Origin of the sequence: Bradyrhizobium sp. USDA 223, from assembly GCF_044909005.1 — a bacterium.
Lineage (GTDB): Bacteria > Pseudomonadota > Alphaproteobacteria > Rhizobiales > Xanthobacteraceae > Bradyrhizobium > Bradyrhizobium yuanmingense.
Genome location: NZ_JBIYDR010000001.1, coordinates 3914227 through 3970230 on the forward strand (window position 1 = coordinate 3914227; position 56004 = coordinate 3970230).

Consider the following 56004-nt stretch of genomic DNA (forward strand, 5'->3'; position numbering starts at 1 on the left):
GGCGTGCCAGCCATGTCGGGCACGAGGCCCCATTTGATCTCCATGATCGACATGCGCGCATCCGAGCTGAGAAAGCGCATGTCGGCACCGAGCGAGAGCTGGAAGCCGCCACCGAAGGCGACGCCGTGCACGGCCGCGATCACAGGCATCGGTAGCTGGCGCCAGCCCCACACCGCCTGTTGCGCGAAGTTGGCCTTGCCATAGGTGCGCACCGTGAGATCGCGATTTTCGCCACCCGGAATTCCGTTGCCGCCCTTCTCCTTCATAGCGGCAAAACCGCCCCATGTCCAGCCCGGCGCAGAAGGCGCGGCCTTCGCCCGAGAGCACGACGGCGCGCACGCTCTTCTCCTTCGACAGCCGGTCGGTTGCGGCGACGAGGGCCTCGAACATGGGCTGATCCAGCGCGTTCATCTTGTCGGCGCGCACCAGGCGCACATCGGCGACGCCTTCCGAGATCGAGATCGAGACGCGGTCGTCCATGGACGAATTCTCCCCTAGTTCTTGCCTGTTCTTGTTCAGTGCCGCTTTACAGGACGCCGGCGGCCGGATTTAGTCAATCGACCAATTAACTGACAATCGCGACAGAGGAAACAGCCATGTTCAAGGAAAATCTTCTGGCCAGCCGGCGCATCCTCGTGACCGGCGGCGGCACCGGTCTCGGCAAGTCGATGGCGGCGCGGTTTCTCCAGCTCGGCGCCGAGGTGCACATTTGCGGTCGGCGCAAGATCGTGTGCGACGAGACCGCAACCGAGCTGATGGATCTCTACGGCGGCCGCGTCACCAGCCACGGCGTCGACATCCGCAACGCGCTCGCGGTCGAGGAGATGATCGAGACCATCTTCCGCGATGGCCCCCTCACCGATCTCATCAACAATGCGGCCGGCAATTTCATCTCGCGAACCGAGGAGCTCTCGCCGCGCGGCTTCGATGCGGTCGCCAACATCGTCATGCACGGCACGTTCTACGTGACCCATGCGGTCGGCAAGCGCTGGATCGCGTTGAAGCAGCCCGGCAACGTCGTCTCGATCACCACGACCTGGGTGCGCAACGGCTCGCCTTACGTGGTGCCCTCGGCGATGAGCAAGTCGGCGATCCACGCCATGACGATGTCGCTTGCCACCGAATGGGGACGACACGGCATCCGCCTCAACACCATCGCCCCGGGCGAGATCCCGACCGAGGGCATGAGCAAGCGCATCAAGCCCGGTGACGAAGCCGGCGCGCGCACCAAGGCGATGAACCCGATGGGCCGGGTCGGCACCATGGAGGAACTGCAGAACGTGGCCGTGTTCCTGATCTCCGGCGGCTGCGACTGGATCAACGGCGAGACCATCGCCATGGACGGCGCCCAGGCGCTCGCCATGGGCGGCAACTTCTACCAGCTCCGCGACTGGAGCGACGACGACTGGAAGACCGCGCGCGAGAGCATCATGGCGCAGAACGAGAAGGACCGCGCGAAGCGGGGGTGACGCTTTTCCGTGCCCCGGACGAAGCGCAGCGCGTCCCCGGCGATGCGAAGCATCGTCCGGTGCGACGTGGTGCGCTGCTGAGCCGGGGCCCAACTCTCTCAACGCACATTGCAGCATGCTGGGTCCCGGCTCTGCAGCGCATCACTTCGTGCTGCGCAGCGTCCGGGACATGAAACCGCAGCCGATCTTGTCCCATCTTGTCTTCACCCGCGGATGACGCCACACTCCCCGGCATAAAAACAAACGCCTGCGGGAGAAACATGTCCACACAGCCATTGGCGAACCTCGCCGACATGGTGCGCGAGCGTGCGAAGAGCCGCGGCAGCGCTATTGCCTATGAATTCGAGGGCCGCACCACCAGCTTCGCCGAGTTCGACGCCAAGACCAACAAGGTCGCGAACGCGCTCCTCGCAATGGGCGTGAAGAAGGGCGACCGCATCGCCTATCTCGGCAAGAACAGCGACATCTATTTCGAGCTCCTGATGGGCGCGATGAAGGGTGGCGTCGTGATGGCGCCGGTGAACTGGCGGCTAGCAGGGCCCGAGGTCGCCTTCATCGTTTCAGATTGCAACGCGCCGGTGCTTTTCGTGGGACCGGAGTTCATCACGCTCGTCCGCCAGATCAGGGATCAGATACCAAGCGTCCGCACCATCATCACCACCGAGGGCGGCGCGCCGGAATGGCCGGATTTTACGGCATGGCGCGATGCGCAGAGCGGCGATGATCCGAAGGTGCCGATCGACACCCGCGACATCGCGATCCAGCTCTACACGTCGGGCACGACGGGCAAGCCGAAGGGCGCGATGTTGTCGCATGCCAACTTCCTCAACCTGGTGCAATCAGGCAACGCCGAGGACAAGCCGGAGTGGAACCGGTGGTCGACCGACGACGTGTCGTTGGTGGCCATGCCGGTGTTCCATATCGGTGGCTCCGGCTGGGGTGTGATGGGACTCTATCACGGCGCCCGCGGGGTGATCGCACGCGAGTTCGACCCGACCAAGGTTTTGGACTTCTTCGAGCAGTCGGGCATCACAAAACTGTTCATGGTGCCGGCGGCGATGCAATTCGTGGTGCGGCAGCCGCGCGCCAGGACGGTCGACTTCTCGCGGCTAAAATACATGCTGTACGGCGCCTCGCCGATCCCCGCAGCGCTGCTGAAGGAATGCATCGACGTCTTCAAATGCGGCTTCGTGCAATTGTACGGCATGACCGAGACCACCGGCACCATCGTCGCGCTGCCGCCGGAGGATCACGTCGAGGGGCTGGAGCGGATGCGCTCGGCCGGCAAGGCGCTGCCGGGCGTGGAGATCGCGATTCTGGACGTGGACGGCAAGCCGCTGCCGCCGCGGCAGGTCGGCGAAATCGCAACGCGCTCGGGCTCCAACATGGCGGGCTACTGGAACCTGCCGGAGGCGACCGCATCCACGCTGCGCAGCGACGGCTGGCTGCGCACCGGCGATGCCGGCTACATGGACGAGGACGGCTATCTCTACATCCACGACCGCATCAAGGACATGATCATCTCCGGCGGCGAGAACATCTACCCCGCCGAGGTCGAGAGCGCGCTGTGCGATCATCCTGACGTCGCCGAAGCCGCCGTGATCGGCGTGCCCGACGAGAAATGGGGCGAAGCAGTGAAGGCGATGGTGGTGATGAAGCCGGGCAAGCAGGCGACCGCGACCGACATCATCAACTTCACCCGGACCCGCATCGCCGGCTACAAGACGCCGAAGAGCGTGGAGTTTTTGCCGGCGCTGCCGCGGAATCCGAGCGGCAAGATTTTGCGCAGGCAATTGCGCGAGCCGTATTGGGCGGGGAAGGATCGGCGGGTGAATTGATCCGCGGTGCCGTAGGGTGGGCAAAGGCGCAAAGCGCCGTGCCCACCATCTCTCTACGCTTGATGCTTGCGGATAGAGGTGGTGGGCACGCTTCGCTTTGCCCACCCTACCAGAGCATTGCGAGCCTCTAATGCTTCCCCGGCCCCATATAGCCGAATAAGAACCCCGCCACCTTCCGCATCTGGATCTCCTCGCTGCCTTCGGTGATGCGGTAGCGCCGGTGGTGGCGATAGATGTGCTCGAACGGCTTGTGGCGTGAATAGCCCATGCCGCCATGGACCTGCATGGCGCGGTCGGCGGCCTCGCAGCAGAGGCGGTTTGCCCAGTAGTTGCACATCGAGACCCGGTCGGAGAGCGTGCGCTCGATTTGCTCCTCGTTGAGCTGGTCCATTTCCCAGGCGGTCTTGCGGATCAAGAGGCGCAGCATCTCGGCTTGCGTCGCAAGCTCGACCAGCGGGAACTGGATCGCCTGGTTTTCGGCCAGCGCCTTGCCGAACGGCTTGCGCTCACGCGCGTATTTCACACTCTCGTTGATGCAGTAGACCGCGGCGCCGAGCGAGCTTGCCGCCTGGCGAATGCGGTTCTGGTGCACGAAGCATTGAGCGAGCGACAGGCCGCGGCCGACCTCGCCGAACAGCGCATCCTCCGGCACGAAGACGTCGGTGAAGCTGACGCGCGGATGGTCGGTCGGCATGTTGAAGGTCCACATGTACTCCTCGACCTTGACGCCGGGACTCTTGGACGGCACCAGGAAGCAGGTGATGCCGCGGGCATCGCCATCGTTGCCGCTGGTGCGCGCGAACAGCGCGCAGTGCGTGGCGACGTGCATGCCTGTCGTCCACATCTTCTCGCCGTTGATGATCCAGCCCTTGACGTTGTCGCGGGTCGCGGGCACCGCGCGCGTCTCCATGTGGGTGGCGTCCGAACCGTGATGCGGCTCGGTCAGGCCAAAGGTGATGCGGTACTTGCCCTTAATGGAGCCGTCGATCATCGCCTTCTGGTCGTCGCGGCCGTAGCGGTCGAGCATGGTGACGACGGGGAAGTTGCCGACGATGGAGTGCTCGTTCTGGAGGTCGTTATGCAGACCGAGGCCTTTGGCGGCAAAATGCTCGCGGATCACGGCCATCCAGAGATTGGAGCCGTCCTTGCCGCCATATTGCTTCGGCACCGGAAAGCGCAGATGCCCGGCGGCGTCCGCGAGATCCTTGGCGTTGCGCAGCAAGGCCTCCCATTCATGGCGCGGCAGGCCGCCATTCTCGAAATCGGTGCGCGCCCATTCGCGGCGATGGTCGAAGAAGCGGATGTTGTCGTCGGCCTGTTCCAGCGGCTTGATCTCGCGTTCGATGAAGCGGTCGAGCTCTCCGAGATAGGCAACGAGATCGGCAGGCAATGAGAAATCCACAGGTTCTCTCCCGGATTGATTTTATCGTTTTGCGTTAAGGCGCTGGGCGCATTCTTGCTTGGTGCGATTAAGGTGAGAAGAGCGCGTGCAAGTCAAGCAAGCCGAGATGTGAGGAGCGCAAGGCGCGCCCGCGCAATTCGATGGTGCTCTGGCGCACCCGCACGGTAGTATGGCGCCAATATTCCTTCGAAAGAAATCCGGGAGCGCGCGATGGAGCTGAAATTCTCAAAGGTGGAACGCAAGGGGCCGATTACGATCGTGACGCTGTCGCGGCCCGAGGTCTACAACGCGCTGCACACCGATGCGCATTTCGAGCTTCAGAAGGTGTTTGACGATTTCTCGGGAGATCCCGAGCAGTGGATCGCGATCGTCACGGGCAGCGGCGATAAGGCGTTCTGCGCCGGCAACGATCTGAAGTGGCAGGCAGCGGGGGGAAAACGCGGCTGGGACAAGGGCGGCTTCGCCGGCCTCACCTCACGCTTCGACTGCGACAAGCCGATCATCGCCGCCGTGAACGGCGTCGCCATGGGCGGCGGCTTCGAGATCGCGCTCGCCTGCGACCTCATCATCGCCGCGGAGAACGCGACCTTCGCCCTGCCCGAGCCGCGCGTCGGCCTTGCCGCGCTCGCCGGCGGCCTGCATCGGCTGCCGCGGCAGATCGGGCTGAAGCGCGCCATGGGCATGATCCTCACCGCGCGCCATGTCAGCGCCAAGGAGGGGCTCGAGCTCGGCTTCGTCAACGAGGTGGTGCCGCAGGGCGAGGCGCTCGCGGCCGCGCTGCGCTGGGCAGAGATGATCGCCAAGAATTCGCCGATGTCGATCCGGGCCTCGAAGCAGGCGATCCAGAAGGGGCTTGGCGCGTCGCTGGAGCAGGCGATCGCGGAGCAGCGGGATTATCCGGCCGTGCAGGCGATGGTCGCCTCGCAGGATTACATCGAGGGCCCGAAGGCGTTTTCCGAGAAGCGCCCGCCGAAATGGGTGGGGAAGTAGGAAACGAGTCTCCCCAACTCGTCATTCCGGGGCGCGCCGACAGGCGCGAGCCCGGAATCCATCGAGCGACAGAACGTGCGGATGAACGGATTCCGGGTTCGTCGCTTCGCGACGCCCCGGAATGACGGAGGAGAGAGGAGCGCTCCCTCTCTCAACACTGTCGTTGCGAGCGTAGCGAAGCAATCCAGGCTGCCCAGCAGAGACAGTCTGGATTGCTTCGTCGCAAGGGCTCCTCGCGATGACGGGGAAAGAGCTATCCGCCCCGCCCCAGCTCGCGCTTGTACGATGCGTAGTTCGGCTGATCGACCGCAAGCTTGTCCATCGTGGTCGCCCAGAGATGCTCGGCGAGACCGGGAGTCGCGAGATCGACTTCTCCCCTGGCGATCCGCTCGGCGAGCGCGCGGTTGAGCTCCGTCACCGAACCGTCGACGCCGAGCAGCGTGCGCAGGCGCTCGATCTCTCTCGCATCACTCCCCTCCTCCTGCGTCAGCTGGCGCGTGACGAGGTCGAGGATGTTGATGGCAACGCGCAGCTTGAAGGCTTGGTGGCCGGAGATCAGCGGCGTGATGTCGCTGCGGAGGAAATCGGCGACTGCCTTGGTCAGCTCGATCGGGGTCGGCTCGTCCTGCATGTGTCAGCTCCCGCGCGGCGCCAAAAGCCGCAACAGATCGATCTCGGTCTCGCTGGCGCGGCGGCCGATCATGGCGCGCTCCATGGAATGGTCGGGTCCCTCGCGAAAGCGCTGCATCATGCCGCCGCACATGATGCCCCAGCGCAGCGTGCCCATCACCTCCCAGAACTTGACGCGGTCCGGATCGACCTTGCGGCCTGCCGCCTCATAGCCGGCGAACAGCTCCTCGCGCGTGCCAAAACCGCCGACGGGCTTGTCGATCTCGCCGAAACGCCAGGAATTGACGCAGACCCAGCCAAGGTCCTCCATGGGATCGCCGAGATGGGCGAGCTCCCAGTCCAGTACCGCGCGAACGCCGTCGGCGCCGATGATGAGATTGCCGTTGCGGAAATCGCCGTGCACCAGCGTGGTCTCGGCCGCCGGGCCGGGATCGTGATCGCGCAGCCAGCGCAGCGCCAGCTCGAACACGGGCTTGGGCCAGTTCAGGCTGCGATAGTCGCGCTCGAACTCGGCGATCTCCTGGCTCGCGCCCCTGCTGCGCAACGCAGGCAATTTGTCCTGCGGCAGCCGATGCAGACCTGCGAGAATGCCGCCGATCTGCCGCGCCAGAATGGGTCGCGCCGCAGCAAACTCCTCATCACGAAGAATCTTGCGCGCGATGGTCTCGCCCTCGACCCGCTGCATGATGAAGCCGGTGCCGAGATCGTCCTCCGGCACTAGCACATGCAGGACGCGCGGCGACGGCACGCCGGCCTCATAGGCGAGTTGCATCAGCTGCGCTTCCGCGCCAAGACCGGCCGCACGGGTCGGCGCGGCGCCATAGCCCTTTGGCGAGCGGCGCAAGATCGCGCCGATCGGCCCGTCGGGATGGGTGATGTCGAAGCGCCAGGTTTCCTGGCTGGCGCCGCCGGAGAGCTTTGCCGCAGAGGTCGCGCCGGTCGCCCCTTCGCACCAGCGCCGGACGCTGCGTGAAAGCGCCGCCTCGATCATTTGCCCTTGAACTGCGCGGGCCGCTTCTCGAGGAACGCTCCGACGCCCTCGCGGAAATCCGCGGTGTCGCCGGCGCGGAGCTGGCACTGGAATTCGAGATTGAGCTGATCCTCGAAGGAATTTTCCGGGCTGTCCCAATAGAGCTTGCGGATCAGCGACAGCGCCACCGTCGGCCCACTGGCGAGATCGCGCGCCAGCTTCATCGCTTCCTCCATCAAGACGCCGTCATCATAGACGCGGTTGACAAGGCCCCATTCCAGCGCCTTCTCGGCCGGCAGCCGCTCGCCCATCAGCGACAATTCGATCGAGCGCGCGCGTCCGACAAGGCGCGGCAACAGCCAGGTCGAGCCGCAATCCGGCACGAGGCCGATGCGGCGGAAGGCCTGCAGGAAATAGGACGAGCGCGCGCATAGGATCATGTCGCCGAGCAGCGCGAAGCTCATGCCGGCGCCGGCGGCCGGGCCATTGACCGCGGTGACGATGGGGCAATGCAGGTTGCGGATGCGGCGCAGGAAGGGATGAAAGCCGGTCTCCAGCGTCAGGCCGGCCTTGGTCTTCTTCGCCTGGTTGTTGCGGCCTTGCAGATTGGCGCCCGTGCAGAACGCCCGCCCCGCACCGGTCAGCACCACGCAGCGCACCGCGTCCTTCTTCTCCTCGATCGCATCGAGCGCCTCGGAAAGACCGCCCAGCATGTCGACGGAGACCGCGTTCATCACCTCCTGATGGTCGAGCTTGAGGATCGCGACCGAGCCATCGAAATCGAGCGTGACGTGTTTGAACTGCATGGTTTCCTCATCGGTTGCGGCCCGCGTCAGTTTCGCAGGCCGGAATTCGTTTTGCCGGGGCGCATATTTGATTTTTGGCGCGGTCTTGTCCATGGTGATCGGAGCATAGCAAGCAATCTTGTGCGCAGCGGCTGATGCGCCGCAGTCTAAAAACAGGAAACGCGCCATGAACCTCTTCGACCTTTCCGGCCGCGTCGCCGTGATCACCGGTGGCAATGGCGGCATCGGGCTCGGCATCGCGCAGGCGCTCGCGGGCCAGGGCTGCAACGTCTCGATCTGGGGCCGCAATGCTGACAAGAACAAGGCCGCCGCCGCGAGCATGGCGGGCCTGTCCGGCAAGGTCGACAGCCGCGTCTGCGACGTCACCGATCCGGCCTCGGTCGATTCAGCGATGAAGGCGACGCTCGACACCTTCGGCCGGGTCGATGGCTGCTTCGCCAATGCGGGCATCGGCGGCGGTGGCCGGCGCGCCTTCATCGAGCGCACCGAGGAGGAATGGCGCACGATGTTCGCGACCAATCTCGACGGCGTGTTCCACGCGTTCCAGGCCGCCGCCAAGCACATGACGGATCGCGCCAATGCCGGCGATCCCTTTGGCCGGCTGGTCGCGACCTCGAGCCTCGCCTCGATCTTCGGCACGGCGCGCAACGAGCATTATGCCGCGACCAAGGCCGCCATCAACGCGCTGGTGCGCGCCCTCGGCGTCGAGCTGGCGCGTCACGGCGTCACCGCGAATGCGATCTTGCCGGGCTGGATCAAGAGCGACATGACCGCAGGGCTCATGGCGAACGACAAGTTCGTAGCCAACGTGATGCCGCGGATTCCGATGCGGCGCTTCGGCGAAGCCTCCGATTTCGGCGGCATCGCGGTGTATCTGATGAGCAAGGCGTCGTCGTATCACACCGCGGATACGTTCGTGATCGACGGCGGCTATACCGCGTTTTGATTCTCGTAGCCCGGATGGAGCGCAGCGAGTCCGGGACGGCCAAAAGCAAGCAAGACCCGGATTTCGCTCTGCTCCATCCGGGCTACAACACTGAGGGAACGGGCAAATGTTTTCACACGTCATGATCGGTACCAACGACCTGGACAAGGCCAAGGCGTTCTACGACCAACTGCTCGGCACGCTCGAGGTGCGGCCGGCCAGGGTCGACGGCCACCGCATCTTCTACATCACCAAGACCGGCGTGTTTTCGGTATCGAAGCCTATCAACGGCGAACCGGCGACTTGCGCCAACGGCGGCACGATCGGCTTTGCCGCCAATTCGCCGGAACAGGTCGATGCGTGGCACGCAGCGGGCGTTGCAGCCGGCGCAAAATCGATCGAGGATCCGCCCGGGGTGCGTCAGGGCCCAGGCGGCAAGCTGTATCTGGCTTACCTGCGCGATCTCGACGGCAACAAGATCTGCGCGATGCACCGGATGCCTGCCTGAGGTCGACCGGTCTCTCCCGTCATTGCGAGGAGCTCTTGCGACGAAGCAATCCAGGCTGCCGCGGCGGTTAAGATTCTGGATTGCTTCGCTGCGCTCGCAATGACGGACTCCTGGGGATCGGACGGCGCTTAGAGCCCACTTGCGCGTCGCCCCATTCAAACAACATTTCAAACGCCCTCGCGATATTCCATCAGGTGGCATGGCTCCGCGCGGTAAATGCGCGCTCGCGCTTTGGCGTCGCTGCGACTATTCTCGCCCCCAATGCGATCTCAGTGACCCCCGGGAGGACCAATGACAAAACACACCTACATTCCCCGCACCACCAACTACACGCTCAATCCCGGCGACGAGCTCAACGACTTGCGAATGTCGGACCAAGTCCGGCCGCTTTACGATCACGTCAAGAAGTTCATCCGCGATACCGTCGAGCCGATGTCGGTCGAGTTCGCCAAGGCCGGCGAAGGCAAAGAAGATCGCTGGAGTTTTACGCCGAAGCAGCTCGAGGTGCTGGAGAAGGCCAAGAACAAGGCTAAGCAGGAAGGCCTCTGGAACTTCTTCCTGCCCGATGACGAGACCGGCCAGGGCCTGAAGAATCTCGACTACGCCTATATCGCCGCCGAGCTCGGCAAGAGCCCGCTGGCCTCGGAGACCATGAACTGCTCGGCGCCCGACACCGGCAACATGGAAGTGCTGGAACGGGTCGGCACCAAGGAGCAGAAGGAGAAATGGCTGAAGCCGCTGCTCAACGGCGAGATACGTTCGGCCTATGTCATGACCGAGCCGAACGTCGCCTCCTCCGACGCCAAGAACATCTCGACCACCGCAAAGCTGGTCGGCGACGAATGGGTGATCAATGGCGAGAAGTACTACATCTCGGGTCTCGGCGATCCCCGCTGCAAGATCCTCATCGTGATGGTGAAGACCAACCCGGACGCGCCGCCGAGCAAGCAGCAGTCGCAGATCCTGGTGCCGCGCGACACGCCCGGCGTCGAGGTGCTCGGTCCCATGTACGTGTTCGGCCAGGACCACGCCCCGCGCGGCCACATGCACATGCGCTTCAACAATGTGCGCGTGCCGAAGGAGAACATCCTGCTCGGCGAAGGCCGTGGCTTCGAGATCTCGCAGCTCCGCCTCGGCCCGGGCCGCATCCATCATTGCATGCGCACCATCGGCAAGGCCGAGAAGGCACTCGACCTGATGGTGCAGCGTGGCCTCACCCGCGAAGCCTTCGGCAAGAAGATCGCCCATCTCGGCGGCAACATGCAGATCATCGCCCAGGCCCGCTGCGAGATCGAGGCGATGCGGCTGATGGTATTAAAGGCCGCCAAGGCAATGGACGTGCTCGGCAACAAGGAGGCCCGCGTCTGGGTCTCCATGGTCAAGGCCATGGTGCCCGAGCGCGCCTGCAAGATCATCGACCAGGCCATCCAGATGCACGGCGCCACCGGCATCTCGCATTGGACCCCGCTCGCCGAGATGTATCAGGACGTGCGGCACCTGCGCTTCGCCGACGGTCCGGACGAGGTGCACTGGATGGTGGTGGGCCGCCACGAGCTGAGCATGGCGTAAGGCGCCTTATCTCTTTTCCCTCTCCCCGCTTGCGGGGAGAGGGTGAGGGGGATTCTCCGCGAGGACGGTGACAGTCGGACTCGCGGAGAGCCCCCTCACCCGCCGCGCATTCCGCGCATCGGCCTCTTCCCGCAGGCGGGGAGAGGCGAAGAAAGCCGAGGAGCCCCAATGGACTACGCCGCCAGTGAGCTGACGCCACGCGAGCGCTACAAGGTGCTGACGTCCTTCATTCTGCCGCGGCCGATCGCGTGGGTGACCACGCTCGGGCCGACCGGCGTGGTCAACGCCGCCCCGTTCAGCTTCTTCAACGCCTTCTGCGAGGATCCGCCGCTCTGCATGTTCGCGGCCAACCGCAAGCCGAACGGCGAGGACAAGGACACGTTTCTCAACATCCAGCGCACCGGTGAATTCGTGGTCAACCTCACGGACGAGCCGCTGGCGCGGGCGATGCACGAGAGCAGCGGCGATTTTCCGCCTGAGATCAGCGAGCCCGATTATCTCGGGCTGAAGCTTGCGCCCTCGACGAAGATCGCGGTGCCACGGCTAGCTGACACGCCCTGGGCGATGGAGTGCAAGCTCTGGAAGCTGATCGACGTCAACGACGATCGCCGGCTGATCATGGGCGAAGGCCTCCACTTCCACATCCGCGACGAGCTCTGGGACGACAAGGCGATGCGGGTGCACATGGACCGCTATCACCCGATCGGCCGCATGTTCGCCGACCGTTACTGCCGCACCGATGACCGCGTGGTGTTTCCGGCGGCGGAGGGCATGAAGAAATAGGCCGCAGCAACGGTGCGCTCCTTCGCCCCATTCTTACGGGGCCGCGACGAGCTTGGCTCGCGCTGAGAGGGTTGGGGTGAAATGCCTTTCTCCACGCGCGAGACTGCGAGGGACCTGAGGTGATGAACCCGTCAGCTACGTCGCGGGCACGAGCTTGTCCTGGGTCTTGGTCTCGAAGTCGCTCGCGTCGTGGCGCTCGTGGAGCTGGCTGGCGGGATCGCCGGAGACGCGGTTGACCATGCGGCCGCGCTTCACGGCGGGGCGCTGCGCGATCTGGTCGGTCCAGCGCTGCACGTTCTTGTAGTCCTGCACCGACAGAAATTCGCCGGCGCCATAGACCAGCCCCTTGGCGAGTGCGCCATACCAGGGCCACACCGCCATGTCAGCGATGGTGTAGTCCTTGCCCGCCAGATACTCGTTGTCGGCGAGACGCCGGTCGAGCACGTCGAGCTGGCGCTTGGTCTCCATCGCGAACCGGTCGATGGCATATTCGATCTTGGTCGGCGCATAGGCGTAGAAATGGCCGAAGCCGCCGCCGAGATAGGGCGCGCTGCCCATTTGCCAGAATAGCCAGGACATCGCCTCGGTGCGGGCCTTGACGTCCTTCGGCAGGAAGGCACCGAACTTCTCGGCGAGGTAGAACAGGATCGAGCCGGACTCGAACACCCGGATCGGCTCTGGGCCGGAGCGGTCCATCAGCGCCGGGATCTTGGAATTCGGATTGATCTCGACGAAGCCGCTGCCGAACTGGTCGCCATTGCCGATCCTGATCAGCCAGGCGTCGTATTCGGCGCCCTTGTGGCCGAGCGCCAGGAGCTCCTCCAGCATCACGGTGACCTTGACCCCGTTCGGCGTCGCCAGCGAGTAGAGCTGAAGCGGATGCTTGCCGACCGGCAGCTCCTTGTCGTGGGTGGGGCCGGCAATGGGTCGGTTGATGTTGGCGAATTGCCCGCCGTTCTCCTTGTTCCAGGTCCAGACTTTGGGCGGCACGTAGGCGGGGGCGTCGGTCATGCGGGCTCCGGGAAAAAGGATGCGTCTGCATTAATTAGCCCGCAAACGGCCGATGACAAGGGCGCCGCAATGCATTGCCGGATGGGACAACTCTGCGTTTTGTCATAGCAGCCCCTCCCCTCCGTCATTCCGGGGCGCCCGCAGGGCTGCGGCCCCCGGATAGAGCGCAACGTCTATACACAAGATGCACCGCCGGATCCGGCATGTCATCGATCCGCTCGCGTCACTTTGCTTTGCCAGCGAAAGCAACGAGAATGCGAAGCCTGCCTCCAGGAGAGAGCCATGAAATCGCCGATCTGCGACATGCTGGGGATCGAATTCCCGCTGCTCGCCTTCAGCCATTGCCGTGACGTCGTCGCCGCCGTCAGCCGCGCCGGCGGCTTCGGCGTGCTGGGCGCGACGGTGCATACGCCGGATACGCTCGAGCGTGAGCTGAAGTGGATCGACGATCATGTCGACGGCAAGCCCTATGGCATCGACGTGCTGATTCCGGAAAACATCTCGACCGCGGGCGAGAAGGACGTCACCTGGAAGAGCCTGGAGGCGCGCGTGCCGCAGGAGCACCGCAACTACACGCGCGATCTCCTGAAGAAGTACGACATCGAGCTGACCACCACCGAGGTCGCGGACAACCAGCCGCAGCCATTCGACGGCAAGACCGCGCTTCAACTGCTCGAGGTCTCCTTCAATCATCCGATCCGCCTGATCGCCAATGCGCTGGGCGTGCCGCCGAAGGCGATGATCGAGATGGGCAAGAAGCATGGCGTGCCGGTCGCAGCGCTGGTCGGCGCCAAGGAGCACGCGCTGCGCCAGGTCGCGGCCGGCGTCGACATCCTCGTGGTGCAGGGCACCGAGGCCGGCGGCCATTGCGGCGAGGTCTCGACCATGGTGCTGGTGCCGGAGGTGATCAAGGCGATCAAGCCGATCCGCGACGTGCCGGTGCTAGCGGCCGGCGGCATCATGACGGGACGGCAGATGGCGGCCTGCATGGCGATGGGCGCGGCGGGCGCCTGGACCGGCTCGGTGTGGCTTGCGACCGTCGAGTCCGAGACGAGCGAGATCTTTCGCGAGAAGATGATCGCGGCGTCCTCGCGTGATGCCGTCCGCTCCAAGGGCCGCACCGGCAAGCCGGCGCGGCAGCTGCGCTCGGTCTGGACCGATGCCTGGGACCGTGCGCCTGATAGCCCGGGCGCGCTGCCAATGCCGCTGCAAAGCATCATCAGCCGCGACGCGTTCCATTCGATCGATCGAGCCGCCGCAAGCGGCAACGCGAGGGCGCGCGATCTCGTCAGCTATTTCGTCGGCCAGGGCGTCGGCCTGATCGACAGCGTGAAATCAGCGGGCGCCGTGGTACAGGAGTTCAAGCAGGATTTTGCCGAAGCCGTCGAGCACATGAATGCGCTGGTGGCAGAGTAGTCCATTCGTCATTGCGAGCGCAGCGAAGCAATCCAGACTGCCGCCGCGGAAAGATTCTGGATTGCTTCGCTGCGCTCGCAATGACGAACAACTGACATCGTGAATTGAAGCAAGAAGAAATGACCAATATCCCCGAAGACCGCATCCCCGTCATCGTCGGCATCGGCGAGATCATCGATCGCCCGAAGGAGATCGCGGCGGGTCTCGAACCGCTCGACCTGCTCGAACAGGCGCTGCGGCGCGCCGAACAAGACGCCGGTGCAAAACTGCTCGGCGAGGTGCAATCGCTCGACGTCGTCAATTTCCTGAGCTGGCGCTATCGCGATCCGGAGCAGCTCCTGGCGCAACGCCTCGGCATCTCGCCCGCGCATTGCTATTACGGCCCAGTCGGCGGCGAGAGCCCGATCCGCTACATCCACGAGGCGGCCAAGCGCATCGCGCGCGGCGAGTGCAGCGTGGCGGCGATCTGCGGCGCCGAGGCGCAATCGACCGCGACCAAGGCGGAGCGCACCGGCGTCAAGCTCCCGTGGACGCCGTTCGCCCATGACGTCGAGGAACCGAAGCGCGGCGCGGCGTTCCAGAAGCCCTTAGCGGTGAAGCTCGGCGTGTTTCGGCCCGTGACCGTCTATCCGTTCTATGAGGCGGCCTCCTCGGCGCATTGGGGGCAGACGCCGCGCGAGGCCATGGTGGAATCAGGCACGCTGTGGTCGCGCTACTCGGACGCCGCCGCGCAGAATCCAAATGCCTGGCTGAAGCGGCGTTATGCGCCGGAGGAGATCACGACGCCGACCGCGGACAACCGCCTGATCGCCTGGCCCTACAACAAGCTGATGGTGGCCAATCCCAGCGTCAACATGGGCGGCGCGCTGCTGCTCACCAGTCTCGCCAAGGCACGCGCGGCCGGGATCGCCGAAGACAAACTGGTCTACCCGCTCGGCGGCGCCTCCGCGGAAGAGCCGCGCGACTATCTGCTGCGCGACCAGTTTTACGAGAGCCACCCGCAGAACGCCGTGCTGAAAGCGGCGATGGACCTCGCCGGCGGCGACGGCAACAAGTTCGACGCGATCGAGCTCTACAGTTGCTTCCCCTGCGTGCCCAAAATGGCGCGGCGGACGCTGGGCTTAGGTGCCGACGTGCAGCCGACCGTGACCGGCGGCCTCACCTTTTTCGGCGCGCCGCTCAACACCTACATGACGCACGCGGCCTGCGCGATGGTGCGCCGTTTGCGCGACGGCGCCAGGCGCGGCCTGCTCTACGGCCAGGGCGGCTTCGTCACCAAGCACCACGCGCTGGTAGTGTCGAAGACGGCGCCGCGCGAGGCGCTGGTGCAGGAAACGAGCGTGCAGGCCGATGCGGACCGCAACAAGCGCGCGGTGCCGGAGTTCGTCGCGGAGGCCACTGGCAAGGGCAAGGTCGAGAGCTTCACCGTGCTTTACGGTCGCGGCGGCAATATCGAGCATGGCGTCGTGATGCTGCGGACAGAGGACGATCGCCGCACGCTGGCGCGGATCCCGGCCAGCGATGGCGCGACGCTGGCGCATCTGCTCGCCATGGATCGCACCCCGGTCGGCTCGCTCGGCGAAATCGCCATGGCAGAAGATGGCGTGCCGGAGTGGCGGGTGGCGTGATCTCGTAGGGTGGGCAGAGCGAAGCGTGCCCACGACCTTCGTGTGATCCGGAAAGAATGGTGGGCACGGCGCAAGAGCGCCTTTGCCCACCCTACGAGATCTCAGCCCTTCGGCGCCTATTTTTCCGACGCGATAGAGAGTCAGGCGGCGCGCACGTTGGTCAGGAACTTGCTGACCTCACTCTTCAGCCGGCCGGAATCGTTCGACAGCATCTGCGCCGCCGACAGCACCTGCGAGGAGGCCGTGCCAGTCTCGGTCGCGCCGCGCTGCACGTCGGTGATGTTGGACGACACCTGCTGGGTGCCATGCGCCGCCTGCTGAACGTTGCGGGCGATCTCCTGCGTCGCCGCGCCCTGCTCTTCCACCGCAGCCGCGATGGCCGACGAGATCTCCGACAGGCGCTCGATGGTCGAGGAGATCTCCTTGATCGCGCCGACCGAATCATTGGTCGCGGCCTGGATGCCGGAGATCTGCTGGCCGATCTCACCGGTCGCCTTCGCAGTCTGCTCCGCGAGCGCCTTCACCTCGGAAGCGACGACGGCGAAGCCGCGGCCGGCTTCGCCCGCGCGCGCCGCCTCGATGGTGGCATTCAGCGCCAGCAGGTTGGTCTGGCCGGCAATGGTGTTGATCAGCTCGACGACATCGCCGATGCGCGCGGCGGCCTTGGATAGTTCGCTGACGCGCTCGGTGGTGGCGCGCGCCTGGCCTACGGCATCGCCCGCCATCCGCGCCGATTCCTGCACCTGGCGGCTGATCTCGCCGACCGACGAGGCCATCTCTTCGGTCGCCGAGGCCACCGATTGCACGTTGGTGGAGGCTTCCTCCGAGGCGCCGGCCACCGTGGTCGCGAGCTTCTGGGACCGCTCGGCGGTCGCCGTCAGGGTCGATGCGGAGGCCTCTAACTGGGTCGAAGCCGATGACACGGTCTGGACGATCTCGCCGATCATCGTTTCGAATTCGCGGGTGATGTTATCGACGCGGCGGCCGCGCTCGATCTTGGCTTCGGCGTCGGCCGCGGCGGCTTCGTCGGCGGCCTTCTTGGCGATCAACGCCTCCTTGAAGATCTGGAGCACGTCGGCCATGGCGCCGATCTCGGTTTTCTCGCCGCGATGCGGGACCTCGGCGGAAAGGTCGCCGTTGCCCAGCGCCTGCATCGGCTGGGTGATGGAATTAATGCCGTTCGAGACGTCGCGGACGAGATAGAAGCTGAGAGCAATGCCGATCAGGACGGCGGCGCCGAGAATGACCGAAACCAGCATGAAGGCATAGGCGTAGCTGTCGGCGGCATCATGAGCCGCCTGTTCGCCGCCCTTGGTGTTGAGCTCGATGTCCTTGTTGAGGACTTCGTCTGCCTGAAGGCCGATCTTGTTGACCGTCTTGGAGTTGAGCTCCTGCGCCTCGCGCGGGAACTTGCCGGCCTCCTTGCGTGACAAGGCCATCACCTCCTCGGTGCCCTTCTTGTACTCATCCCAGAGCTTGGACCACTGGCCGTAGAGCGCCCGCTCTTCCGGGGAGCTGATCATGGGCTCGTACCTGCTGCGCGTCTTGGCGAGCGCCTCGGTCACCGTAGCAGCGGTCTTCTCCACCGCGAGCTTGTCGTCCAGAGCTTCGGCCAGCATGTGCTGGCGCACCACGTTCCGATAGGTGATGACTGCGGCGCGCAGGTCGCCGATCACCCTGACGCTCGGCATCCAGTTGGTGGTGATGTCGACGGTGTTGGCATTCATCGTCCGCATCTTCATGACGGCGAGCAGGCCCATGCCGGTCATCGCGACCAGCAGGAACGCCACGACACTGATGATCTTGGCGCGGATGGAAAGCTTGGCAAACATAATCGGGTCTCGTTGTGCTGGCGCGAGCGCGCGTCAAAGCTCTAAAAATCAACCAAAGGGGAGCAGCGCCGGCATCCAACGCCAGAGCATCTGCGCGGATGGCAACTGCGACTCCGTGCGAGTACGGAGCCTGAAAGAAATGAACAGGCAGCTAAAAACGTCCTGCGCTCAGCGCATGAGCCTAAGCGCATCGGAGAAGAACTCTCCGCCGCCGAAATTTCCCGACTTCAGAGCGAGCAGCATGTCGCTTTCGGCGCCGACCGCGCGCAGCACCGGAACGCCAGCCGCGATCTCTACTCCTACGAGAAATCCGGGAATCTTCAACCGATCGACAACGGCGCCGGATGTCTCGCCACCGGCAACGATCAGTCGCCGCACGCCTGATTTTACAAGGTTTTCTGCAATATCGGCCATGGCCTGCTCGATCGCATGACCGGCGGCGTCGCGACCGTGGCGCGCCTGCAGCGCGGCGACCTGATCGGGCGTCGAGCTCGATGCGATCAGCACCGGACCTTCGGCCAGTCGCGGCCTTGCCCAGTCCAGCGCACGCTCGGCTTCGCCCGCCCCCGTAATGATACGCTCCGGATCGAGATGTAACACCGGCATGACACCCGCGGCATACGCGATCTGCTGAAGCGTCGCCTGCGAGCAGCTGCCGGCAAGGCATGCCGCCAGGCCGCCGACGGCCGCGCCGGTTTCGCTGCTCAGTGCCGGCTTCACCTTGCCCGTCGACACCAGCGCGCGCGCAAGTCCCAGGCCCATGCCGGACGCGCCGACCGACAGAAGATGTTCGGCGGCCACGAGCCCGATGGTCTCGAGGTCGCGGTCGAACACGGCGTCGATGATCGCAGCACCGATGCCCCTGGCGGCGAGCTCGGCCAGCCGTGCCCGCACGGCCTCCGCGCCGCGCGCGACGGTGGCGAGATCGACGAGGCCGATCTGCGTGCTGCTCTGGCGCGCCAGCACGCGCACCAAGTTGGAATCATGCATCGGGTTGAGTGGATGGTCCTTCAGCGGGCTCTCGCTGAGCGGCACGGCGCCGACGAACAGATTGCCCTGAAAGACGGTGCGCCCGGTCTCCGGAAAGGCTGGCGTCACCAGCACGGCTCCCTCGCCGCAATCGGCGCGCAGCGCATCCATGACCGGGCCGATATTGCCGGCGTCGGTGGAATCGAAGGTCGAGCAGATCTTGAACAGCACGTGGCCCGCGCCGCGGCCGCGCAGCCATTTGTCCGCCGCGCGCGAGCGCGACACGGCAAGGCCGGCCTCGATCGAGCGGCTCTTCAACGACACCACGACGGCATCGACCTCGGGCAGCGCCAGATCGTCGGCAGGGATGCCGATGGTCTGGACGGTGCGCAGGCCGGCGCGCGTCAGCGTGTTGGCGAGATCGGAGGCTCCGGTGTAGTCGTCGGCGATGCAGCCTAACGCTGGGGTCACGGCTTCACTCCCGCATAGGGCTTGAACCAGGCAAGCCCATCGGTGGTCTTGCCGCGGGGATTGTATTCGCAGCCGACGAAGCCGGCATAGCCGAGCCGATCGAGCTCTTCGAACAGGAACGGATAGTTCAGCTCCTCGCCATCGGGCTCGTTGCGCGAGGGAATGCTGGCGATCTGGATGTGGCCGATGATCGGCATCATCTCGCGCAGCCGCATGGTGACGTCGCCATGGATGATCTGGCAGTGATAGATGTCGAACTGGAGCTTCAGGTTCGCAAGCCTCAGCTCCTGGATCAGATCCCGCGCGAAGCCGAAATCATTGAGGAAGTAGCCGGGCACGTTGCGCGCGTTGATCGGTTCGATCACGATATCGATGCCGTGCGGCGCAAAGAACTCGGCAGCCCAGGCCACAGATTTGTAGAAGGCCTCGATCGCGGCGCGCTCGCCGCGGTTGGCGATGCCGGCCATCAGGTGCAGGCGCTTGACGCCGGTCGCCTTGGCATAAGGCAGCGCCGTCTCCAGGCTCGCCTTGAGATCGGAAAAGCGCGATGGCAGCGCGGCAAAGCCCTTCTCGCCGGCGTTCCAGTCGCCCGGCGGCAGGTTGAACAGCGCCTGGGTCAGGCCGTTGCGCTTGAGCCGCTCGCCGACCGCCTCGGCGGGATGCTCGTACGGAAACAGAAATTCCACCGCGGTGAAGCCCGCTTGCGCGGCGGCATCGAAGCGGTCGAGGAACGGCACCTCGGTGAACATCATCGAGAGATTGGCGGCGAAACGGGGCATTGGAAATCCTCTGTTACTTGTCGCCGGGCAGCTTGACGCCGGTGACCTGCGCATACATGCGCGCGACCGATGCGTCGTCGTCGCGGCCCATGCCGGCGGCCGATGTCATCAGGAACATCTGGAGCGCGGCGGCGGAGACCGGCACGGGGAATCGGGCGCTGCGCGCCATGTCCTGGATGATGCCGAGGTCCTTGACGAAGATCTCCACCGCGCTTCGCGGCGTGTAGTCGCCGTCGAGCACATGCGGCATGCGGTTCTCGAACATCCATGAATTGCCGGCGGAGGCCGTGATCACCTCGTAGACCTTGCGGATGTCGAGGCCCTGCTTGGCCGCGAACGCCATGGCTTCGCTGGCGGCGGCGATGTGGACGCCGGCTAGCAGCTGATTGATCATCTTGAACGCAGCGCCCTGCCCGGCGGCATCGCCGAGCTCGTAGAGCTTTGCAGCCATGGCATCGAGCGCCGGCCGCGCCCTCGCAAAAGCCGCGGAGCTGCCGGAAGCAAGGATCGTCAATTCACCTTGCGCGGCGCGCTGCGCCCCGCCGGAGATCGGCGCATCCAGATAGTGCCGGCCGGTCGCCTCCAGCTGCTTGGCCAGGCGCCGCGCCACGTCCGGGTCCATGGTCGCCGAGGAGACGAACACGCTGTCCTTCGGCATGGTCTCGGCGGTGCCGTCCTTGCCGAACAGGATCGCCTCGGTCTGGCCGGCGTTGACGACGACGCTGACGACGATGTCGGCATTCGTGGCCGCCTCGGCCGGCGTTTTGGCGCCGGTGCCGCCGTCCTTCACGAAACGTGCGACGGCATCCGCCGAGACGTCGCAGCCGGTCACGGCATGGCCGGCGCGCCTGAGCGAGGTCGCCATGCCAAAGCCCATCGAGCCGAGCCCGACAACGGCGATACGCTGACTTTGTGACGTGGAGGCGGACATATGCAACTGACCCTTGCGAACGTTTCCCAAATAGCCGCCCTTTGCGGCAGCTTGGCAACCGAATAACACGGCTTGGCCGCGCTGCCAAAGCGTGAGACAAGCAGGCATGACGGCCATGAGAACCGAAACGAGCAACGAGACACGGCTGCGCGAGGACATCTGCCGCTTCGGACGATCCCTGTTCGAGCGCGGGCTGACGCCGGGCTCCTCCGGCAATATCAGCGTCAAGCTGGACGATGGCGGCTGGCTGGTGACCCCGACCAATGCCTCGCTCGGCTTCCTCGACCCGGCGAAGCTGTCGCGGCTGGATAGCCGGGGCCGGCTGGTTTCGGGCGATGCCCCGACGAAAGAAGTTCCGCTGCACACGGCGCTTTACGACACGCGCGGCAGTGCTCGTGCCATCGTGCATCTCCACTCCACGCATTCGGTGGCGCTCTCGATGCTGCCCGAGATCGATCCGCGCGCCGCGCTGCCGCCGATGACGGCCTATTATTTGATGAAATGCGGCGCCACCGCGCTCGTGCCCTATTACCGCCCCGGCGACCCCGCGGTCGCAGATGCGATCAAGGGGCTGGCGGGGAAATATTCATCCGTGCTGCTCGCCAATCACGGCCCTGTCGTCGCCGGCGATACGCTGGAGGCGGCGGTGTTCGCGACGGAAGAGCTGGAGGAGACGGCGAAGCTGTATCTGCTGCTGCGCGGGATGAACCCGCGGTATTTGTCTCCGGAGCAGGTGACGGATCTGGTGAAGGTGTTCGGGGTGACGTTGCCGGAGCACGGGTACGAGCATTAGCGACTTGCGGTAAGGGGTGGACGAGCGTCGCCTCACCACCGCTGTCATTCCCCGCGAAAGCGGGGAATCCAGTACGCCGCGGCTTCTCCGCATATCTCTGACGTCTCGGAGTACTGGATCGCCCGATCAAGTCGGGCGATGACACCGGGTATGTTGCGCGGGCGTGCCCGATACTATTCGGCTACAGCCCCAGATACGCCTTCCTCACGTCCGGATTGCCCTTGATCTCCGCGGACGAGCCCTGCATCAGCACGCGGCCCGTTTGCAGGATGTAGGCGCGGTCGGCGATCTCGAGGCATTCGGCCATGCGCTGCTCGACGATGAGGACGGTCATGCCGGAGTCGCGGATGAGCTTCACGGCCTGGAAGATCTCGTCGACCAGTTTCGGCATGATCCCCTGCGAGGGCTCGTCCAGCATCAACAGGCGTGGACGCGTCATCAGCGCGCGGCCGATCGCGAGCATCTGCTGCTCGCCGCCGGAGAGCGTCTCGGCGCGCTGCTCCAGACGTTCCTGGAGGCGCGGGAACAGCTTGAAGACGAGATCGAGCGGCTCTTCGCGGTTCGCTTCGCCCCTGTAGAGATAGCTGCCGAGGCGAAGGTTGTCGCGCACCGACAGGCGCGGAAACAAACGGCGGTTTTCCGGCACATACGCGATGCCGGTGGCCGTGATGTGATGCTGCGCCATGCCGTCGAGGCGCTTGCCGTCGAAGGTCACGCTGCCCGAGCGCGGACGCTCGGCGCCGGCGATCGACTTCAGCAGCGTCGACTTGCCCGCGCCGTTGGCGCCGGCGACGCAGACGATCTCGCCCTTCTGGACCTCGATCGAGACCGCGGAGATCGCAACCAGGCCCTGATAGGCGGTCGTGACTTCACGCACCGACAACATGACGATCTCCCAGATATGCCTTGATCACCTTGGGATCGCGCACGACGTCGGCGGGCTTGCCCTCGACCAGGACCTTGCCGAGGTCGAGCACGATGGCGCGGTCCACCAGCGGCATCACGATCTCCATGACATGCTCGACCATCAAGACCGTGATGCCGGCATCGCGCACCTTGCGCACCAGCGCGACGCCGGTCTGCGCCTCGGTCGGCGTGAGGCCAGTGAGGACCTCGTCGAGCAGCAGCAGCTTCGGCTCGGTCGCAAGCGCCCGCGCGACTTCGAGGCGGCGCTTCTCGGCCGGCACGAGGTCGCTGGCGAGCACGTCGGCGCGCGCGGCAAGGCCGGTGAACTCCAGCACTTCATGCGCCTTGCGGCGCGCCTCGCGCATCACGGTGGTACGCACGAGGGCGCCGACGATGACGTTGTCGATGACAGTCATGGTCTCGAAGCTCTTCACGACCTGAAAGGTGCGGCCGATGCCCCGCCGGCAGCGTTCGGCCGCCGGCAGTTTGGTGACGTCCTCGCCGTCGAATAGAATCGAGCCTTGCGTCGGCGGCAGAACACCGGCGATGAGATTGAACAGCGTCGACTTGCCGGCACCGTTCGGGCCGATCAGGCCGACGATCTCGCCGCGGCCGACCGAGATCGAGACGTCGCTGTTGGCGACGAGGCCGCCGAAGCGCTGCCAGACGCCGCGGGTTTCGAGCAGCGCGCTCATCGGGCAGCTCCCGTCTTCTTCGGGCGTGAAAACAGGCTCAGCAGGCCGCGCGGCAGGGCCAGCGAGATCAGAACGATCAGCGTGCCGTAGACAATGAGGTCGACACCCCGCCCCGAGCCGCCGAACTTGAAGCGCGTCAGCTCAGTCAGCGGGATCAGGATGGCCGCCCCTAACACCGGCCCCCACAGGGTGCCGATGCCGCCGAGCACGGCCGGCAGCGCCATCAGCAGCGAGAACTGAAAGCCCATGACGCTTTCCGGATCGATATAGGAGACGAACTGGGCGTAGAAGCTGCCGCCCACGGCGACAAGGAAGGCGGAAACCGCGGCCGCACCCATCTTGGAATTGAACACGTCGACACCGAGGCTCTCGGCCGCCTCCGGGTTGTCCTTGACCGCGCGCCACCAAAATCCCCATTTGGAGTTTTCCAGCCACCATGTCACGAACCAGGCGAGGCAGCACAGCGCCAGCGCGAAATAGAAGTAGGGCAGCTTGGTGCGCAGAAACTGGAATTTCAGCCAGCTGTCGCCGCGGATTGGAATGGTGATACCCATCGCGGCGCCTGCCCATTCCCAGTTGTGGAACAGAAGCAAGCCGATTTCGGCGATGACGATGGTTGCGATCACGAAGTAATGGCCGCGCAGGCGGAAGAAGGGATAGCCGAGCCCCATCGCGATCAGCGCCGACACCACCCCGCCCGCCAGCATGCCGAACCAGGGCAGCACGCCGAACTTCGTGAACAGCAGCTCGGTGGTGTAAGCACCGAGGCCAAAGTACAGCGCGTGGCCGAGCGAGATCTGCCCGCAATAGCCGGACAGGATATTCCAGCTCTGCGACAATCCCGCATACATCAGCGTCAGGATCAGGATGTTCTGGACGACGACGTCCTTCACGAACAACGGCGTCAGCGCGGCAATGGCAGCGAGCGCTGCGGCGATGATGAGGTCGCGGCGGCGCCGCGCTGCAAAATCCTTGTCCATCAGATCGATCCGAACAGGCCGCGCGGCCGGATGAAGACGACCAGCAGATAGACCGAGTAGATGCCGACCGATTTCAGCGACGGCGGCAGCACCAGCGCGGTGATTGCCTCGACGAGACCGACGATGATGCCACCGGCGAAGGCGCCGAACACGCTGCCGAAGCCGCCGAGCGCCACCGTGACGTAGGCAATCAGCGCAAAGGAGGCGCCGACGTCGGGATAGATGTAGAAGAACACCGCCATGATCGCGCCGGCGAGGCCGACCAGCGCGGCACCGAGGCCCCAGCCGAAGGCGAACACGCGGTTCTTGTCGATGCCGACGAGGGCGACTGCACCGGGATCCTCGCGGGTCGCTTCGATTGCGCGGCCGAAATCAGTTTTGTGGATGAAGAAGTAGAGACCTGCAAAAGCCGCGATCGAGACCAGCGCGCCGACCAGTTGCGGCTCCGGCAGGAAGATCCCGGCAATCGAGATGGTCTTGCCGCCGAGCCAGGACTGCGGAATGCTGCGATAGTCCGGCGTGAAGAAGTACTGCGCGAGGCCGCGCATGACGATGGCAAGGCCAAAAGTGGTAAAGATCTGCACCATGCCGGCATTGGCCTTGGCCCGCATGGCGAAGCGGACAAGGAGCAGATAGACGACCGCTCCGAATATGAAGAGTGCCGCGGCGACGAGCGGCGCCGACAGCAACGGGTCGATCGCGAAGAAGGCGAACAGGAAGAAGGACAGATACATCGCGATCATCAGGAATTCGCCATGGGCGAAGTTCGTGACGTCCATCAGGCCGAAGATCAGCGCGAGGCCGACCGCGATCAATCCGTAGAGCAGGCCCATCAGAAGGCCGCTCGCGAGACTCTGGATAATGGCTTGGGCTGTCAACTCTGGTCCCCCGTTCGAAACGTCACGACAGGCTTCGTCATTGCGAGCGAAGCGAAGCAATCCAGAAATGTTTCCAGGGAAGCAGTCTGGATTGCTTCGTCGCCAGCGCAAAATTGCTACGCAATTTTGTCGCGGGCTCCTCGCAATGACGGTGGGAGCAGTTTGCTCCCACCCCGCCTGCCCCGCTGCCCTCCGCAGCTTTTACTTCATCGGCCAGATCGCCTCGGCGATCGCAGCCTGCGGCGGGAAGATGGTGACGAACTTGCCGCCGACATACTGCAGCAGCACCGGATCGGCGTCGTTGTTCTGGCCCATCTCGTCGAACTTGACGCGCTTCCAGGGCATGATGGTCTTCTCGCCCGGGATGTCGGTCGCCGCGAGCGCATCGCGGATCTTCTCGCCGTCGGTCGACTTGGCGCGGCTGATGGCGTCGGCGAGGATGATCAGGCCCATGAACTGGCGCGAAGTGAGGTCGTTGAAATCCTTGCCGGACCTCGCCTTGAACATCTCGTTGATCTTGCCGACCATCGGCCGCTTCTGCGCGAGATCGAGCGAGAAGGTGCCGCGCGAGATCACGCCTTCGAGCTTGTCGCCGACGGCGTCGTAAAGCGCCTTCTCGGAGAAGCCGGCATCCTGCGCCACGATCGCATTCGGCTTGTAGCCGAGCTCGGCCATAGTCTTGACCAGGAGGATGCCGTCAGTGGTGTAGCTCGACGGCATCAGCACGTCGGCATTGGCGGTCTTGAGCTGCTGCACCTCGGCCGAGAGCGAGGGCGAGTTGGCGCGATACTTGATGTCGGTGACGATCTTGTAGCCGCGCTCGCCGGCAATCTTGGTCTGGGCATTGCCGGAATCGGTGCCGAAGATGGTGTCCTCGTGGAACAGCGACAGCGTCTCGATCTTGGTGCCCTTCTTCTTCATCGCATCGAAGAAGTCGAACATCGCGGCCGAGTACATCTCGTCGTGCGGCGAGGCGCGGAAGTAATATTTCAGGCCGCGGCGGTGCAGGCTCGGGGAGGAATTGTCGGCGGACAGGAACGGGACCTGATAGCGTTCGCATATCTGGCTGACGGTGACGGCCACCGCGCTCTGGTAAGTGCCGATGATCGCGCAAACCTTCTCCTGCGTGATCAGGCGCTCGGCCTCGGCGCGGCCCTTCTGCGGATCGGCCTGATGGTCGGCGAGCACGAGGCGGATCTTGGCGCCGCCGAGACCCGGGAGGCCTTCGCCCTTTGCCAGCGGCAGGTCGAAATCGCTGTCCTTGTTGATGACTTCGAGCGCGGTCTCATAGGCCTTCTGCGCGTCGACGCCCTGCTGCGCGCTGCCGCCGGAGAACGGATAGATCACGCCGATCACAACTTCCGTCGTTTGTGCGCGCGCTGCCAGCGGCACGAGAGCGGCACTGGCGGTGGCTCCCAACAACACGTCGCGGCGAGTGATCGTCATGGCAAAGTCCCCTGTTCCTGAATTTCGGCTGATCGAATGAAGCGATTGGTGGATGCGGTAAAGCCTGAAGAAGCAGCAGACGCTGCCCACTAAATCACGGCCATGTTTCTGTTCTTGAGATCGGTCACCAGCATCAGGCCGGGCGAATGCGTGATAGCGAACGGCAGCTTCGCGGCGTTGATGACCGATTGCGGCGTCACCCCACAGGCCCAGAACACCGGGATCTCGTCGTCGGCGACCGGCACCGGATCGCCGTAATCGGGCTTGGCGATATCCTTGATGCCGATCAGATGCGGATGGCCGAGATGCACGGGCGCGCCGTGCACGGCCGGATAGCGCGAGGTGATCTGCACCGCGCGGATCGCATCGGCCGGCTTGAACGGACGCATCGACACCACCATCGGGCCGGCGAACGGACCTGATACACCGCAGGCGATGTTGGTGCGGTACATCGGCACGCGCACGTTCTTCTCGATGTGGCGGATCGGCATGCCCTCCTCGAGCAGCGCCTCCTCGAACGAGAACGAGCAGCCGAGCACGAAGGTGACGAGGTCGTCGCGCCAATAGCTCGTCACGTCGGTCGGCTCGTCCACGACGTCGCCATCGCGCCAGACGCGGTAGCGCGGCACGTCGGTGCGGATGTCGAGATCGGCGCCGAGCGAGGGGATGTAAGGGCTGCCGACATCGGACATGCCGATGATCGGGCACGGCTTGGGATTGAGCTGGCAGAAGCGGTGGAAGGCTCCGGCATATTCCGCCGGCAGGATCGCCAGATTGCCCTGGACATATCCGGGGGCGGCGCCGGCGGTGGAGGCGACCAGCCCCTCGCGGTAGGCGAGCCGGGCCTTGCGGCTCGGGAGGGCGTCGGGTGTTTCAGTTTGCTGCGCTGCCACCAAAACAGTCATGTGATCGACCTGCCTATAAACTCGACAAAGACAAGCCAACACCAAGCGTGCTATAAAGTCTAATCTTCGTTTCTAATCAATCTCGATAAATCTGATTTATCGATCGGGAAAATCCTTCCAATGCTGGACTTCAGGTCGATCGAGACGTTCCTTTGGGTTGTGAAGCTCGGCAGCTTCCGTGGCGCCGCGCAACGGCTCAATACCACCCAGCCGGCGATCTCCCAGCGCATCGCCCAGCTCGAGCGCGAGATGGGCGTGAAGCTCTTGAACCGCGATCATCGCATCGCCTCCCCGACCCCGAGCGGCCGGCAGATGATGGTCTATGCGGAGAAGCTGATCGGCCTGCGCGCGGCGATGATGGCGGAGATCGGAGATGCTTCCGCGATGCGCGGCGTGATGCGGCTCGGCGTCGCCGAGACCATCGTGCACACCTGGCTGCCGCGGCTCGTCAAGAGCGTCAACGAGGTCTATCCGAACCTGTCGCTGGAGATCGAGGTCGACATCACGCCGAACCTCACCGCGCGCCTGCTCGCGCAGGAGATCGAGCTCGCCTTCGTGGTCGGACCGCTGTCCGCCTCCGGCGTGCACAACCGCGTGCTCGCCGATTATCCGATCGGCTTCCTCGCAAGTCCGTCGCTCGGGCTCGGCAAGGGCCCGGTGACGCCAGCAGAGCTCGCACGGTTTCCGATCATCACCTTCCCGCGCAAGACCAAGCCCTACGAGGTCGTGCGCGAGGTGTTCGACCGGCCGGAGCTGCCGCCGATCCGCCTGCATGCGTCCGCTTCGCTGGCGACCGTCATCCACATGGCGGTCGAGGGACTCGGCATCGCCGTGATCCCCGACGCCATCGTCGAGAACGAGCTTGCCGACGGACGCCTGCAGCTGCTCGACACCGATCTTTCCATCGCGCCACTGACTTTCACCGCGAGCTGGCTGGCCTCGCCCGATGTCGTCGCCGTGCAGCGCGTCGCCGAGCTTGCACGGCAAATTGCGCAGAGCAGCCTCGCGGTTGACGCGCCCGCACAGGCGCGTCATTGAAAAAGGCGCCGGACCTTTCTCCCGTCATTCCGGGATGGTGCGTAAGCACCAGACCCGGAATCTCGAGATTCCGGGTTCGCCCTTCGGGCGCCCCGGAATGACAGCGACAAATGGAAACGACCGCATGAGCCGAGCCGCGACCAACCTGCAAATCGATTCTGCCCGCCTGTGGGGCTCCATCCACGAGACCGCGCAATTCGGCGCGACGGCCAAGGGCGGCGTGCGGCGGCTGACGTTGAGCCGTGAAGACAAGCAGGTGCGCGATTGGTTCCGCAAGGCCTGCGAGGATGCCGGACTGGAAGTCCACGTCGACGCGCTCGGATCACAGTTCGGCCTGCGCAAAGGCCGCGACATGTCGAAGCTACCCGTCGGCATCGGCTCGCACCTCGACACCCAGCCGACCGGCGGCAAGTATGACGGCATCCTGGGGACGCTCGGCGCGCTGGAGGTGATCCGCACGCTGAATGATGCCGGCATCGAGACCGAGGCGCCGATCTGCATCGTGAACTGGACCAACGAGGAAGGCTCGCGCTTCGCACCTGCGATGATGGCCTCTGCCGCCTATGTCGGCGACTTCACCACCGACGACATTTTGTCGCGCAAGGACGCCGAGGGCACCACCGTCGGCCAGGCGCTCGACGGCATCGGCTATCGCGGCGACAAGCCGGTCGGCTTCCAGAAGCTCGGCTGCTTCGTCGAGCTGCACATCGAGCAGGGGCCGATCCTGGAAGCCGAAGGCAAGACCATCGGCGTGGTCGATTCCGGCCAGGGCGTGCTCTGGTACGACGGCAAGATCTCCGGCTTCGAGAGCCATGCGGGCTCCACGCCGATGCCGCTGCGGCGCGATGCGCTGGCGACCTTGTCCGAAATCGTGCTGGCGATGGAGTCGATTGCGAGGAAGCACGGACCGAACGCAGTCGGCACCATCGGCGAGGCCGTCATCGCCAATCCCTCGCGCAACGTCATTCCCGGCGAGATCGCCTTCACCATGGACTGCCGCAGTGCCGACGGCGCCATCATGGACGCGCTCGACCGCGATCTGCGAGCCGCGATTGCCGAGATCGCGGCGCGCCGCAAGGTCGAGGTCAAGATCGATCTGGTCTGGCGCAAGCCGCCGACGCATTTCGATCCGAAGCTGATTGCTGCCGTCGAGAACGCCGCCAAGACGCTCGGCTATTCCTCGCGCCGCATCACCTCCGGCGCCGGCCACGACGCCTGCAACCTCAACACGATCATGCCGGCGGCGATGGTGTTCGTGCCCTGCAAGGACGGCATCAGCCACAACGAGCTGGAGGATGCGACGCAGGGCGACTGCGCCGCGGGCACCAACGTCCTCATGCATACCGTGCTGGCGATCGCCGGCGTCGCATCCTGAGCGGAGAGAATTATGCGCGGAGTTTTCGTCGACGCCAATGAATCGCTTGCCGTGATCATGGAGCGGCTGGAGAAGCCCGGTGATCCCAAGGTGCGGATCAACAGGAATCCCGACATCACGCCCGAGCAATATCCGGAAGTGCTCGACGGCGCAGAGATCGCGATCGTCGACCACACGGCGCTGCCGACCGAGGTCGCGAAGAAATGCACCGGCCTGAAGCACGTCGTGTTCCTCGGCACCGGCGCGCGCAGCTACATGAATCCGGAAGAGCTCGCCGAGCTCGGCATTTCCGTGCATCTGATCAAGGGCTACGGCGACACCGCGGTTGCGGAATCCGCGATCGCGCTGATGTGGGCGTCGGCCCGCGTCATTGCGATGATGGACCGCGAGATGCGGGCCGGCAACTGGCTGCGCGAGGACGGCATGCAGCTCACCGGCAAGACGCTCGGCCTGATCGGCTTCGGCGGCATCGCCGCGGAGGTCGCGCGCATCGCGTCCGGCAGCGGCATGAAGGTGATCGCCTGGAATCGCTCGCCGAAGAGCCACGCGAGCGTCGAGTTCACCGACCTCGACAGCGTGCTGGCGAGAAGCGATGTGGTGTCGCTGCACCTGCTGCTCAACGACGAGACGCGCGGCATGATCACGCGCGAGAAAATTTTCGCAATGAAGCGCGGCGTCATCCTCATCAACACCGCCCGCGCCGCTGTTGTCGACGAGGCCGCCATGATCGAGGCGCTGAAGTCCGGCCATATCCGCCACGCCGGCCTCGATGTCTTCAACATCGAGCCGCTGCCCGGCGATCATCCGCTGACGAAGCTGCCGAACGTGACGTTGTCGGCGCATTCGGCCTTCCGCACACCGGAGGCGAGCGAGAACCTGATTGAAGCGGCGTTGGTCCATTGCCGCCGGATCGTGAAGGGATAAGAGCAACAACAATGGCCGACTATCGCATCATCAAGGCTGAGTCGCTCACCAAGGCCATCCATGCCATCGTCAGGGCCGGCGGCTCCTCGGACCGCGAGGCCGAGCTCGTGGCCACCAATCTCGTCGAAGCCAATTTGAAGGGACACGACTCGCACGGCGTCGGCATGATTCCGCGCTACGTCCAGAGCGTCACCAATGGCGGCCTCGCCGTGAACTCACACGTCAAGATCGTGCTTGACACCGGCCCGCTTCTCACCCTCGACGGCCTCACCGGCTACGGCCAGGTGATCGGCCATGAAGCGATGGAGCTCGCGGCCGAGCGCGCAAAGAAGAACGGTGTTTGCCTTGTCGGCCTCTCAAATTCGCATCACATCGGCCGCATCGGCCACTGGGCCGAGCAGTGCATCGATCACGGCCTGGTCTCGATCCACTTCGTCAACGTGATCTCGCGGCCGATCGTGGCGCCCTGGGGCGGCAGCGACGCACGCCACGGCACCAACCCGTTCTGCGTCGGCATCCCGCGCGCCGGCAAGGATCCGATCGTGCTCGACTTCGCCACCAGCAGGATCGCGCAGGGCAAGACCCGCGTCGCGCACAACAAAGGCGTCGCGCTCGAACCCGGCACGGTCATCGACAATGAAGGCAAGCAGACGACAAACCCGCGCTACACCGTGATTCCGCCGTACGGCGCGATCCTGCCGTTCGGCGAGCACAAGGGTTCGGGGCTCGCGCTGGTGTGCGAGATCCTCGGCGGCGCGCTCTCCGGCGGGCAGGTGGTCAAGGGCTCGTCCGACGGCAAGTACAATGTCCTCAACGGCATGCTCTCGATCGTCATCGACCCCGGCAAGCTCGGCACCGGCGAGAACCTTGCACGCGAAGTTGAGAGCTTCGTGAGCTGGCACACCGGCTCGCCGCCTGCCCCCGGCGTCGACAAGGTCAAAATCGCGGGCGAGCCGGAGCGCGAGATCAAGAAGAAACGCCTCGCCGAGGGAATCCCGGTCGACCCAACCACCTGGCAGGAGATCCTGGATGCCGGGAAGAAGTTCGGGCTGGAACAGACGGCGATCGAGAAGATCGCGAGCTGATCGGAGCGAGGCGCGTTCCTCGGCGTCGCCTCGCGCCTCATGACCAATCGCGCAAGAGAGACTGGACGGCGGCGAAGATATCGACGTGCTCGCGGCACGGGTTTGAACCGCCCCGCATGACCTTGCGACAATGCGGATATCCGATTGCATCCGCCCGAGGTTCGCATGCTCTCCCGTCTCGCAAAATTCGTGTCCGGCTCAAACCTTCCGTCGCCCGGATCCGATCTCTACCGGCAACGGCTCGCCATCTACGAGAGCGAGCTTGGCGAGCCCGAGCGCACATTCACGGACTACGCGGAGCGCCGCATCGACATCCACGCCTTCGCGCCGCGATTTCGTCCCGGTTTGCCAGGAGGGCTCCGACGAAGGCTATGTCCTTCTCACCAACGGCATGAGCGAGCAACGGATGCACGGCGTCCCCGGGGACGCAAAGCCCCGGGCCGAGCTGATGTGGTACGTCCGCGAGCCGACGCAGGACGTTTGCGCCAATCTGCGCTGGCTGGCCAATCTGCCGTTCATCGACACGACCTGGTTCGGCTTCGGCCATCGCGTCGCGCTTCCGTGGCCGCCGGTTGCAGGAACGGACTTCCAGACGTTCCTGTTGCTCACACCGATCATCGGCCCCGACAAGGAGATCGCCGAGGCGCTGGAGATTGCGGGCGATCCGGTGGAGATCCTGACCGTGAACCTGATCTCGCATCAGGAGCTCGGGCTGATCAAGTCCAGGGGGCTCGATCCGTTTCTCGATCTGCTCGACGAGAACGACTATCCGCCGATCTTCGATCCGGCGCGGAAGTCGTATGTGTAGTCGTAGGGTGGGTTAGCCGAGCGGATGCGCGAAGCGCATCTGCTTGGCGTAACCCACCACTTCTGTCTCTGCGGATACGAACAGTGGCGGGTTACGCCCAGCGGACCACGCTTCGCGCGGCGCAGGGCTAAACCCACCCTACGCAGGGTGCCCCGCCTCAATCCACCATATCCGCAACCGCCTTGCCGCACGCCGTCGTGTCGGCATTACCGCCGAGATCCTTGGTGCGCAGCGTGCGTTCGGCGAGCGTGCGCTCGATCGCCTCGACGATCGACTTGCCGGCTTCCTTCTCACCGAGATGCTCGAACATCATCGCGCCGGACCAGATCATGCCGATCGGGTTGGCGATGCCCTGGCCTGCGATGTCGGGCGCCGAGCCGTGCACCGGTTCGAACACGGATGGGAAATCGCCCTCGGGGTTGATGTTGCCGGACGGAGCGATGCCGATGGTGCCGGTGCAGGCCGGGCCGAGGTCGGAGAGGATGTCGCCGAACAGGTTGGAGCCGACCACGACGTCGAACCAGTCCGGATGCAGCACGAAGTTCGCGGTGAGAATGTCGATGTGGTACTTGTCCCACTTCACGCCTGGAAACTTCTTGGCCATCGCCTCCACGCGCTCGTCCCAATAGGGCATGGTGATCGAGATTCCGTTGGACTTGGTCGCCGAGGTCAGGTGCTTCTTGGGCCGCGACTGCGCGAGCTCGAAGGCGAATTTCAGGATGCGGTCGACGCCGGTGCGGGTCATCACCGTCTGCTGCGTCACGAACTCGCGGTCGGTGTCCGGGAACATGCGGCCGCCGACCGAGGAATATTCGCCTTCGGTGTTCTCGCGCACGACCCAGAAATCGATGTCGCCGGGCTTGCGGCCCGCCAGCGGCGACGGCACGCCGGGCATCAGCCGCACCGGGCGCAAGTTCACGTACTGGTCGAACTCGCGGCGGAACTTGATCAGCGAGCCCCACAGCGAGACGTGGTCCGGGATCTTGGCCGGCCAGCCGACCGCACCGAAATAGATCGCATCGTGCTTTCCGATCTTCTCCTTCCAGTCGTCGGGCATCATCTGGCCGTGCTTCTCGTAATAGTCGTAAGAGGAGAAGTCGAAATGGTCGAAATGCAGCGAGACGTTGTGCTTTTTCGCCGCCGCCTCCAAAACGCGCAGGCCCTCGGGCATCACCTCCTTGCCGATGCCGTCGCCGGGAATGACCGCGATCCGGTATTGTTTCTTGCTCATCGAGAACGTCCTTGGTTGGTCCGGCAGTCGCCGCCTTCTGACTGCACTGCAATGGACCAAACGCGGCGGCAGTGCAACGCTGCACTGCAATGTTGACCATGGCGCGGCCAAGCGCCTACTGATTTGATCCTATTCCCACGAACGAGTACCCCCATGGATCTGCATCTGCGCGGCAAGCGCGTCCTGATCACCGGCGCGTCCAAGGGCATTGGCGCAGCCGCCGCCGAGGCCTTCGCCGAGGAAGGCGCGCATCTCCTCCTCGCGGCGCGTAGCGGCGATCAACTCAAGGCGCTGGCCGACCGTTTGCGCGCCGCGCACCAGATCGACGCCACAACGAGCATCGTCGATCTGCGCAAGGAGGAGGACGTGGCCCGGCTGGCGAAGGAAGCCGCCGACATCGACGTGCTCGTCAACAACGCCGGCGACATCCCCGGCGGCTCGATCGACAAGATCGACGAGGCGACTTGGCGGCACGCCTGGGAATTGAAGGTGTTCGGCTATATCAACCTGACGCGCTACATCTACGCCCAGATGAAAGCCAGGGGTGGCGGCGTCATCGTCAACGACATCGGCGCGGCCGGCGAGAAGTTCGACGCCAACTACATCTGCGGCAGCGCCGGCAATGCCGCGCTGATGGCGTTCACACGGGCGCTCGGCGGCAAGAGCCTGGCCGACAACATCCGCGTGGTCGGCATCAATCCCGGCCCCGTCGGCACCGACCGCCACGTCACCCTGCTGAAGACGCGGGCCAAGCACCAGTTCGGCGACGAGAGCCGCTACAAGGAATTCCAGAAGAGCCTGCCGCTCGGCCGTCCCGCGCATGCGCGCGAGATCGGCGACCTCATGGCGTTCCTGGCCTCGGATCGCGCCGGCTATACGTCGGGGGTGATCTATACCGTTGACGGCGGCATCAGCGCCGGGTGGGGTTAACTCTATTCTCGTCATTGCGAGCGCAGCGAAGCAATCCAGGAATCTTGCCGCAGTGACAGTCTGGATTGCTTCGCTGCGCTCGCAATGACGACACAACAAGCACTGGAGTAAGATATTTGTCTCAAGACCTGATCCGCGAAACCGCCTGCACCGTCGTCGACAAGCTGCGCTCCGGCGACGTCTCGCCGCTCGAGCTCTTGGACGTGCTGGAGAAGCGCATCAAGGAGGTCGACGGCAAGGTCAACGCGCTGCCGACGCTGTGCTTCGATCGCGCGCGGGAGAGTGCGAAGACACTGATGCAGAAGCCGGCCGGCGCGCGCGGGCTGCTCGCCGGGCTGCCGGTGCCGATCAAGGATCTGACCGACGTCGCGGGCGTGTTGAACACGCAGGGCTCGCCGATCTTCAAGGACAACATCCCCGCGAAGTCCGACCTCATGGTCGAGAACCTCGAGGCCAACGGCGCGGTCGTCTACGCCAAGTCGAACACGCCAGAGTTCGGGGCCGGTGCCAACACGTTCAACGAGGTGTTCGGCGCGACGCTCAATCCCTGGGACACGACGAAATCGGCCGCGGGCTCCTCCGGCGGCGCGGCGGTGGCGCTGGCGACCGGCATGGCCTGGCTCGCCCAAGGCTCCGACATGGGCGGATCCTTGCGCAGCCCCGCGGCCTTCTGCGGCGTCGTCGGCATGCGGCCGAGCATCGGCCGCGTCGCGCATACCCCAAAGTCCGGCATCGATCGCAATCTCGGCGTGGTCGGCCCGATGGCGCGCAACGTCGAGGATCTCGCGCTGCTGCTGGATGCCATGAGCGGCGACTATGCCGACGATCCGCTGTCGCTGCCGGCTCCCGCAACCTCGTTCCTGTCGGCGGCCCAGGCGGGCAAGCGGCCGAGGCGCATCGCCTATTCGCCCGATCTAGGCATCACCCCGGTCGATCCCGAAGTGAAGGCGATCACACGAAAGGCCGCCGAACGTTTCGCCGAAGCCGGCGCCATCGTCGAGGAGGCGCATCCGGACTGGCGCGAGGCGCATGAATGCTTCCACGTGCTGCGCGCCTTCGACTTTGCGATCACCAAGGCCAATCTGCTGCGCACCAAGCGCGACCTGCTCAAGCCCGAGGTGATCTGGAACATCGAGGAGGGTCTCAAGCTGACAGTCGAGCAGCTCGCGCGCGCCGAGGCGCAGCGCGTCGGCATGACGGCGCGGGCAGTCGAGTTCTTCAAGAGCTACGATCTGTTGCTGACGCCGACCACGATCGTTCCGCCCTTCCCGATCGAGCATCGCTATGTCGCCGAATGCGCCGGCAAGAGGTTCGAAAACTACGTCGAGTGGCTTGGCATCGTCTACGCCATCACGCTGGCCTGCTGCCCGTCTCTCTCCCTGCCCTGCGGCTTCACGGCCTCGGGCCTGCCGGTCGGCGTGCAGGTAGTCGGCGCGCCGCGCGCCGACGCGCAGGTGATCGCCGGAGCGAAGGTGCTGGAAGACATTCTGGGCCTGCGCGGCACGACGCCGATCTATCCGAAGGTGAAGGACTGAGCTCCGCGCCTGCGCAGTCGTTCGCCGGAGGGGCGTTCTCGCTCGGCGGCGGCAACATACCGAGGCGCGGCTTGCCGCGGCCGACCTGCGTCTCGGAGAAAGGTTGATCCATGAGCACTCGCACCAGCCGTGTGCTACATCGCTCACTGCGCGAAACGCCACCCAAGGCGATCGGCGGCGAGGGCATTTATCTCTTCGCCGAGGACGGACGCCGCATCATCGATGCCTCCGGTGGCGCGGCGGTCTCCTGCCTCGGCCACCAGCACCCGCGCGTCATCGCGGCGATGGCAAATCAGGCGTCCACCCTCGCCTACGCGCACACGGCTTTCTTCTCCTCCGAGCCGGCTGAAGCACTGGCCGAAAAGCTGGTCGGACACGAGCCCGGCGGGCTCGCCTACGCCTATTTCGTCAGCGGCGGATCGGAGGCAATCGAAGCCAGCATCAAGCTGGCGCGGCAATATTTCATCGAGCGCGGCGAGCCGCAGCGGCAGCATTTCATCGCGCGGCGACAGAGCTATCACGGCAACACGCTCGGCGCGCTTGCCGCCGGCGGCAACGCCTGGCGCCGCGCGCCCTATGCGCCGCTGCTGTCGACCGCTTTCAGCCACGTCACGCCGGCCTTCGCCTATCACGAGAAGCGCGAGGGCGAGTCGGATGCGCAGTTTGTGGCGCGCCTCGCCACCGAGCTCGAAGCCGAGTTCCAGCGGCTCGGCCCCGACACCGTCGCGGCCTTCCTCGCCGAGCCCGTCGTCGGCGCCACCGCCGGCGCCGTGACCGCCCCGGACGGCTACTTCAAAGCGGTGCGCGAGGTCTGCGACCGCCACGGTGCACTGCTCATTCTCGACGAGGTCATGTGCGGCATGGGCCGCACCGGCACGACGCATGCCTGGGAGCAGGAGCGCGTCGCGCCCGATATTCAGGCGATCGCCAAGGGGCTCGGCGGCGGCTATCAGCCGATCGGTGCCATGCTCGTCAGCGGCAGGATCATCGACACCATCCGCGCGGGCTCGGGCGCGTTCCTGCACGGTCACACCTATCTCGCACACCCCCTCGCCTGCGCGGCCGCGCTCGCGGTGCAGGACGTCATCCGGGAGGACGGCCTGCTCGCCCGCGTGAAGGAGCGCGGCAAGCAGCTCGAGCAGCGCCTGATCGAGCGCTTCGGCAATCATCGCCATGTCGGCGACATCAGGGGACGCGGCCTGTTCTGGGCAATCGAGCTCGTCGCCGACCGCGCCGACCGAACCTCGTTCGATCCGGCGCTCAAGCTGAACCAGAAGATCAAGGCCGAGGCGTTTGCGCATGGGCTCGGCTGCTATCCCGGGGGTGGCACCGTGGACGGTGTCCGCGGCGATCACGTGCTGCTGGCGCCGCCCTACATCACCTCGGCTGGCGAGATCGACCTGATCGTCGACAAGCTGGGAACCGCCGTCGATAACGTATTACGCAGTGTCGACGAATGAGGGGCGGCGCGCACCGTTTCGTCGACCGGAACGTAGCACTTCGCGATGCACAGCGTCTCAAAAGTGCGAGACCTTCCATGCGCAATGACGTTCCATGACGACGCCCCCTCGCATCGCCCTTATCCACGCCCTCAAGCATTCCATCGCCCCGATCGAGGCAGCGTTTGCGCAGGCGTGGCCCGAGGCGCGGCTGATGAACCTGCTTGACGACAGTCTCTCGGCGGATCTCGCCCGCGACGGGCAACTCAATGATGCCATGACCGAACGCTTCCTCGCGCTCGGCGACTACGCAGCGGCGACGGGAGCAGATGGAATCCTGTTCACCTGCTCCGCCTTCGGCCCGTGCATCGAGGCCGTCGCGCGCGCGCATGCGCCGATGCCCGTGCTGAAGCCGAACGAGGCCATGATTGAGAGGGCGGTGACCATGGGCCGGCGCATCGGCCTGCTCTCGAGCTTTCCGCCGACGCTGGCGTCGATGCCGCCCGAGTTTCCCGACTCCGTCGAGGTGGTGCCGAAGCTCGCCGACGGCGCGCTGACCGCGCTCGACCGCGGCGACCGCGCCACGCATGACCGGCTGATCGCGGAGGCCTCACGGAGCTTGCGCGATTGCGACGTCATCGCGCTGGCGCAATTCAGCATCGCCGCGACGGCGCCGCTGGTCGCGGAGGCCACAGGCCGCCCCGTCGTGACCACGCCGGACAGCGCGGTCGAAAAGCTGATGAAGCTGCTGAAGGCGAAGCCCTAAGCGCCGGCCTTGGTCCGACGCCGCGCATCCTTGATCGCGACCGCAAGCGCAGCCTTCGTCTCGTTGACGAAATCCTCGACCAGTTCCTCGCGCGTGGCATGCGCCGCCTCGCCGGTGAACAGGCCCTGCTCGGCCAGCATCACCACCCCGTGCAGCGCCGCCCAGATCTTGAGCGCCTGCCGTTCGCGCAAATAACCCACGGCGGGCGCTTCCAGAGCTTCGATCACGAGCGCAAAGGTCTCCCGCGTCGCCTCGTGCAGCTCGCTGCCCTTGGCCGCGCAGGACACCGTGCGCGAGGCGAACATCAGGCGGTAGATGCCATTCCGGCGCAAGCCGAAATCGAGCGTCGCCTGTGCGAGCCGCGAGAGCTTCGATTGCTGCGACGGCTTTGCCATCGCTTCGCGCAAGAGCGCCGAGAGCTGCCGGAATGCTTGCGCGGTGACGGCGGCGAGCAGCGCCTCGCGGTCGGCAAAATGCCGGTATGGCGCCGGCTGCGAGACCCCGAGCTTCTTGGCAAGCGCCTTGATGCTGATGGCCTCCGCGCCGCCCCGCTCTGCCTCTTGCAGCGCGGCCTCGATCAACGCATCGCGGAGATCGCCATGGTGGTAGGTCTTCTCGGGCTTGCGGGCTGGTCGTGAGCGCATGTCGGGGCGAAGCCTATAAGTTTGCGCTTGACAGGGGAAGCCCGCCGCGAATGTAATAGCATATAACTTAAATAAAGCTGGGATGGGGAAACGCGCCGCCTTCGGGCCCTCGCGCGCACACGACCAAGGAAGCCGAGAATGGCAGAGCGACTGAAGGTTCACGTCGATCCCGACAAATGCCAGGGTCATGCCCGCTGCAAGGCGCTCGCGCCGGAGCTTTTCGAGCTCGACGAATACGGCAACGCGCACGAAGCTGGTGACGGCACCGTCCCGCCAGGACTCGAGGACAAGGCCTGGCTTGCGAAATCCAACTGCCCGGAAATCGCAATCGATGTGATCGAGGAATAGTGCGGCCGTTGCCGCCCCGCATGCGTTCAGCGAATACGAGCCAAGGGATTGCCTGCCATGTCCGACGTCGACCAGCCTGTCGCCCATCCGCCCGTCACCGACTGGGTCCATGATTTCGACCACACCGATCCGCAATGGACCGAGGACCCGTTCCCGATCTGGGACGAGCTGCGGGCCATAAGTCCCGTGGTGCACACCGAACGTTTCCTCGGCTGCTATTTGCCGACGACCTATGAAGCCGTGCGCGAGATCGCCAACGACACCGAGCACTTCTCCTCCCGCCGCATCATCGTCCGCGACGTACGGCCGGAAATCACCAGCCGGAACGCAGCCCCGCCGATCACCTCCGATCCGCCCGAGCACAAACCGGCCAAGCAATTGCTGCTGCCGCCGTTCACCCCGGACGCGATGAAGAAGCTCGAGCCGCGCGTCCGCGCCATCTGCAACGAGCTGATCGACGACTTCATCGCCGAGCAGAGGGTGGACGCTGCGGCACGCTACACCAAGCACATCCCGGTTCGGGCGATCGCGCACATGCTCGGCATCCCCGAGAGCGACAGCGACCTTTTCATCAATTGGATCCACATGATCCTCGAGCTCGGCATCAGGGACGAGAGCAAGCTGCTCCAGGCCGTGCAGGAGATGACGGCCTATTTCGGCGGCCATATCGAAGCGCGCAAGAGCAAGCCCACCGACGATCTGATCTCCTACCTGATGAACGCCAGGGACAAGAACGGCAATCCGCTCGAGGACACCCATGTGATGGGCTCGCTGCGCCTGCTGCTGATCGCCGGCATCGACACCACCTGGAGCGCGATCGGCTCCTCGCTCTGGCATCTTGCGAAGACGCCGGCCGACCGCGAGCGGCTGATCGCCGAGCCCGGACTGATCCCGACAGCCGTGGAGGAGCTGCTGCGCGCCTATTCGCCGGTGACGATGGCGCGTGAAGTGGTCAAGGAGACCACGGTATCCGGCTGTCCGGTCAAGCCGGGCAACATGGTGCTGCTGTCGTTCCCGGCAGCCAACCGCGACCCCAAGATGTTTCCGGACGCTGACAAAGTCGTGATCGACCGGCGCGAGAACCGCCATGCGGCCTTCGGCCTCGGCATCCACCGCTGCGTCGGTTCCAACCTCGCGCGCATGGAAATGCAGGTGGCGCTGGAGGAATGGCTGAAGCGGATTCCCGACTTCCGGCTCGATCCGGCAGGTACGGTGACTTGGTCGCAAGGAACGGTGCGCGGCCCCCGCCAGTTGCCATTTTTGCTCGGAAAGGCGATGTAAGGCCTTCCCAAAGGAAGCGGACAGGCCTTTCATGGCGTGCGCAACACCAAGCAGGCCTCAGCCATGCATTGCCACCAGCACAGGCCATGACCGACGAGACGCCATCCGACAGCAAGCTGACGCGCACCAAGGAGAAGTGGGCGCGCGAGGGCCGCTTTCTCACCGGCAAGATTACACGCCCGGAGGATCAAAGGCTTCCACCCGGGCAGCATCTCACCAAGGACTGGCCGGTGCTCGATCTCGGGGTCACGCCGCCGGTCTCGCGCGAGCGCTGGCGGCTCGACGTCTATGGCGCGGTCGAGACCCCCGTTTTCTGGACCTTTGCCGAATTCGCCGCGCAGAAGCAGTCCCAGTTCACCTCGGACATCCATTGCGTCACGACCTGGTCGCGCTATGACAACGAATGGGAAGGGCTCGCCACGCGTGAGCTGCTGGCGGCCTGCCAGCCGCGCGAGGATGCCCGCTTCGTCGTGCTGCATTCCTATGACGGTTACACCACCAATCTCGCGCTGGAGGATTTTGCCGCCGAGGACGCGCTGCTCGCCCACACCTGGTCCGGCCAGCCGCTGACGGACGAGCATGGCGGCCCGGTGCGACTGGTCGTACCGCACCTCTATTTCTGGAAGAGCGCGAAATGGCTCCAGGCCATCGAATTCCTGACCGAGGACGCGCCGGGCTTCTGGGAAGTCCGCGGCTATCATAACCGCGGTGATCCCTGGGCCGAGCAGCGCTATTCGGGCGATTAGGTTCGAGCAAGACGGGGGGAAGCCCATGCCGACGGAACGCTTTCAATTCACCGGCGAAGGCGGCCACCAGCTCGCGGCCGCGCTGGAGCTGCCTGACGGCGAGCCCGCGGCGTTCGCGCTGTTCGCGCACTGCTTCACCTGCGGCAAGGACACGCTGGCCGCCAAGCGCATCTCGGTCGCGCTCGCTGCCAAGGGCATCGCGGTGCTGCGCTTCGACTTCACCGGGCTTGGTTCCAGTGGCGGCGATTTCGCCAATTCGACGTTCTCCTCCAACGTCGCCGATCTCGTCCGCGCCGCCGATCATTTGCGCGAGACCCGCAAGGCACCCTCGATCCTGATCGGCCATAGCCTGGGTGGCGCCGCGATCCTCGCCGCTGCCGGACGGATTCCCGAGGCGAGAGCGGTGGCCACCATCGCGGCGCCCTCGGATCCCGCTCACGTCACCGGCCTGTTCCGGGAGCATCTCGACAACATCCGCGCGCAGGGCGAGGTCGAAGTGTCGCTCGCGGGACGCCCGTTCCGGATCAAGCGCGAATTCCTCGACGACATCGCCGAGCACGAGCTGATGAAGGACGTCACCGGCCTGCACAAGGCGCTGCTGGTGATGCATTCGCCCGTTGACGACACCGTCGGCATCGACAACGCAACGAAGCTCTTCGTCGCGGCAAGACATCCCAAGAGCTTCGTCTCGCTCGACCACGCCGATCATCTTCTGACCAAGCCTGCCGACGCGCTCTACACGGCCGACATGATCGTGGCCTGGGCCAGCCGTTACGTCGATGCAGCGACGCCCGCGAAGGCGATGGATCTGCCGGAGGAGCCGCGCAAGGTCGTCGTGCAGGAGACCCGCAAGAGCACGTTCAACCAGACCATCATTGTCGGCCCGCATCATCTGGTGGCGGACGAGCCCATTGCGGCCGGCGGCGCGGATGCCGGGCCCGGCCCGTACGATTTCCTGCTCGCCGGCTTAGGTGCCTGCACCTCGATGACTATGCGTCTCTATGCCGACCGCAAGTCGCTGCCGCTCGACCGCGTCACGGTCACGCTGAAGCATTCCAAGATCTACGCCAAGGATTGTGCGGAGTGCGAGACACGCGAGGGCATGCTCGACCAGATCGAGCGCGACATCGCGATCGACGGCGCGCTCGATGCCGAGCAGCGCAAGAAGCTGATGGAGATCGCCGACAAATGCCCGGTGCACCGGACGCTGACGTCGGAGATCCGGATCGTGACGAAGGCCGTCGGGTAGCGCCTAAGCGGATTGGCTTTAAGTTGAATAGACCGCCCGCGGGCTCGTTCGAACCTCTCCCGCTTGCGGGAGAGGTCGGCGCGAAGCGCCGGGTGAGGGTTCTCTCCACATGGGGATTCTCGCTTGCGGAGACACCCTCTCCCCACCCCTCTCCCGCAAGCGGGAGAGGGAGCGCACCTCCTTCGTTGCCGCATCGAGCCTTATCTCCATGCTCTAAAAGCACGACGCCATCGTGCGCACGGCCGCGCTGATCTCGTTTTCGCGCCACGCCGCAAAGCCGAGCAGCAGGCCGTGATCGCGCGGGCGGCCGAGCGCAAGGCTGGACAGAGCTCGCGTTTCGACGCCCGCAGCGACCAGTCGCTTGACTGCAGCCTGATCGGCCCGACCGCGCTTGAGGCGGGCGACGAGTTGGATACCGCCGGGGGGCACCTCGACCGAGAGCATGCCACCGAGATGCCGCTGCAGCTCCTCGACGAGGTGATCGCGGCGCGCGTGATAGAGCCGGCGCATCCGGCGCAGATGCGCGAGGAAGTGCCCATCGGCGATGAATTCGGCCAGTGCCTCCTGGATGTGGCTGGCGGCGATCAGTCCCATGTGCTGCTGCGCGATCTCCAAGGTGCTGACCAGCGCCGCCGGCGCGACCAGATAGCCGAGCCGGATGTCCGACCTCATCGCCTTCGAGAATGTGCCGACATAGAACACACGGCCATGGGCATCTAACCCCTGCAAGGCCGGCACCGGCCGGCTGTCGTAGTGGAATTCGCCGTCGTAATCGTCCTCGACGATCCAGGTCCTGCCGGGCTGGCTTGCCGCGAGAAACTCGGTTCGGCGGGCTAGCGACATCAATCGGCCGGTTGGGTGCTGATGCGACGGCGTCATGAAGATCAGCCTGGGAGCTCCAAGGCCTGGCATTCGCTGCATGCCCTGTTCGTCCAGCCTGATGCCGGTCAGGCGCGCGCCGGATGCGTGAAAGGCAGCCGCCGCGCCGGGATAGCCTGGGTCTTCAACCCATACATGATCGCCCGGCGAAATGAGTGTGGCAGCAATCAAGGTCAGCGCGGCCTGCGCGCTCGGCAGGATCATGATCTGCTCCGCCGTGGCGCGGACGTCCCGGTTCGTCGCCAGATAATGCGTCAGCGCCTCCCGCAGGCGCAGCCGGTTGACCGGTCCCTGCTCGCGCCTGCCTGCATGCACGGCACTGCGGCGCAGGCAGCGTGCCCAGACCTCGTTCGGAAACTCCCTGAAATCGCCCAGCCCCGGGCGCAGCGGTTTGAGCTCCCCCCGATAAGACATCGGCCAGTCGGCTTGCTGGAGCTTCGTAGCCCAAGGCGAGAGCTGCAGTTTGCCGACGCATTCGCCCGCTGCGACGGCGCCCCGTTCGATGCGTTCGTGGCCGTCGATCATGACCACGGGACGGCGGCCATGAGACGCTGCGACATATCCCTCGGCCGCGAGCTGCTCGAACGCGTATGTGACGGTGTTGCGCGAGACGCCGAGATCGCTCGCAAGCTGTCGGCTCGACGGCAGCACGCGGCCTTTGCCGAGGCGGCCGGTCGCGATCAGGCCTCGCAGCTGGCTCGTCAGTTGCGCCACCAGCCCCTGGCCATCGGTCCGTTTCAGCTCGATCAACGCGGAGATCGTCGTGTCGGATACTGGCACTCTCTTCTTCTCCAATCTGGCACTTTTTCAAATGCCAGTCGGGATGCTATCCGGCGGCTCGGACTGCTTCAAGGACCTGCGACATGAACACCCTGTCACCCCGTGCGGCCATCGGCCTGTTCCTCATCGTGGTGCTGGCCTGGGGCGTGAATTGGTCGGTGACCAAGCAGCTCGTGCAGTTCGTCCCGCCGTTGTGGAGCGCGGCAATCCGGAGTTGGATCGCGCTGGCTGGATTGTTCGTGCTGCTCGGACTGAGCAACAATCTCGTGATCCCGGAGCGACGCGACTTTCCCGTGATTCTGAGCGTGGCGCTGCTGCATATGACGCTGTTCTCGATCCTGGTTGCCAGCGGCCTTCGCTTCCTGCCCGCAAGCAAGGGGATCGTGCTCGGCTACACCACGCCGCTCTGGGTCGCACTCGCCGCGCCCCTTTTCGGCAAGGACACGCTGACGGCGCCGAAGCTCGCCGGCGCTCTGCTCGGGCTGATCGGCCTTGCCGTCATCCTGAATCCATCCTCGATCGACTGGACCAACCCAAACGTGCTGCTCGGCGCCGGCATGGTCATCCTGGCCGCGATCTCTTGGGCTGCGAACATCATCTATATCCGCGCGCATCGCTGGATCGGATCTCCGCTTCAGCTTTTGCTTTGGCAGGTGCTCGTGGCAACGATCGTGCTGTCGGTCGGCGCGACAGCTGTGGATGGCCTCCCGCATGTGGAGTGGTCGTGGAGGCTCGTACTGTTGTTTCTCTATTCGGGCCTGGTCGGAACGGTCCTGGCTTATTGGGCGATGTCGATGGTCAACAAGAGCATCTCAGCCCTGACGACGTCGCTCGGCACCACCGGGACACCGCTGGTCGGCATCGCCAGCGCTGCGATCCTTCTGGGTGAACCCATCGACGCGAGCCTTGCCGTCGCGGCCGCGCTGATCGTCTCCGGCATCGGCCTTGCGACGCTAGGCGATCGGTTATTGCGCAGTCAGGCCACCGCGAGAGGCTGAACCCGCAGAAACCCGCGCAGGCCCGCCGCGGTGCCGAGCAGGATGCCGGCGACCGCGACAAACGAGCCCAGCGCGAGCGTAGACACGCCCGTGAGCCCCTGCCCGATCGAGCAGCCGAACGCCATCACGCCGCCGATCCCCATCAGCGCGGCACCGGTCCCTGAGCGGAGCATGTGGCGCGGCGAGGAATAGCCTTCGAGCTTGAAGCGGCCTGTTGCGAGTGCCGTAACCAGACTGCCGGCGAAGACGCCGGCCACCGTCGCGATGCCGAAGTTGAGCGTCAGCCCGGTCGAGAGCATGGCGTATTGCAGGCTATCGGCGATCGGCGCGACGAACGTAAGGGAGGTCACGGGGACCGGATTGAAGTCGTCGGCACCGAGATAGCCGGTGGCCAGCCAGCCGCCGGCGACGAGGAGGCCCACGATGATGCCCGCTACGACCTGGCCGGGCGAGCGACGGAACGCAGGATGCGCGAAAGCGAACAGGCTCAACGCGACGGTTGTCGCGGCCGCGGCGAGCGCGCGCGAAAGCGATTCCGTAAAGCCGAGCGTCGCCAGCAACGACGGCAGCGAGTTGGCAGGAGCCGTGACTTGCGTTGCCTGCACCAGCGCAATGCGCGCCGGTGCGATGAGGCCCTTCAGCGTCATCTGCGCGGCAATCGCGAGCACGATCACGACGACGAAGGAGCGGAGATTGCCGCGGCCGAGTAGCACCAGCGCCCGCGAGCCGCAGCCGTTCGAAAGCACCATGCCGTAGCCGAACAGCAGGCCGCCGAGGAACAGCACCGCCGGCGAAAACGATTGCTGCAAATAGATCGACTTGCCGAGATCGACCGTGCCGCTGCTGGCGAGGAACTGGCTCGCAGCGATCGCAACAGCGATTGCGAGCGCGTAGGTCCGCACCAGCCGCCCGTCGCCCTCCGCCAGAAACCCGCGCATGCTGCTCATCAGGCAGAAACCGCTGAGCAGGCCAACTGCGCCGTAGACGAGACCGATGGCAAGGCCGGCGAGGATAACGAGTTGCGTGGATTCCATGGTTACGGCTTCAGGATCACCCGGTCACGTGACGAGCCGGCGACCGCAACATACGCTTCCTTCGCGCGCTCCAGCGGATAGATCGCATTCGCCTTGATCGGAAACGGCTTCAGATGGCCGCTGGCAAAACCCGGCCCGAGATCGCGCAGCACCGCGCCCGTCGCAGCCGACGATAGACCCAGCGTGTCGATGCCGACATAAGTGTGCTGACCCCGATAGAATTCGAGGATGTTGAACTGCACGATGCGGTCGATCGCGGCGATCAGGATCTGGCGGCCGCGAAGCGCGAGCGATTTGTGCGCGGCCTGGAAATAGGGATCGCCGACCGTATTGAAGACGATGTCGGCGCCCTTGCCGCCGGTCAATTCGCGCACGCGCGCGGCAACGTCGATGACGGAGGCGTCGATCACCTCGATGGGCGCGTTGGTGTGGCCTTCATAGGTTTCCGCCCTGCGCACCACGCCGACCACGCGCGCGCCCTGCCAGGTGGCGATTTGCACCGCGGCTTGGCCGACTTTGCCGTTGACGCCGAACACCAGAACGGTCTCGCCGCTCTTCGGCAAGCCGGCGCGGCGAAAGCCTTCCATCGCGGTGACGAAGGGCACGCCGATGCCGGCGGCCTCCTCCCAGGACACAGACTTCGGCTTCTCCACGACCGCATCGGCTTCGACCACGAGATGGCTCGCATGGGTGCCGTCACGACGGATGCCGAGGTCGCCGGACGAGCCGAACACTTCGCGCCCCATTGTGCCCGCGGGGCCGTCGATCACCACGCCGGCATAGTCGCGGCCGGGGGTGCGGGGGAACACCGCATAGGGCATCAGCCCGGTCGCAGCCTTGACGTCGGAGGGATTGACCGCGGCAGCCTTCACCTCGATCAAGAGCTCGTTCGGTGCGCGCGCAAGCATCTGGCGCTCAACGATCGGTGCAAGCGCAACGGCATTTTCAGCTTTGGCGTTGAGGCGCACACAGCGCGCTTCGACGGTTTTGGCATCGGCTGACATGAAAAAGACCCGCGATTTCCCGCGGGCCTTGTCGCCCCTGGGGCCGGTCGAGTCAATCCGTCCAGTCAGTCCTTGGGCCGCTTGTCGTAGAGCCGCTTGGCCTTGCCGAGCGAGCGCTCCAGCGTGGCCGGCGCAACCACCTGCACCCTGGAGCTGACGCCGATCGTATTCTTGATGTGAGTCGAAATCCGATCCGCATGGTCGACGAGGCCGCGGCCGTCCCAGCTCTCGGGCCGCGCCTCGGCGATGATGGTGAGCTCGTCCATGCGGCCTTCCCGGGTGAGCTCGAGGATGAAATGGCCGCCGCACCAGTCGGTCGCGAGCAGCACCTCCTCGATCTGGGTCGGGAACAGATTGACGCCGCGCAGGATGATCATGTCGTCCGAGCGCCCGGTCACCTTCTCCATCCGCCGCATGCCCGGCCGCGCCGTGCCCGGCAGCAGCCGCGTCAGGTCGCGGGTGCGATAGCGGATCACCGGAAAGGCTTCCTTGGTGAGCGAGGTGAAGACCAGCTCGCCCTTCTCGCCGTCGGGCAGCACCGCGCCGGTCTCGGGGTCGATCACTTCCGGGTAGAAATGATCCTCCCAGATGTGCAGGCCATCCTTGGTCTCGATGCATTCCTGCGCGACGCCCGGGCCGATCACCTCGGACAGGCCATAGATGTCGGTCGCATCCATGTCGAAGGCGTCCTCGATCTCGGCGCGCATCGCGTTGGTCCAGGGTTCCGCGCCGAAGATGCCGATCTTGAGCGAACACTGGCGCGGATCAAGCTTCTGGCGCTTGAACTCGTCGAGGATCGCCAACATGTAGCTCGGCGTCACCGTGATGATGTCGGGCCGGAAATCGTTGATGAGCTGCACCTGCCGCTCGGTCATGCCCCCGGAGATCGGCACTACGGTGCAGCCAAGCTTCTCGGCGCCGTAGTGCACGCCGAGACCGCCGGTGAAGAGTCCATAGCCATACGCATTGTGGATGATCATGCCGGTGCGGCCGCCGGCGGCGCGGATCGAGCGCGCCATCACCTCGGACCAGGTGTCGATATCGCGCTGCGTATAGCCGACCACGATCGGCTTTCCGGTCGTTCCGGATGAAGCATGCACCCGCACGAGCTTCTCGCGCGGCACGGCGAACATGTTGAAGGGATAATTGTCGCGCAGGTCCGTCTTGACCGTGAACGGGAATTTGGCGAGATCAGAGAGCTCGCGAAAGTCGGACGGATGCACGCCCGCTTTGTCGAAAGCCTTGCGGTAATGCGCGACGTTGTCGTAGGCGTGCTTCAGCGACCACGCCAACCGCTGCTTCTGCAGCGCCATGATCTCGCCGCGCGAGGCGCGCTCATGCGCATCCATCTCGGCGCTATAGGCGTTGCCACCTTCCTTGAGCCTCGTCAGAGCCATCCTCGTTTCCCCACATTGTCTGTTCTTTTGTGTTTGTTCTTATTGATCTTGCGCCGGCAGCCAATTGCCGGGAATGACCCGCGAATGTCCGCGGAATTCCGCGATGACGACCTCGCCCGCCGTGACACGCACATCGTAGATGCCGGAGCGGCCGCCGCGCGTGATCTCCCGCGCCTTGGCAATGAGACGATCGCCAAGCTTGCCCGGCTTGATGAACGTGATCTGGCCCTGTGCCGCGACGACGCGCTCATTGTGCGAGTTGCAGGCGAACGCAAAAGCGGAATCGGCCAGCGTGAAGATAAAGCCGCCATGGGCGATGCGCTGGCCATTGACCATATCAGGCCGCACCGTCATGGCGAGCGTCGCAAAGCCCGGGCCGATCTCGACGATCTCCATACCGAGACCTTTGGAGGCATCGTCCTCGGCCCACATCGCATCGGCGCAGGCACGGGCAATATCCTCAGGCGACAGGGCGGCTTTGACGTTCACGCGCTTCTCCCGGCCAGACGGTTGCTCATGATGTTCTGCTGCTTGGCCAAAACTGTCAAATAATGCGACGCGTTTGCATTGCGGAGCCGCGGAACGCCCGATCAGACATGATCATAGTCGACCACGACCCGCTCCGTGGACGGCTTGGCCTGGCAGGTGAGAACAAAGCCGGCCTCGAGCTCCCACGGTTCCAGCGAATAGTTGATGTCCATCGGCGCCTCGCCCTCGACCAGTTTTGCGCGGCAGGTCGAGCACATGCCGCCCTTGCAGGCAAAGGGCAGATCGACACCGGCGCGCAGGGCGGCATCGAGGATGGCCTCGTCCTCGGCGACCGGCACGTCGCGGCGCTTGCCGTCGATGATCAGCGAGGCGACCGCCTTCGGCGGCGCGTCGGGCGCAACCGCCCGCTTCGGCCGCGGCTTGCCGCCGAACTCGGAGACGAAGCGCTCGACATGGATGCGCTCGTCCGCGATGCCGAGATCGCGGCAGGTCGCCTCGATCTCCTCGCTCATGCCAAGAGGACCGCAGATGAAGACGTGATCGACGCTTGACGCCGGCACCAGCGCGCGGAGCAGCACCCTCACCTTGTCGCCGTCGAGCCGGCCATGCAGGATCGGGATGTCCTGCTCCTCGCCGGAGAGCACGTAAAAGATCGAAAGGCGATCGATGAAGCGGTCCTTCAGCTCCTCGAGCGCTTCGAGGAACATGATGTTGTCGGTGGTGCGGTTGCCGTAGAACAGAAAGAAGCGGCTGCCCGGCTCGCGCGCGAGCACGCCCTTGACGATCGACAGGATCGGCGTGATGCCGGAGCCGGCGGCGAAGCCGACATGAACACGCGCACGTTCTGCCGGGGGGACGACGCCGAAACGGCCCGTCGGCGTCATCACGTCGAGCTCGTCGCCGCATTTGAGATCTTCGGCGGCCCAGCTCGAAAACGCCCCGCCATCGACCTTCTTCACCGCGATACGGATCTCGCCGTCGTCGGGGCCGGAGCAGATCGAATAGGAGCGGCGGACCTCTTCGCCGTCGAGCGTGGCGCGCAACGTCAGATACTGGCCGGGTGTGAAGGCGTAATCGCCGGCGAGTTCGCCAGGAATGGCGAAGGTCATAGACACAGCGTCGGACGCCTCGCGGCGGAGATCGCTGACGGCGAGGCGGTGGAAGCGCGGTGCGGCTGCGGACATGGTCAATGGCACTTGAAGTAATCGAAGGGCTCGCGGCAGGCCTTGCAGCGCCAGAGCGCCTTGCAGGAGGTCGAGCCGAATTCGGACAACAGCTCGGTCTTGTCCGAGCCGCATTGCGGGCACGCCACCGTCTGCGCGCCGAACAGCGCGCGGCGCGAGCTCGCGGCTTGCGGCGGCGCGATGCCGTAGGCGCGCAGCTTCTTGCGTCCGTCCTCGGTCATCCAGTCTGTGGTCCAGGCCGGCGACAGCACGGTCCGCACCTTCGGACTATGGAAACCGGCGCGCTCCAGCGCGACCTCGATTTCGAGCGCGATCATGTTCATGGCCGGGCAACCCGAATAGGTCGGTGTGATCGCGACCTCGACATGATCGCCGTCGAGAACGACATCGCGCAGCACGCCGAGATCGGCGATGCTCAGCACCGGAATTTCCGGATCGACCACGCTTGCGGCGGCGTCCCAGGCGCGCTGGCGCAGCGCGGCGTCATCGGTCACCGTCACCATGTCAGCCCCGGAAAAGTCCGCTGCAGCGATTGCAGCTCCGACAGGAGGTGGCCGAGATGCTCGCTGTGGCGACCGGCACGGCCGCCCTGCTGCATCCACTCGTTCTGCGGCAGCGCGAGCGTTGCTTCACGCGTGACCTCCGAGAGCGTCGCCAGCCAGCGCCCGCGCAAGCTTGCGGGATCGACGGCAATGCCGGCATGGATCAGCGCGCGTTCGCCGTCGTCGACGGCAAACATCTCGCCGGTAAAGGCCCAGAGATGATCGATCGCTGCTTGCGTGCGCGTGTGGCTCTCCTCAGTGCCGTCGCCGAGCCGGATGATCCATTCCGAGGCATGGCGCAGATGGTAGGCGCTCTCCTTCTCCGATTTCGCAGCAATCGCAGCCAGCGTCCCATCGCGCGAATTCATCATCGCACGCCAATAGAGATCGGCGAAGGCGGAATAGAAGAATTGCCGCACCAAGGTCTGGGCAAAATCGCCGTTGGGCTGCTCGACTAGGAGAAGATTGCGGTACTGCCGCACGTCGCGCAGGTAAGCGAGCTTGTCCTCGTCGTTGTCCCTGCCTTCGACCTTGGCGGCAAAGGTGTAGAGCTCCCGCGCCTGGCCGATCAGGTCGAGCGCGATGTTGGAGAGCGCCATGTCCTCTTCCAGCATCGGCGCGTGCCCGCACCATTCCGACAGCCTGTGACCGAGGATCAGCGCATCGTCGGCGCGGCGCAGCGCGTAGAGCACCAGCGGGGTTTCGGAGACCTGGATGTTGGCGACCACCATCACATGTGCCCCACTTCATCCGGCACCTCGTAGAACGTCGGGTGCCGGTAGATCTTGGATTCCGCCGGCTCGAACATCATGCCCTTCTCGGCGGGATCGCTCGCGGTGATCGCGCTCGAGGGCACGACCCAGATCGACAGGCCCTCGCCGCGCCGGGTGTAGATGTCGCGGGCGGCCTGCAGCGCCATGGTCGCATCGCTCGCATGCAGCGAGCCGACATGCTTGTGTGCGAGCCCGTTGCGGCTGCGAATGAAGACTTCCCACAGCGGCGTGTTCGGCGTGGCCATATCGGTCTCCTATTCGGCAGCCTGGGCGGTCTGACGCTGGGCGCGCTTGGCGGCATAGCTAGCTGCCGCCTCGCGCACCCAGGCGCCCTCCTCGTGCGCGTTGCGGCGCGCGGCCATGCGGTCGCGATTACAGGGGCCGTTGCCGGCGAGCACCTGCTTGAATTCGGTCCAGTCGATCTCGCTGTAGCGCCAGTGGCCGTCGGCGTCCTGCGTCATGCCGGGATCGGGAATGGCGAGGCCGAGATATTGCGCCTGCGGCACGGTGGCATCTACGAACTTCTGGCGCAGCTCGTCATTGGAGAAGCGCTTGATCTTCCACTTCGTCGAGGTGTCGCTGTGCTGGCTCGTCGCATCCGGCGGGCCGAACATCATCAGCACCGGCCACCACCAGCGGTTCAGCGCGTCCTGCGCCATCGCCTTCTGCTCCTCCGAGCCGCGGCACAGCGTCACCATGATCTCGTAACCCTGGCGCTGGTGGAAGGACTCCTCCTTGCAGACGCGGATCATCGCGCGCGCATAGGGCCCGTAGGAGCAGCGGCACAGCGGGATCTGGTTCATGATCGCAGCGCCGTCGACCAGCCAGCCGATCGTGCCGATGTCGGCCCAGGTCAGCGTCGGATAGTTGAAGATCGAAGAGTACTTTGCTTTCCCCGCGAGCATGGCGTCGACCAGCTCCTCGCGCGAGGAGCCGAGCGTCTCGGCGGCGGCGTAGAGATAGAGCCCGTGACCGCATTCATCCTGCACCTTGGCGAGCAGCGCGGCCTTGCGGCGCAAAGTCGGCGCGCGCGTGATCCAGTTGCCTTCGGGCAGCATGCCGACGATTTCGGAATGCGCGTGCTGGGAGATCTGGCGGGTGAGGGTCTTGCGATAGGCCGCCGGCATCCAGTCGTTCGGCTCGATGCGCTCCTCGGCATCGATGCGGGCCTGGAATTGCGCAGCTTTGCCTGCGTCCTCGAGATCGCGATCAGCGGTCTCGGCCGTGTTCAGCGCCTGGGTGTACATGCGCATCCTCCCGTTTATTGGGAGAGAATATATAACAAGATTTACATCATGCAAGATATTTCTGTAACATAATGGTCAACCGCCGAACCTTCGTTCCAGCAGCTTTCGCGCGGGCGGCAACGGCCCTTTTTCATTGGTTCCATGGCTGTCGAGCCATTGTTCGGACGAAGCAAGCAGCGCGCGATAGATCTCGCCGCAGAGTTCGCGGGCGGCCCTGCCCGGCCAATCCGGCGGCAGCAGGGTCTCGGGCAGCAGCGGGTCGCGCAGCACGACGCGGCGGTAATGGTGGATCAAGAGGATCCGCGCGGTGAAGGCGTCGGCCTCGGACAGATCCGTGCCGCGCGCGATCGCAGCGCGCAGCGGCTCGAACGTCTTCATGAATTTCAAATAGGCATCGGCGGTCCGATCGAGCGGCCAGCTCGCGCTGAGCAGACGGCGGCCGCTGTCGTCCTCCGCCGAGACTTCGAGCCGGATCGCGCCCGCAGCCTCATCCGGCACCGGAACGCCCGATGGCGCGACCCATACGCCCGGCAGCGGGCTGCCGAAGCCGGCATTGCGGAGCGCTTCGCGCGAAGCGTCGCGATCCTCGCCATTGCCGATCAGCAGCAGTTCGAAGCGTCCGGTCCAGTCGGACGGCGGCGGATCGTAGATGTGGCGCGTCGCGGCCTCGAAGGTCTGGCGGCCCTTGTCGGCCAGGCGATAGAAACTGTTGCGGCCGACCTTCTCGCGCGTCAGCCAGCCGTCGGCGGCAAGCCGCGACATTGCGGTGCGCACCACGCCGCTGTCGATGTCGAGGCTTTCGAAGAATTCCAGAAGCGTGCCGAGCCACACCGAGCCACCACGCGGCACGATGGCATCGCCGAACACGGTGATGACGATGGAGCCGGTGCGCGAGGGCTCGCGCTTGAGCTGGTCGATGATGCGGGAAAGCGGATGCGCCATGCGGCAGGCTTAGCGCGTTTGGTGCAGGCGCGACAATGGAGGGGGCTACGCTTTCGCGGAGAGCTCTTGATCGTCCCTCTCCCCGTTCTTGCGGGGAGAGGGTCGGGGTGAGGGGCTGCATCCGCAAAATCAGTGACAGACAGACTCGCGGAGAGTCCCCCTCACCCGCCACGCTTCGGACGATGCTCCGCATCGCTCGGCGCGTGTCGGCCTCTCCCCGCAGGCGGGGAGAGGCAAGACATCACCGATGCGGATCGGGATAGGCCAGGCTGCGCCAGCCGCTGCGATCGAACGGGCGCCATTGGCCTTCCTTCTGCGCGAGGCGATCGGCCACGGCATAGACCGCGGCGGGATGGTGCCCCATGCCGCAATGGCTGCTTTCGACCTCGATGCTCTCGGTCTGTGCGCCCGGCTTTTCCATGCAGCCCTGCCAGGCGCAGACGCCGTCGCTGCGGCTGAAGATGGCGGTGGTCGGCACCGGCGGCGGCACGGCGAGCTCGCCGCCAAAACGCGGATCGACCTCGTCGGCCTTGCGCCCGCTCGCCCATTCATAGACGCGCCAGGCATTGGTCGAGCGCGGATCGCCGGCGAAGGGGCTGCCGAGCGTGATCACCTGGCGCACGCGCTCCGGCATCATCTTGGCGAGCTGGCGCGCGTAGAGGCCGCCAAGGCTCCAGCCGACCAGGCTGATCTTGCGGCCGTGCGTGTCACTGAGTTCATGGACCAGATCAACCATGGCGTCCTGAACGCCCTCGCGCAGGCCATAATTGCGCCCCTGGCGCCAGCCGCTCACCGCATAGCCCTTGCTCGTCAGAAACGCGCGCAGCGCACGTGTGGAGACATCGGAAGCCACAAGGCCCGGCAGCACCAGCACCGGATGCCCATCGCCGCGCGGCGCAAGGCTGAGCAGCGGCAGCGCGCCGAGGAATGCGCCGAACTCGTGGATCGCGCGCCCCTCCAGAAACATCAAGGTGCGGGACGGCGGGCGCAGCGTCTGGGCAGTTGCGGTCATCAATGTTTCCCCTGGGAAGAATTCCTGGAAAGGCCGCCGGCAGCGAGACCGGCAAGTCGGCATGAATTCCAATGCACCGGCTTCTTGATCGTTCCGCAGCGCAACATGAATCAGCTAGGCGGCCGGTTCCCGACATTCAAGCGGGAGAGACGCGGGGCGACAATAGGTCCGCGCGTTAATGCTAACGGCCGTGACGCAAAAGTCACAACCATCGAAGCAGGGATTCTACGGTGTAGAGCGCGAGCCCGGCGAGCCCACCGATCAATGAGCCGTTGAAGCGGATGTATTGCAGGTCGCGGCCGATGTTGATTTCGATCAGCGAAATCAGCTGCGTCATATTCCACGCCTTGACCTGATCGGAGATGAAGGTCGAGACGCCGCTCTTCTGGTCCGCGACGAAGCTGCGCAGCACGGTCACGAGACCCTTGTTGATCTCGCCGCGCAGCTCGGCATCGCCGGCGAGCGCCTCGCCGGCCGAAACGAACATCCCGGCGAGATGATGTTGCAGCACCTGCGTCTCGCCGCTCGCGCTGCGCTCGATGAAGGAGCGCGTGTTGGCCCAGACGGTGCGGGCGAGATCGGCAAGCTCCGGCCGCGCCAGGAGATCGCGTTTCAGGCCGTCGATGCGGTCGATATACGCTTGATCGGTGCCGAGCCTGTCGACGAAGTTCAGCACCATGCGGTCGAACTCGCCGCGGAACGGATGCTTGGGATCGCTGCGCACTTCGTTGAAGAAGGCGGTGGCGGACGCCACGATCTTGTTCACCAGAAACTTGTCAGCGCGATAGAGCTTG

The 56004-nt window shown here is 65.1% G+C and carries 54 protein-coding genes and 1 pseudogene (2 of these 55 cut by a window edge); 24 read left to right on the plus strand and 31 right to left on the minus strand.

Features of this window, described 5'->3' with window-relative positions; all coding sequences use genetic code 11:
* Window positions 1-480, minus strand: a pseudogene (locus ABIA40_RS18050) (crotonase/enoyl-CoA hydratase family protein); it reaches 331 nt to the left of the window's first position.
* Between the two features lie 116 nt (window positions 481-596).
* Between ABIA40_RS18050 and ABIA40_RS18055 the strand changes: the two are divergent.
* Window positions 597-1469: an SDR family oxidoreductase gene (locus ABIA40_RS18055; protein WP_157281243.1), complete on the plus strand. Its 873-nt coding sequence runs from the start codon at window positions 597-599 to the stop codon at window positions 1467-1469.
* A 260-nt stretch (window positions 1470-1729) separates the two neighbouring features.
* The gene (locus ABIA40_RS18060) at window positions 1730-3307 is read left to right on the plus strand and encodes a fatty acid--CoA ligase (RefSeq protein ID WP_404542533.1); all 1578 of its coding nucleotides are present in this window, start codon (window positions 1730-1732) and stop codon (window positions 3305-3307) included.
* 127 nt (window positions 3308-3434) lie between these two features.
* Here the strand turns inward: ABIA40_RS18060 and ABIA40_RS18065 are convergent, their stop codons facing one another.
* On the minus strand, window positions 3435-4709 hold the full coding sequence (locus tag ABIA40_RS18065; RefSeq protein ID WP_404542535.1) for an acyl-CoA dehydrogenase family protein: 1275 nt from the start codon (window positions 4707-4709) through the stop codon (window positions 3435-3437).
* A 210-nt stretch (window positions 4710-4919) separates the two neighbouring features.
* Between ABIA40_RS18065 and ABIA40_RS18070 the strand changes: the two genes are divergently transcribed.
* Window positions 4920-5699, plus strand: a complete 780-nt coding sequence (locus ABIA40_RS18070) for an enoyl-CoA hydratase-related protein (RefSeq protein ID WP_271545327.1) — start codon at window positions 4920-4922, stop codon at window positions 5697-5699.
* Window positions 5700-5952: 253 nt separating this feature from the next.
* On the opposite strand, the gene ABIA40_RS18075 is transcribed toward ABIA40_RS18070, so the two are convergent.
* The 3 genes from ABIA40_RS18075 to ABIA40_RS18085 are packed head-to-tail and all read right to left on the minus strand — an operon-like array spanning window position 5953 to window position 8105.
* Entirely contained in the window at window positions 5953-6330 is a 378-nt protein-coding gene (locus tag ABIA40_RS18075) for a DUF6285 domain-containing protein (protein WP_157281234.1), read from the minus strand.
* Window positions 6331-6333: 3 nt separating this feature from the next.
* Window positions 6334-7320, minus strand: coding sequence for a phosphotransferase family protein (locus ABIA40_RS18080; protein WP_404542537.1), 987 nt, complete (start codon window positions 7318-7320; stop codon window positions 6334-6336).
* Window positions 7317-8105, minus strand: a complete 789-nt coding sequence (locus ABIA40_RS18085; protein ID WP_404542540.1) for an enoyl-CoA hydratase/isomerase — start codon at window positions 8103-8105, stop codon at window positions 7317-7319. Before ABIA40_RS18085 ends, ABIA40_RS18080 begins: the two co-directional genes overlap by 4 nt.
* Window positions 8106-8271: 166 nt before the next feature.
* On the opposite strand from ABIA40_RS18085, the gene ABIA40_RS18090 reads away from it, so the two are divergent.
* The 4 genes from ABIA40_RS18090 to ABIA40_RS18105 all read left to right on the plus strand — a co-directional run bounded on the left by ABIA40_RS18090 (window position 8272) and on the right by ABIA40_RS18105 (window position 11890).
* Window positions 8272-9051 (plus strand): SDR family NAD(P)-dependent oxidoreductase, encoded by a 780-nt coding sequence (locus tag ABIA40_RS18090; RefSeq protein ID WP_404542542.1) that lies wholly within the window; start codon window positions 8272-8274, stop codon window positions 9049-9051.
* 106 nt (window positions 9052-9157) lie between these two features.
* Window positions 9158-9538, plus strand: coding sequence for a VOC family protein (locus ABIA40_RS18095; protein WP_404542544.1), 381 nt, complete (start codon window positions 9158-9160; stop codon window positions 9536-9538).
* Between the two features lie 291 nt (window positions 9539-9829).
* The gene (locus ABIA40_RS18100) at window positions 9830-11107 is read left to right on the plus strand and encodes an acyl-CoA dehydrogenase family protein (protein WP_275496602.1); all 1278 of its coding nucleotides are present in this window, start codon (window positions 9830-9832) and stop codon (window positions 11105-11107) included.
* Between the two features lie 168 nt (window positions 11108-11275).
* Window positions 11276-11890, plus strand: a complete 615-nt coding sequence (locus tag ABIA40_RS18105; protein ID WP_275496603.1) for a flavin reductase family protein — start codon at window positions 11276-11278, stop codon at window positions 11888-11890.
* A gap of 135 nt (window positions 11891-12025) precedes the next feature.
* On the opposite strand, the gene yghU is transcribed toward ABIA40_RS18105, so the two are convergent.
* Window positions 12026-12901, minus strand: coding sequence for a glutathione-dependent disulfide-bond oxidoreductase (gene yghU, locus ABIA40_RS18110; RefSeq protein ID WP_404542547.1), 876 nt, complete (start codon window positions 12899-12901; stop codon window positions 12026-12028).
* Between the two features lie 282 nt (window positions 12902-13183).
* Here yghU and ABIA40_RS18115 point away from each other — a divergent pair, with 282 nt between their 5' ends.
* Together ABIA40_RS18115 and ABIA40_RS18120 are read left to right on the plus strand one after the other, a co-directional pair.
* Window positions 13184-14317: a nitronate monooxygenase gene (locus ABIA40_RS18115; RefSeq protein ID WP_404542550.1), complete on the plus strand. Its 1134-nt coding sequence runs from the start codon at window positions 13184-13186 to the stop codon at window positions 14315-14317.
* Between the two features lie 119 nt (window positions 14318-14436).
* The gene (locus ABIA40_RS18120) at window positions 14437-15945 is read left to right on the plus strand and encodes an acetyl-CoA acetyltransferase (protein ID WP_404542552.1); all 1509 of its coding nucleotides are present in this window, start codon (window positions 14437-14439) and stop codon (window positions 15943-15945) included.
* Between the two features lie 140 nt (window positions 15946-16085).
* On the opposite strand, the gene ABIA40_RS18125 is transcribed toward ABIA40_RS18120, so the two are convergent.
* The 4 genes from ABIA40_RS18125 to ltnD all read right to left on the minus strand — a co-directional run bounded on the left by ABIA40_RS18125 (window position 16086) and on the right by ltnD (window position 21086).
* Window positions 16086-17777 (minus strand): methyl-accepting chemotaxis protein, encoded by a 1692-nt coding sequence (locus ABIA40_RS18125; protein WP_404542555.1) that lies wholly within the window; start codon window positions 17775-17777, stop codon window positions 16086-16088.
* 168 nt (window positions 17778-17945) lie between these two features.
* A complete protein-coding gene (otnK, locus tag ABIA40_RS18130) occupies window positions 17946-19217 on the minus strand; it encodes a 3-oxo-tetronate kinase (RefSeq protein ID WP_271545334.1) in 1272 nt (423 codons plus the stop codon).
* Window positions 19214-19996, minus strand: coding sequence for a 2-oxo-tetronate isomerase (gene otnI / locus ABIA40_RS18135; protein ID WP_157281212.1), 783 nt, complete (start codon window positions 19994-19996; stop codon window positions 19214-19216). The genes otnK and otnI overlap by 4 nt, the downstream gene beginning before the upstream one ends.
* 13 nt (window positions 19997-20009) lie before the next feature.
* Entirely contained in the window at window positions 20010-21086 is a 1077-nt protein-coding gene (gene ltnD, locus ABIA40_RS18140) for an L-threonate dehydrogenase (protein ID WP_333919949.1), read from the minus strand.
* Here ltnD and ABIA40_RS18145 point away from each other — a divergent pair.
* Entirely contained in the window at window positions 21034-21720 is a 687-nt protein-coding gene (locus ABIA40_RS18145) for an aldolase (RefSeq protein ID WP_271545336.1), read from the plus strand. The two genes, ltnD and ABIA40_RS18145, sit on opposite strands and share 53 nt — an antisense overlap.
* Before the next feature lie 181 nt (window positions 21721-21901).
* Here ABIA40_RS18145 and ABIA40_RS18150 read toward each other — a convergent pair whose 3' ends face one another.
* The 6 genes from ABIA40_RS18150 to ABIA40_RS18175 all read right to left on the minus strand — a co-directional run bounded on the left by ABIA40_RS18150 (window position 21902) and on the right by ABIA40_RS18175 (window position 27530).
* Window positions 21902-22606, minus strand: coding sequence for an ABC transporter ATP-binding protein (locus tag ABIA40_RS18150; protein WP_271545337.1), 705 nt, complete (start codon window positions 22604-22606; stop codon window positions 21902-21904).
* On the minus strand, window positions 22590-23321 hold the full coding sequence (locus tag ABIA40_RS18155) for an ABC transporter ATP-binding protein (protein WP_271545338.1): 732 nt from the start codon (window positions 23319-23321) through the stop codon (window positions 22590-22592). Before ABIA40_RS18155 ends, ABIA40_RS18150 begins: the two co-directional genes overlap by 17 nt.
* On the minus strand, window positions 23318-24301 hold the full coding sequence (locus tag ABIA40_RS18160) for a branched-chain amino acid ABC transporter permease (RefSeq protein ID WP_271545339.1): 984 nt from the start codon (window positions 24299-24301) through the stop codon (window positions 23318-23320). The genes ABIA40_RS18155 and ABIA40_RS18160 overlap by 4 nt, the downstream gene beginning before the upstream one ends.
* Window positions 24301-25179 (minus strand): branched-chain amino acid ABC transporter permease, encoded by an 879-nt coding sequence (locus ABIA40_RS18165; protein WP_271545340.1) that lies wholly within the window; start codon window positions 25177-25179, stop codon window positions 24301-24303. The genes ABIA40_RS18160 and ABIA40_RS18165 overlap by 1 nt, the downstream gene beginning before the upstream one ends.
* A gap of 201 nt (window positions 25180-25380) precedes the next feature.
* Window positions 25381-26625 (minus strand): ABC transporter substrate-binding protein, encoded by a 1245-nt coding sequence (locus ABIA40_RS18170; RefSeq protein ID WP_404542561.1) that lies wholly within the window; start codon window positions 26623-26625, stop codon window positions 25381-25383.
* An 89-nt stretch (window positions 26626-26714) separates the two neighbouring features.
* The gene (locus ABIA40_RS18175; protein WP_157281198.1) at window positions 26715-27530 is read right to left on the minus strand and encodes a putative hydro-lyase; all 816 of its coding nucleotides are present in this window, start codon (window positions 27528-27530) and stop codon (window positions 26715-26717) included.
* Between the two features lie 120 nt (window positions 27531-27650).
* Between ABIA40_RS18175 and ABIA40_RS18180 the strand changes: the two genes are divergently transcribed.
* The 5 genes from ABIA40_RS18180 (at window position 27651) to ABIA40_RS18200 (ending at window position 32760) form a co-directional block, all read left to right on the plus strand.
* On the plus strand, window positions 27651-28568 hold the full coding sequence (locus ABIA40_RS18180; RefSeq protein WP_275496617.1) for a LysR family transcriptional regulator: 918 nt from the start codon (window positions 27651-27653) through the stop codon (window positions 28566-28568).
* A gap of 124 nt (window positions 28569-28692) precedes the next feature.
* Window positions 28693-29943, plus strand: a complete 1251-nt coding sequence (locus ABIA40_RS18185) for a Zn-dependent hydrolase (RefSeq protein WP_271545344.1) — start codon at window positions 28693-28695, stop codon at window positions 29941-29943.
* A gap of 12 nt (window positions 29944-29955) precedes the next feature.
* A complete protein-coding gene (locus ABIA40_RS18190; RefSeq protein ID WP_271545345.1) occupies window positions 29956-30867 on the plus strand; it encodes an NAD(P)-dependent oxidoreductase in 912 nt (303 codons plus the stop codon).
* A gap of 11 nt (window positions 30868-30878) precedes the next feature.
* Window positions 30879-31952, plus strand: coding sequence for a malate/lactate/ureidoglycolate dehydrogenase (locus tag ABIA40_RS18195; protein WP_404542565.1), 1074 nt, complete (start codon window positions 30879-30881; stop codon window positions 31950-31952).
* A 406-nt stretch (window positions 31953-32358) separates the two neighbouring features.
* The gene (locus ABIA40_RS18200; RefSeq protein ID WP_404542567.1) at window positions 32359-32760 is read left to right on the plus strand and encodes a suppressor of fused domain protein; all 402 of its coding nucleotides are present in this window, start codon (window positions 32359-32361) and stop codon (window positions 32758-32760) included.
* Between the two features lie 157 nt (window positions 32761-32917).
* Here ABIA40_RS18200 and ABIA40_RS18205 read toward each other — a convergent pair whose 3' ends face one another.
* Window positions 32918-33991: a tartrate dehydrogenase gene (locus tag ABIA40_RS18205; RefSeq protein WP_036004872.1), complete on the minus strand. Its 1074-nt coding sequence runs from the start codon at window positions 33989-33991 to the stop codon at window positions 32918-32920.
* 153 nt (window positions 33992-34144) lie between these two features.
* Between ABIA40_RS18205 and ABIA40_RS18210 the strand changes: the two genes are divergently transcribed.
* From ABIA40_RS18210 to ABIA40_RS18225, 4 genes are all read left to right on the plus strand, one after another.
* Window positions 34145-34921 carry an SDR family oxidoreductase gene (locus ABIA40_RS18210; protein WP_157281184.1) on the plus strand — a complete coding sequence of 259 codons (777 nt, stop codon included), beginning with the start codon at window positions 34145-34147 and terminating at the stop codon, window positions 34919-34921.
* A gap of 116 nt (window positions 34922-35037) precedes the next feature.
* Window positions 35038-36456, plus strand: a complete 1419-nt coding sequence (locus tag ABIA40_RS18215; RefSeq protein WP_404542571.1) for an amidase — start codon at window positions 35038-35040, stop codon at window positions 36454-36456.
* Between the two features lie 110 nt (window positions 36457-36566).
* A complete protein-coding gene (locus ABIA40_RS18220; protein WP_275496623.1) occupies window positions 36567-37916 on the plus strand; it encodes an aspartate aminotransferase family protein in 1350 nt (449 codons plus the stop codon).
* 94 nt (window positions 37917-38010) lie between these two features.
* Window positions 38011-38661, plus strand: a complete 651-nt coding sequence (locus ABIA40_RS18225) for an aspartate/glutamate racemase family protein (protein ID WP_404542574.1) — start codon at window positions 38011-38013, stop codon at window positions 38659-38661.
* Here ABIA40_RS18225 and ABIA40_RS18230 read toward each other — a convergent pair.
* A complete protein-coding gene (locus ABIA40_RS18230; protein ID WP_404542576.1) occupies window positions 38658-39305 on the minus strand; it encodes a TetR/AcrR family transcriptional regulator in 648 nt (215 codons plus the stop codon). The genes ABIA40_RS18225 and ABIA40_RS18230 overlap by 4 nt on opposite strands.
* Window positions 39306-39443: 138 nt before the next feature.
* On the opposite strand from ABIA40_RS18230, the gene ABIA40_RS18235 reads away from it, so the two are divergent.
* From ABIA40_RS18235 to ABIA40_RS18250, 4 genes are all read left to right on the plus strand, one after another.
* Window positions 39444-39653 carry a ferredoxin gene (locus ABIA40_RS18235; RefSeq protein WP_018648108.1) on the plus strand — a complete coding sequence of 70 codons (210 nt, stop codon included), beginning with the start codon at window positions 39444-39446 and terminating at the stop codon, window positions 39651-39653.
* A 57-nt stretch (window positions 39654-39710) separates the two neighbouring features.
* Complete coding sequence (locus ABIA40_RS18240) at window positions 39711-40934, plus strand: cytochrome P450 (RefSeq protein ID WP_271545351.1); 1224 nt, start codon at window positions 39711-39713, stop codon at window positions 40932-40934.
* Between the two features lie 86 nt (window positions 40935-41020).
* Window positions 41021-41680: a sulfite oxidase-like oxidoreductase gene (locus ABIA40_RS18245; protein WP_271545352.1), complete on the plus strand. Its 660-nt coding sequence runs from the start codon at window positions 41021-41023 to the stop codon at window positions 41678-41680.
* A 25-nt stretch (window positions 41681-41705) separates the two neighbouring features.
* Window positions 41706-42929 carry a bifunctional alpha/beta hydrolase/OsmC family protein gene (locus ABIA40_RS18250; RefSeq protein ID WP_271545353.1) on the plus strand — a complete coding sequence of 408 codons (1224 nt, stop codon included), beginning with the start codon at window positions 41706-41708 and terminating at the stop codon, window positions 42927-42929.
* 213 nt (window positions 42930-43142) lie between these two features.
* Here ABIA40_RS18250 and ABIA40_RS18255 read toward each other — a convergent pair whose 3' ends face one another.
* A complete protein-coding gene (locus ABIA40_RS18255; protein ID WP_404542579.1) occupies window positions 43143-44588 on the minus strand; it encodes a PLP-dependent aminotransferase family protein in 1446 nt (481 codons plus the stop codon).
* Between the two features lie 83 nt (window positions 44589-44671).
* Between ABIA40_RS18255 and ABIA40_RS18260 the strand changes: the two genes are divergently transcribed.
* Window positions 44672-45586, plus strand: coding sequence for a DMT family transporter (locus ABIA40_RS18260; RefSeq protein ID WP_109144494.1), 915 nt, complete (start codon window positions 44672-44674; stop codon window positions 45584-45586).
* Here the strand turns inward: ABIA40_RS18260 and ABIA40_RS18265 are convergent.
* From ABIA40_RS18265 to ABIA40_RS18320, 12 genes are all read right to left on the minus strand, one after another.
* Window positions 45565-46620, minus strand: a complete 1056-nt coding sequence (locus tag ABIA40_RS18265; RefSeq protein ID WP_404542581.1) for a YeeE/YedE family protein — start codon at window positions 46618-46620, stop codon at window positions 45565-45567. The two genes, ABIA40_RS18260 and ABIA40_RS18265, sit on opposite strands and share 22 nt — an antisense overlap.
* 2 nt (window positions 46621-46622) lie before the next feature.
* The gene (locus ABIA40_RS18270; protein WP_404542582.1) at window positions 46623-47624 is read right to left on the minus strand and encodes a zinc-binding alcohol dehydrogenase family protein; all 1002 of its coding nucleotides are present in this window, start codon (window positions 47622-47624) and stop codon (window positions 46623-46625) included.
* 65 nt (window positions 47625-47689) lie between these two features.
* Window positions 47690-49021 (minus strand): phenylacetate--CoA ligase PaaK, encoded by a 1332-nt coding sequence (gene paaK / locus ABIA40_RS18275; RefSeq protein ID WP_157281158.1) that lies wholly within the window; start codon window positions 49019-49021, stop codon window positions 47690-47692.
* Between the two features lie 39 nt (window positions 49022-49060).
* A complete protein-coding gene (gene paaI, locus ABIA40_RS18280) occupies window positions 49061-49510 on the minus strand; it encodes a hydroxyphenylacetyl-CoA thioesterase PaaI (RefSeq protein ID WP_271545359.1) in 450 nt (149 codons plus the stop codon).
* 101 nt (window positions 49511-49611) lie between these two features.
* Entirely contained in the window at window positions 49612-50694 is a 1083-nt protein-coding gene (gene paaE, locus ABIA40_RS18285) for a 1,2-phenylacetyl-CoA epoxidase subunit PaaE (RefSeq protein WP_404542585.1), read from the minus strand.
* Between the two features lie 2 nt (window positions 50695-50696).
* On the minus strand, window positions 50697-51197 hold the full coding sequence (gene paaD / locus ABIA40_RS18290; RefSeq protein ID WP_275508981.1) for a 1,2-phenylacetyl-CoA epoxidase subunit PaaD: 501 nt from the start codon (window positions 51195-51197) through the stop codon (window positions 50697-50699).
* Window positions 51191-51967 (minus strand): 1,2-phenylacetyl-CoA epoxidase subunit PaaC, encoded by a 777-nt coding sequence (gene paaC, locus ABIA40_RS18295; RefSeq protein ID WP_404542587.1) that lies wholly within the window; start codon window positions 51965-51967, stop codon window positions 51191-51193. The genes paaD and paaC overlap by 7 nt, the downstream gene beginning before the upstream one ends.
* On the minus strand, window positions 51967-52254 hold the full coding sequence (gene paaB, locus ABIA40_RS18300) for a 1,2-phenylacetyl-CoA epoxidase subunit PaaB (protein ID WP_109144501.1): 288 nt from the start codon (window positions 52252-52254) through the stop codon (window positions 51967-51969). Before paaB ends, paaC begins: the two co-directional genes overlap by 1 nt.
* A gap of 9 nt (window positions 52255-52263) precedes the next feature.
* Window positions 52264-53256, minus strand: coding sequence for a 1,2-phenylacetyl-CoA epoxidase subunit PaaA (gene paaA / locus ABIA40_RS18305; RefSeq protein ID WP_404542589.1), 993 nt, complete (start codon window positions 53254-53256; stop codon window positions 52264-52266).
* A 75-nt stretch (window positions 53257-53331) separates the two neighbouring features.
* Window positions 53332-54198, minus strand: coding sequence for a phenylacetic acid degradation operon negative regulatory protein PaaX (gene paaX / locus ABIA40_RS18310; protein WP_275496637.1), 867 nt, complete (start codon window positions 54196-54198; stop codon window positions 53332-53334).
* A gap of 241 nt (window positions 54199-54439) precedes the next feature.
* Window positions 54440-55210 (minus strand): esterase/lipase family protein, encoded by a 771-nt coding sequence (locus ABIA40_RS18315; RefSeq protein WP_404542593.1) that lies wholly within the window; start codon window positions 55208-55210, stop codon window positions 54440-54442.
* Between the two features lie 202 nt (window positions 55211-55412).
* Window positions 55413-56004, minus strand: partial view of a DUF445 domain-containing protein gene (locus ABIA40_RS18320; RefSeq protein WP_404542595.1) — the 3' end only. The gene runs 695 nt beyond the window's last position; only the last 592 of its 1287 coding nucleotides appear in the window; its start codon lies off the right edge, out of view; its stop codon occupies window positions 55413-55415.

What these genes read in the sequence shown, in the direction of transcription:
- ABIA40_RS18060 (WP_404542533.1), top strand. Translation starts at nt 1,730, where the DNA reads ATGTCCACACAGCCATTGGCGAACCTCGCCGACATGGTGCGCGAGCGT.
- ABIA40_RS18105 (WP_275496603.1), top strand. Translation starts at nt 11,276, where the DNA reads ATGGACTACGCCGCCAGTGAGCTGACGCCACGCGAGCGCTACAAGGTG.
- ABIA40_RS18145 (WP_271545336.1), top strand. Translation starts at nt 21,034, where the DNA reads ATGACGGCCATGAGAACCGAAACGAGCAACGAGACACGGCTGCGCGAG.
- paaB (WP_109144501.1), bottom strand. Translation starts at nt 52,254, where the DNA reads ATGGCCACGCCGAACACGCCGCTGTGGGAAGTCTTCATTCGCAGCCGC.
- ABIA40_RS18315 (WP_404542593.1), bottom strand. Translation starts at nt 55,210, where the DNA reads ATGACCGCAACTGCCCAGACGCTGCGCCCGCCGTCCCGCACCTTGATG.
- ABIA40_RS18080 (WP_404542537.1), bottom strand. Translation starts at nt 7,320, where the DNA reads ATGATCGAGGCGGCGCTTTCACGCAGCGTCCGGCGCTGGTGCGAAGGG.
- paaD (WP_275508981.1), bottom strand. Translation starts at nt 51,197, where the DNA reads ATGGTGACGGTGACCGATGACGCCGCGCTGCGCCAGCGCGCCTGGGAC.
- ABIA40_RS18180 (WP_275496617.1), top strand. Translation starts at nt 27,651, where the DNA reads ATGCTGGACTTCAGGTCGATCGAGACGTTCCTTTGGGTTGTGAAGCTC.
- paaA (WP_404542589.1), bottom strand. Translation starts at nt 53,256, where the DNA reads ATGTACACCCAGGCGCTGAACACGGCCGAGACCGCTGATCGCGATCTC.
- ABIA40_RS18195 (WP_404542565.1), top strand. Translation starts at nt 30,879, where the DNA reads ATGGCCGACTATCGCATCATCAAGGCTGAGTCGCTCACCAAGGCCATC.
- ABIA40_RS18210 (WP_157281184.1), top strand. Translation starts at nt 34,145, where the DNA reads ATGGATCTGCATCTGCGCGGCAAGCGCGTCCTGATCACCGGCGCGTCC.
- ABIA40_RS18190 (WP_271545345.1), top strand. Translation starts at nt 29,956, where the DNA reads ATGCGCGGAGTTTTCGTCGACGCCAATGAATCGCTTGCCGTGATCATG.
- ABIA40_RS18085 (WP_404542540.1), bottom strand. Translation starts at nt 8,105, where the DNA reads ATGCAGTTCAAACACGTCACGCTCGATTTCGATGGCTCGGTCGCGATC.
- ABIA40_RS18070 (WP_271545327.1), top strand. Translation starts at nt 4,920, where the DNA reads ATGGAGCTGAAATTCTCAAAGGTGGAACGCAAGGGGCCGATTACGATC.
- ABIA40_RS18125 (WP_404542555.1), bottom strand. Translation starts at nt 17,777, where the DNA reads ATGTTTGCCAAGCTTTCCATCCGCGCCAAGATCATCAGTGTCGTGGCG.
- ABIA40_RS18205 (WP_036004872.1), bottom strand. Translation starts at nt 33,991, where the DNA reads ATGAGCAAGAAACAATACCGGATCGCGGTCATTCCCGGCGACGGCATC.
- ABIA40_RS18120 (WP_404542552.1), top strand. Translation starts at nt 14,437, where the DNA reads ATGACCAATATCCCCGAAGACCGCATCCCCGTCATCGTCGGCATCGGC.
- ltnD (WP_333919949.1), bottom strand. Translation starts at nt 21,086, where the DNA reads ATGTCCTCGCGCAGCCGTGTCTCGTTGCTCGTTTCGGTTCTCATGGCC.
- paaE (WP_404542585.1), bottom strand. Translation starts at nt 50,694, where the DNA reads ATGTCCGCAGCCGCACCGCGCTTCCACCGCCTCGCCGTCAGCGATCTC.
- paaC (WP_404542587.1), bottom strand. Translation starts at nt 51,967, where the DNA reads ATGGTGGTCGCCAACATCCAGGTCTCCGAAACCCCGCTGGTGCTCTAC.
- ABIA40_RS18175 (WP_157281198.1), bottom strand. Translation starts at nt 27,530, where the DNA reads ATGACTGTTTTGGTGGCAGCGCAGCAAACTGAAACACCCGACGCCCTC.
- otnI (WP_157281212.1), bottom strand. Translation starts at nt 19,996, where the DNA reads ATGCCCCGTTTCGCCGCCAATCTCTCGATGATGTTCACCGAGGTGCCG.
- ABIA40_RS18185 (WP_271545344.1), top strand. Translation starts at nt 28,693, where the DNA reads ATGAGCCGAGCCGCGACCAACCTGCAAATCGATTCTGCCCGCCTGTGG.
- paaK (WP_157281158.1), bottom strand. Translation starts at nt 49,021, where the DNA reads ATGGCTCTGACGAGGCTCAAGGAAGGTGGCAACGCCTATAGCGCCGAG.
- ABIA40_RS18240 (WP_271545351.1), top strand. Translation starts at nt 39,711, where the DNA reads ATGTCCGACGTCGACCAGCCTGTCGCCCATCCGCCCGTCACCGACTGG.
- ABIA40_RS18150 (WP_271545337.1), bottom strand. Translation starts at nt 22,606, where the DNA reads ATGTTGTCGGTGCGTGAAGTCACGACCGCCTATCAGGGCCTGGTTGCG.
- ABIA40_RS18250 (WP_271545353.1), top strand. Translation starts at nt 41,706, where the DNA reads ATGCCGACGGAACGCTTTCAATTCACCGGCGAAGGCGGCCACCAGCTC.
- ABIA40_RS18230 (WP_404542576.1), bottom strand. Translation starts at nt 39,305, where the DNA reads ATGCGCTCACGACCAGCCCGCAAGCCCGAGAAGACCTACCACCATGGC.
- ABIA40_RS18075 (WP_157281234.1), bottom strand. Translation starts at nt 6,330, where the DNA reads ATGCAGGACGAGCCGACCCCGATCGAGCTGACCAAGGCAGTCGCCGAT.
- ABIA40_RS18155 (WP_271545338.1), bottom strand. Translation starts at nt 23,321, where the DNA reads ATGAGCGCGCTGCTCGAAACCCGCGGCGTCTGGCAGCGCTTCGGCGGC.
- ABIA40_RS18225 (WP_404542574.1), top strand. Translation starts at nt 38,011, where the DNA reads ATGACGACGCCCCCTCGCATCGCCCTTATCCACGCCCTCAAGCATTCC.
- ABIA40_RS18235 (WP_018648108.1), top strand. Translation starts at nt 39,444, where the DNA reads ATGGCAGAGCGACTGAAGGTTCACGTCGATCCCGACAAATGCCAGGGT.
- ABIA40_RS18055 (WP_157281243.1), top strand. Translation starts at nt 597, where the DNA reads ATGTTCAAGGAAAATCTTCTGGCCAGCCGGCGCATCCTCGTGACCGGC.
- ABIA40_RS18090 (WP_404542542.1), top strand. Translation starts at nt 8,272, where the DNA reads ATGAACCTCTTCGACCTTTCCGGCCGCGTCGCCGTGATCACCGGTGGC.
- ABIA40_RS18115 (WP_404542550.1), top strand. Translation starts at nt 13,184, where the DNA reads ATGAAATCGCCGATCTGCGACATGCTGGGGATCGAATTCCCGCTGCTC.
- ABIA40_RS18270 (WP_404542582.1), bottom strand. Translation starts at nt 47,624, where the DNA reads ATGTCAGCCGATGCCAAAACCGTCGAAGCGCGCTGTGTGCGCCTCAAC.
- yghU (WP_404542547.1), bottom strand. Translation starts at nt 12,901, where the DNA reads ATGACCGACGCCCCCGCCTACGTGCCGCCCAAAGTCTGGACCTGGAAC.
- paaX (WP_275496637.1), bottom strand. Translation starts at nt 54,198, where the DNA reads ATGGCGCATCCGCTTTCCCGCATCATCGACCAGCTCAAGCGCGAGCCC.
- ABIA40_RS18245 (WP_271545352.1), top strand. Translation starts at nt 41,021, where the DNA reads ATGACCGACGAGACGCCATCCGACAGCAAGCTGACGCGCACCAAGGAG.
- ABIA40_RS18265 (WP_404542581.1), bottom strand. Translation starts at nt 46,620, where the DNA reads ATGGAATCCACGCAACTCGTTATCCTCGCCGGCCTTGCCATCGGTCTC.
- ABIA40_RS18200 (WP_404542567.1), top strand. Translation starts at nt 32,359, where the DNA reads ATGCACGGCGTCCCCGGGGACGCAAAGCCCCGGGCCGAGCTGATGTGG.
- ABIA40_RS18095 (WP_404542544.1), top strand. Translation starts at nt 9,158, where the DNA reads ATGTTTTCACACGTCATGATCGGTACCAACGACCTGGACAAGGCCAAG.
- ABIA40_RS18160 (WP_271545339.1), bottom strand. Translation starts at nt 24,301, where the DNA reads ATGGACAAGGATTTTGCAGCGCGGCGCCGCCGCGACCTCATCATCGCC.
- ABIA40_RS18170 (WP_404542561.1), bottom strand. Translation starts at nt 26,625, where the DNA reads ATGACGATCACTCGCCGCGACGTGTTGTTGGGAGCCACCGCCAGTGCC.
- ABIA40_RS18100 (WP_275496602.1), top strand. Translation starts at nt 9,830, where the DNA reads ATGACAAAACACACCTACATTCCCCGCACCACCAACTACACGCTCAAT.
- ABIA40_RS18260 (WP_109144494.1), top strand. Translation starts at nt 44,672, where the DNA reads ATGAACACCCTGTCACCCCGTGCGGCCATCGGCCTGTTCCTCATCGTG.
- ABIA40_RS18220 (WP_275496623.1), top strand. Translation starts at nt 36,567, where the DNA reads ATGAGCACTCGCACCAGCCGTGTGCTACATCGCTCACTGCGCGAAACG.